Origin of the sequence: Winogradskyella algicola (assembly GCF_005869935.1) — a bacterium.
Taxonomy (GTDB): domain Bacteria; phylum Bacteroidota; class Bacteroidia; order Flavobacteriales; family Flavobacteriaceae; genus Winogradskyella; species Winogradskyella algicola.
In genome coordinates, this window is sequence record NZ_SZQF01000006.1 from 1 (window position 1) to 57,671 (window position 57,671).

52 protein-coding genes and 2 tRNA genes (1 of these 54 running past the window's edge) are annotated in these 57,671 nt (G+C 33.1%); 34 read left to right on the top strand and 20 right to left on the bottom strand.

The genetic code is table 11. From position 1 onward, the window contains the following. Window positions 1-423: 423 nt before the first annotated feature. Window positions 424-1,194, bottom strand: a complete 771-nt coding sequence (locus FC091_RS09990; protein WP_138434140.1) for a DUF481 domain-containing protein — start codon at window positions 1,192-1,194, stop codon at window positions 424-426. A gap of 349 nt (window positions 1,195-1,543) precedes the next feature. Here FC091_RS09990 and FC091_RS09995 point away from each other — a divergent pair, with 349 nt between their 5' ends. From FC091_RS09995 to FC091_RS10005, 3 genes are read left to right on the top strand one after another with little or no spacing between them, the layout of a single operon-like run. Then, window positions 1,544-2,392: an alpha/beta fold hydrolase gene (locus FC091_RS09995; RefSeq protein ID WP_138434141.1), complete on the top strand. Its 849-nt coding sequence runs from the start codon at window positions 1,544-1,546 to the stop codon at window positions 2,390-2,392. Then, window positions 2,392-2,883: an RNA polymerase sigma factor gene (locus FC091_RS10000; RefSeq protein WP_138434142.1), complete on the top strand. Its 492-nt coding sequence runs from the start codon at window positions 2,392-2,394 to the stop codon at window positions 2,881-2,883. Before FC091_RS09995 ends, FC091_RS10000 begins: the two co-directional genes overlap by 1 nt. Beyond that, complete coding sequence (locus tag FC091_RS10005) at window positions 2,873-3,421, top strand: hypothetical protein (protein WP_138434143.1); 549 nt, start codon at window positions 2,873-2,875, stop codon at window positions 3,419-3,421. Before FC091_RS10000 ends, FC091_RS10005 begins: the two co-directional genes overlap by 11 nt. A gap of 1 nt (window position 3,422) precedes the next feature. Here the strand turns inward: FC091_RS10005 and FC091_RS10010 are convergent, their stop codons facing one another. Continuing rightward, the gene (locus tag FC091_RS10010) at window positions 3,423-4,655 is read right to left on the bottom strand and encodes a peroxiredoxin family protein (RefSeq protein WP_138434144.1); all 1,233 of its coding nucleotides are present in this window, start codon (window positions 4,653-4,655) and stop codon (window positions 3,423-3,425) included. Between the two features lie 114 nt (window positions 4,656-4,769). Here FC091_RS10010 and pheT point away from each other — a divergent pair, with 114 nt between their 5' ends. Continuing rightward, on the top strand, window positions 4,770-7,196 hold the full coding sequence (gene pheT, locus FC091_RS10015) for a phenylalanine--tRNA ligase subunit beta (protein ID WP_138434145.1): 2,427 nt from the start codon (window positions 4,770-4,772) through the stop codon (window positions 7,194-7,196). A gap of 56 nt (window positions 7,197-7,252) precedes the next feature. On the opposite strand, the gene FC091_RS10020 is transcribed toward pheT, so the two are convergent. Beyond that, on the bottom strand, window positions 7,253-9,757 hold the full coding sequence (locus tag FC091_RS10020; RefSeq protein ID WP_138434146.1) for a choice-of-anchor D domain-containing protein: 2,505 nt from the start codon (window positions 9,755-9,757) through the stop codon (window positions 7,253-7,255). Between the two features lie 172 nt (window positions 9,758-9,929). Between FC091_RS10020 and tpx the strand changes: the two genes are divergently transcribed. From tpx to ribB, 7 genes are all read left to right on the top strand, one after another. Next, on the top strand, window positions 9,930-10,430 hold the full coding sequence (gene tpx / locus FC091_RS10025) for a thiol peroxidase (RefSeq protein WP_138434147.1): 501 nt from the start codon (window positions 9,930-9,932) through the stop codon (window positions 10,428-10,430). 8 nt (window positions 10,431-10,438) lie between these two features. After that, the gene (locus FC091_RS10030; RefSeq protein WP_138434148.1) at window positions 10,439-10,810 is read left to right on the top strand and encodes a diacylglycerol kinase; all 372 of its coding nucleotides are present in this window, start codon (window positions 10,439-10,441) and stop codon (window positions 10,808-10,810) included. A gap of 72 nt (window positions 10,811-10,882) precedes the next feature. Next, window positions 10,883-11,686, top strand: coding sequence for a M15 family metallopeptidase (locus FC091_RS10035; RefSeq protein ID WP_138434149.1), 804 nt, complete (start codon window positions 10,883-10,885; stop codon window positions 11,684-11,686). Between the two features lie 37 nt (window positions 11,687-11,723). Continuing rightward, on the top strand, window positions 11,724-14,141 hold the full coding sequence (locus FC091_RS10040) for a DNA translocase FtsK (protein ID WP_138434150.1): 2,418 nt from the start codon (window positions 11,724-11,726) through the stop codon (window positions 14,139-14,141). 14 nt (window positions 14,142-14,155) lie between these two features. Further along, complete coding sequence (locus FC091_RS10045) at window positions 14,156-14,800, top strand: LolA family protein (RefSeq protein ID WP_138434151.1); 645 nt, start codon at window positions 14,156-14,158, stop codon at window positions 14,798-14,800. A gap of 19 nt (window positions 14,801-14,819) precedes the next feature. Then, a complete protein-coding gene (locus FC091_RS10050; protein WP_138434152.1) occupies window positions 14,820-16,799 on the top strand; it encodes an LptF/LptG family permease in 1,980 nt (659 codons plus the stop codon). A gap of 31 nt (window positions 16,800-16,830) precedes the next feature. After that, entirely contained in the window at window positions 16,831-17,976 is a 1,146-nt protein-coding gene (ribB, locus tag FC091_RS10055) for a 3,4-dihydroxy-2-butanone-4-phosphate synthase (protein ID WP_246035862.1), read from the top strand. Here ribB and FC091_RS10060 read toward each other — a convergent pair. The 4 genes from FC091_RS10060 to FC091_RS10075 form a co-directional block, all read right to left on the bottom strand. Then, window positions 17,973-19,529 (bottom strand): family 16 glycosylhydrolase, encoded by a 1,557-nt coding sequence (locus FC091_RS10060; RefSeq protein ID WP_138434153.1) that lies wholly within the window; start codon window positions 19,527-19,529, stop codon window positions 17,973-17,975. The genes ribB and FC091_RS10060 overlap by 4 nt on opposite strands. Before the next feature lie 81 nt (window positions 19,530-19,610). Then, a complete protein-coding gene (locus FC091_RS10065; protein WP_138434154.1) occupies window positions 19,611-20,801 on the bottom strand; it encodes a DegT/DnrJ/EryC1/StrS family aminotransferase in 1,191 nt (396 codons plus the stop codon). Window positions 20,802-20,860: 59 nt separating this feature from the next. Then, on the bottom strand, window positions 20,861-21,490 hold the full coding sequence (locus FC091_RS10070; RefSeq protein ID WP_138434155.1) for an NAD(P)H-dependent oxidoreductase: 630 nt from the start codon (window positions 21,488-21,490) through the stop codon (window positions 20,861-20,863). A gap of 67 nt (window positions 21,491-21,557) precedes the next feature. Further along, a tRNA-Ser gene (locus FC091_RS10075) sits at window positions 21,558-21,642 on the bottom strand. Between the two features lie 171 nt (window positions 21,643-21,813). Here FC091_RS10075 and FC091_RS10080 point away from each other — a divergent pair. The 4 genes from FC091_RS10080 (at window position 21,814) to FC091_RS10095 (ending at window position 25,814) form a co-directional block, all read left to right on the top strand. Beyond that, a complete protein-coding gene (locus FC091_RS10080; RefSeq protein WP_138434156.1) occupies window positions 21,814-22,593 on the top strand; it encodes a DUF3108 domain-containing protein in 780 nt (259 codons plus the stop codon). A 6-nt stretch (window positions 22,594-22,599) separates the two neighbouring features. Next, a complete protein-coding gene (locus FC091_RS10085; RefSeq protein WP_138434157.1) occupies window positions 22,600-22,938 on the top strand; it encodes a DUF2232 domain-containing protein in 339 nt (112 codons plus the stop codon). A 160-nt stretch (window positions 22,939-23,098) separates the two neighbouring features. Continuing rightward, window positions 23,099-24,136: a M28 family metallopeptidase gene (locus tag FC091_RS10090; protein ID WP_138434158.1), complete on the top strand. Its 1,038-nt coding sequence runs from the start codon at window positions 23,099-23,101 to the stop codon at window positions 24,134-24,136. A gap of 97 nt (window positions 24,137-24,233) precedes the next feature. Further along, complete coding sequence (locus tag FC091_RS10095) at window positions 24,234-25,814, top strand: M28 family metallopeptidase (protein ID WP_138434159.1); 1,581 nt, start codon at window positions 24,234-24,236, stop codon at window positions 25,812-25,814. 57 nt (window positions 25,815-25,871) lie between these two features. Here FC091_RS10095 and FC091_RS10100 read toward each other — a convergent pair. After that, a tRNA-His gene (locus FC091_RS10100) sits at window positions 25,872-25,947 on the bottom strand. A gap of 61 nt (window positions 25,948-26,008) precedes the next feature. Further along, a complete protein-coding gene (gene bshB1 / locus FC091_RS10105) occupies window positions 26,009-26,731 on the bottom strand; it encodes a bacillithiol biosynthesis deacetylase BshB1 (RefSeq protein WP_138434160.1) in 723 nt (240 codons plus the stop codon). 170 nt (window positions 26,732-26,901) lie between these two features. Between bshB1 and FC091_RS10110 the strand changes: the two genes are divergently transcribed. The 3 genes from FC091_RS10110 (at window position 26,902) to FC091_RS10120 (ending at window position 31,227) form a co-directional block, all read left to right on the top strand. Further along, a complete protein-coding gene (locus tag FC091_RS10110) occupies window positions 26,902-28,791 on the top strand; it encodes an SLC13 family permease (RefSeq protein ID WP_246035863.1) in 1,890 nt (629 codons plus the stop codon). Window positions 28,792-28,803: 12 nt separating this feature from the next. After that, window positions 28,804-30,441: a phosphoenolpyruvate carboxykinase (ATP) gene (pckA, locus tag FC091_RS10115; RefSeq protein ID WP_138434161.1), complete on the top strand. Its 1,638-nt coding sequence runs from the start codon at window positions 28,804-28,806 to the stop codon at window positions 30,439-30,441. Window positions 30,442-30,534: 93 nt separating this feature from the next. After that, a complete protein-coding gene (locus tag FC091_RS10120) occupies window positions 30,535-31,227 on the top strand; it encodes a DUF2490 domain-containing protein (RefSeq protein ID WP_171032503.1) in 693 nt (230 codons plus the stop codon). On the opposite strand, the gene FC091_RS10125 is transcribed toward FC091_RS10120, so the two are convergent. Next, complete coding sequence (locus FC091_RS10125) at window positions 31,208-32,353, bottom strand: trans-sulfuration enzyme family protein (protein WP_138434163.1); 1,146 nt, start codon at window positions 32,351-32,353, stop codon at window positions 31,208-31,210. The two genes, FC091_RS10120 and FC091_RS10125, sit on opposite strands and share 20 nt — an antisense overlap. Window positions 32,354-32,396: 43 nt before the next feature. Next, entirely contained in the window at window positions 32,397-33,266 is an 870-nt protein-coding gene (locus tag FC091_RS15390) for a Brp/Blh family beta-carotene 15,15'-dioxygenase (RefSeq protein WP_171032504.1), read from the bottom strand. A 105-nt stretch (window positions 33,267-33,371) separates the two neighbouring features. Between FC091_RS15390 and FC091_RS10135 the strand changes: the two genes are divergently transcribed. Further along, entirely contained in the window at window positions 33,372-34,121 is a 750-nt protein-coding gene (locus FC091_RS10135) for a bacteriorhodopsin-like (protein WP_138434164.1), read from the top strand. Window positions 34,122-34,198: 77 nt separating this feature from the next. On the opposite strand, the gene FC091_RS10140 is transcribed toward FC091_RS10135, so the two are convergent. From FC091_RS10140 to FC091_RS10175, 8 genes are all read right to left on the bottom strand, one after another. Next, window positions 34,199-35,605, bottom strand: a complete 1,407-nt coding sequence (locus tag FC091_RS10140; RefSeq protein WP_138434165.1) for an MATE family efflux transporter — start codon at window positions 35,603-35,605, stop codon at window positions 34,199-34,201. A gap of 259 nt (window positions 35,606-35,864) precedes the next feature. Beyond that, a complete protein-coding gene (locus FC091_RS10145) occupies window positions 35,865-36,053 on the bottom strand; it encodes a hypothetical protein (protein ID WP_138434166.1) in 189 nt (62 codons plus the stop codon). Between the two features lie 74 nt (window positions 36,054-36,127). Beyond that, entirely contained in the window at window positions 36,128-39,322 is a 3,195-nt protein-coding gene (ccsA, locus tag FC091_RS10150) for a cytochrome c biogenesis protein CcsA (protein ID WP_138434167.1), read from the bottom strand. Between the two features lie 194 nt (window positions 39,323-39,516). Further along, the gene (gene mscL / locus FC091_RS10155) at window positions 39,517-39,966 is read right to left on the bottom strand and encodes a large conductance mechanosensitive channel protein MscL (protein WP_138434168.1); all 450 of its coding nucleotides are present in this window, start codon (window positions 39,964-39,966) and stop codon (window positions 39,517-39,519) included. 55 nt (window positions 39,967-40,021) lie between these two features. Further along, complete coding sequence (locus FC091_RS10160; protein ID WP_138434169.1) at window positions 40,022-40,411, bottom strand: group III truncated hemoglobin; 390 nt, start codon at window positions 40,409-40,411, stop codon at window positions 40,022-40,024. Window positions 40,412-40,423: 12 nt separating this feature from the next. Next, window positions 40,424-41,224 (bottom strand): ImmA/IrrE family metallo-endopeptidase, encoded by an 801-nt coding sequence (locus tag FC091_RS10165; protein ID WP_171032505.1) that lies wholly within the window; start codon window positions 41,222-41,224, stop codon window positions 40,424-40,426. Further along, window positions 41,211-41,606, bottom strand: coding sequence for a hypothetical protein (locus FC091_RS10170; RefSeq protein ID WP_138434171.1), 396 nt, complete (start codon window positions 41,604-41,606; stop codon window positions 41,211-41,213). Before FC091_RS10170 ends, FC091_RS10165 begins: the two co-directional genes overlap by 14 nt. Continuing rightward, window positions 41,585-42,202, bottom strand: coding sequence for a hypothetical protein (locus FC091_RS10175; protein WP_138434172.1), 618 nt, complete (start codon window positions 42,200-42,202; stop codon window positions 41,585-41,587). Before FC091_RS10175 ends, FC091_RS10170 begins: the two co-directional genes overlap by 22 nt. A 150-nt stretch (window positions 42,203-42,352) precedes the next feature. Between FC091_RS10175 and FC091_RS10180 the strand changes: the two genes are divergently transcribed. The 11 genes from FC091_RS10180 to FC091_RS10230 all read left to right on the top strand — a co-directional run bounded on the left by FC091_RS10180 (window position 42,353) and on the right by FC091_RS10230 (window position 54,163). After that, on the top strand, window positions 42,353-43,600 hold the full coding sequence (locus tag FC091_RS10180; protein WP_138434173.1) for a hypothetical protein: 1,248 nt from the start codon (window positions 42,353-42,355) through the stop codon (window positions 43,598-43,600). Window positions 43,601-43,673: 73 nt separating this feature from the next. Continuing rightward, window positions 43,674-44,435, top strand: coding sequence for a Rossmann-like and DUF2520 domain-containing protein (locus FC091_RS10185; RefSeq protein WP_138434174.1), 762 nt, complete (start codon window positions 43,674-43,676; stop codon window positions 44,433-44,435). After that, window positions 44,422-44,955 (top strand): KdsC family phosphatase, encoded by a 534-nt coding sequence (locus tag FC091_RS10190; RefSeq protein ID WP_138434175.1) that lies wholly within the window; start codon window positions 44,422-44,424, stop codon window positions 44,953-44,955. Before FC091_RS10185 ends, FC091_RS10190 begins: the two co-directional genes overlap by 14 nt. Window positions 44,956-44,960: 5 nt before the next feature. Then, a complete protein-coding gene (locus FC091_RS10195) occupies window positions 44,961-45,275 on the top strand; it encodes a hypothetical protein (protein ID WP_138434176.1) in 315 nt (104 codons plus the stop codon). A gap of 9 nt (window positions 45,276-45,284) precedes the next feature. Further along, window positions 45,285-46,211, top strand: a complete 927-nt coding sequence (locus FC091_RS10200; RefSeq protein ID WP_138434177.1) for a geranylgeranylglycerol-phosphate geranylgeranyltransferase — start codon at window positions 45,285-45,287, stop codon at window positions 46,209-46,211. A gap of 1 nt (window position 46,212) precedes the next feature. Beyond that, window positions 46,213-46,803 carry a Maf-like protein gene (locus FC091_RS10205; RefSeq protein ID WP_138434178.1) on the top strand — a complete coding sequence of 197 codons (591 nt, stop codon included), beginning with the start codon at window positions 46,213-46,215 and terminating at the stop codon, window positions 46,801-46,803. Window positions 46,804-46,918: 115 nt separating this feature from the next. Continuing rightward, window positions 46,919-47,842 carry a septum formation inhibitor Maf gene (locus FC091_RS10210; protein ID WP_138434179.1) on the top strand — a complete coding sequence of 308 codons (924 nt, stop codon included), beginning with the start codon at window positions 46,919-46,921 and terminating at the stop codon, window positions 47,840-47,842. Window positions 47,843-47,882: 40 nt separating this feature from the next. Further along, on the top strand, window positions 47,883-48,416 hold the full coding sequence (locus FC091_RS10215; RefSeq protein ID WP_076621050.1) for a mechanosensitive ion channel domain-containing protein: 534 nt from the start codon (window positions 47,883-47,885) through the stop codon (window positions 48,414-48,416). 3 nt (window positions 48,417-48,419) lie between these two features. Then, the gene (gene corA / locus FC091_RS10220; RefSeq protein WP_138434180.1) at window positions 48,420-49,502 is read left to right on the top strand and encodes a magnesium/cobalt transporter CorA; all 1,083 of its coding nucleotides are present in this window, start codon (window positions 48,420-48,422) and stop codon (window positions 49,500-49,502) included. Between the two features lie 140 nt (window positions 49,503-49,642). Continuing rightward, window positions 49,643-52,162, top strand: coding sequence for a PIG-L family deacetylase (locus FC091_RS10225; protein ID WP_138434181.1), 2,520 nt, complete (start codon window positions 49,643-49,645; stop codon window positions 52,160-52,162). Between the two features lie 192 nt (window positions 52,163-52,354). Next, complete coding sequence (locus tag FC091_RS10230; protein WP_138434182.1) at window positions 52,355-54,163, top strand: sodium:solute symporter; 1,809 nt, start codon at window positions 52,355-52,357, stop codon at window positions 54,161-54,163. Window positions 54,164-54,229: 66 nt separating this feature from the next. On the opposite strand, the gene FC091_RS10235 is transcribed toward FC091_RS10230, so the two are convergent. Next, entirely contained in the window at window positions 54,230-55,078 is an 849-nt protein-coding gene (locus FC091_RS10235; RefSeq protein ID WP_138434183.1) for a DUF2911 domain-containing protein, read from the bottom strand. Between the two features lie 151 nt (window positions 55,079-55,229). Between FC091_RS10235 and FC091_RS10240 the strand changes: the two genes are divergently transcribed. The 4 genes in view from FC091_RS10240 to arsB are tightly spaced (at most 37 nt apart) and all read left to right on the top strand, a layout consistent with a single transcriptional unit that may run on beyond the window. Further along, window positions 55,230-55,559, top strand: a complete 330-nt coding sequence (locus tag FC091_RS10240; protein WP_138434184.1) for an ArsR/SmtB family transcription factor — start codon at window positions 55,230-55,232, stop codon at window positions 55,557-55,559. Window positions 55,560-55,596: 37 nt separating this feature from the next. Continuing rightward, complete coding sequence (locus FC091_RS10245; protein ID WP_138434185.1) at window positions 55,597-56,487, top strand: arsenite methyltransferase; 891 nt, start codon at window positions 55,597-55,599, stop codon at window positions 56,485-56,487. A 24-nt stretch (window positions 56,488-56,511) separates the two neighbouring features. Further along, window positions 56,512-57,126 (top strand): arsenate-mycothiol transferase ArsC, encoded by a 615-nt coding sequence (locus FC091_RS10250; RefSeq protein ID WP_138434186.1) that lies wholly within the window; start codon window positions 56,512-56,514, stop codon window positions 57,124-57,126. Between the two features lie 6 nt (window positions 57,127-57,132). After that, window positions 57,133-57,671 carry the 5' portion of an ACR3 family arsenite efflux transporter gene (gene arsB / locus FC091_RS10255; protein WP_138434187.1) on the top strand. It continues 505 nt past the right edge of the window, so only the first 539 of its 1,044 coding nucleotides appear in the window; its start codon is at window positions 57,133-57,135; its stop codon lies beyond the right edge, outside the window.

Here is a 57,671-nt window from a genome sequence, read left to right on the forward strand (position 1 = left end):
TAAGTAGAAAAGAGAGGGGATTATCATTGTTGTCGAAGTTACAGCTTCACCGTGTATACTAATCTTAATCCTCTCTTTTGTGCTTTCTGGTTAATCTTCTAAATATAATGGATTGTAAACTTAAGACGTATATAGCTCATAGCTGGGTAGTTGCTTAATCGAAGTTTATGCGTATTTGGAATGTCGCCAAATTTTTAAATTTGACCATTTCCAAAAAATAAGATAAATAGTAAAATTTAAAAATCTGGCTTGTGGCTCAACCGAAAAATAATCGCTAATTTGCAAGCAACGAGCCATACACCAGACCGTTGTGGTGAATTTTGACCCGTCCCGAATAAAGGCTACATAATTTTAAACATTATGTACAAAAATAACAAAGTCATGAGACGGTATTCAGAACCTTTTAAACTGATAATTCTATCCTCAATAGCTCTTCAAAGTAAACCCAAAGGTTAAAAACTGGTCTTCGCGTTTTTGACCTTCTATTACAATACTTTCAAAAGTGCGTAAGTAGTTAATCTTAAAGTTGAGGAATTTCCATATTGGGAATTCCAGCCCAAAATCGACTTGCCAACGGTAATTATCACTTTCCTCTAAAGAAGGTTGTACATAACTCTCATGGCTTAAAATTACTTTGTCTTTAAAAAGGTAGTACTTACCGTTGACCCAAATTGTTCCGCGCCACGTATCAATTTCATTATTACCATCATAAGCATTTAGATTAAAATTGGTGTTGTTAAAATTGGTTTGCTCATACTCACTGGTTACCGAAAACTTCAACCAATTCTTATCCTTTTTAAACACCTGAAAAGTTACACCTCCACCCAACAGGGAACGTGAACTTATTTCGCGTCTGTAATTGGTGCTCAAAAAGCCTAACAACTGAGGATAAATCTTTTTTTCTGGATTAAAGTATAGGAAGTTAAGGCTTAAAAAATCGGCATCTGCTTTTTCTTTTCCGAATTCTTGATACACATATGAATTTTGGGTTTTAACCACCCATTTTTTCAACGGTTTGTATGTAATACCAGATTTTGCTCTAAAGATTAGCGTTTCAACATTACCTGCTTGCCAAAAACCGGTGAGTGATAGGTTGGCTTTAATTTTCAGCGAATCGCTCTCATTAATTTGCCCAAAAAGCAGTATTGGAAACAGAAATAAAAGGTATAATGTCTTTTTAAATAGTAGCTTCATAAGTTTATACGCTTATTTAAGTTTACATGTCACTCTCGGTTTGATTTGCTCGTCAGTTCGAGTGGTTTTTGGTGCGTACTCTGTTTGGTGAGGCAAAACCAAAAATTGTATCGAGAACAGATTCATTATCAAAGACCAACTTCTCGATACAAATTTTTCTCATTTCAGTTGAAAAATCCACTCTAAGTGACGAATTCAATCACAATACGAAGATATTTATTTATCCACTTTTTAGGGCGTAGACCGCTAAAAATCTACGATAACGTTTTCTAAAGTTAGAATTTTATATTTAAGTATGTAACATTTTACAATTATTGCATCTAAAGGAAAATTAAAACTTAAAAAAATCATGAAAACAATTGTATTATTAATTCTATCTACGTTTTTCTCGTTAACATTGACTGCTGAAAAAACACCTAAGCCTATTCATGTAGAAGTCTCAGGTAAAGGAAACCCAATTATTTTTATTCCGGGATTTACGGTGCCTGGTGATGTATGGAATCCAATAGTGAAAGAATTAGAAAAGACTTATGAATGCCATGTAGTTACCTTAGCAGGTTTTGGTGGCAAAGCACCTATTGAATTTCCTTGGTTACCAAAAGTGAATGATGCCCTAAACAACTACATAATAGAAAATGAATTAAACAATGTAACTATAATTGGTCACAGCTTAGGAGGCACTATTGCTACTTGGTTAGCTAGTAGGAAAAACTCTCTTGTTTCTGATATTATATTAGTGGATGCCCTACCAGCTGCTGGAACTTTAATGATTCCGAATTTTAATCCAGATGAACTTGCTTATGATAGTCCTTACAATAATCAACAGCTTGCTATGAGCGACGAACAATTTGAGCAAATGGCAACAAGCATGTCACAAGGTATGAGCTTAAACAAGTCTGCACAAGAAAACATCAAAACGTGGATATTGACTGCTGATCGTAAAACCTATGTTTATGGCTACACAGATTATCTAAAATTAGACCTTAGAGAAGATTTGAAAAATATATCCATCCCAACAACAATTATTGCAGCAACGAAGCCTTATGGTAAAGATATGGTTACAAAAACCTATAGTGAACAATATGCCAATCTGAAGCATTATAATTTTATTTTAGCGGATGATAGTGCGCATTTTGTTATGTTAGACCAACCAGATTGGTTTTTAGATACTGTTAAAACGGTTTTATCTTCTAAATAATGAATATAGAAAAGGATTTTACAGCACTCTACAATACGTATGCTCCAAAAATTCATAGGCTTTGTTTGGGTTATGCTTCTGGTGACCGTGACCTCGCCAATGAGTGGCTACAAGAAACCTTTATAAAAGTATGGAATCATAGAAAATCATTTAAAGGAAATGCTTCAGTTGACACTTGGATATACAGAATTGCAGTAAACACGTGTTTGAGTGATTTACGTAAAACCAAAAAAAGCATTCCCATTAATGAAGCTATCTTGAAAGATATTGATAATGAAGAAGACATTCATAGAAATGAATCTAGACTTAAAAAGATGTATAGTTGCATCGATCAACTAACAGCACAAAACAAGGCCTTAATCCTTTTAGAATTAGAAGATTTGCCACAAGTTACAATAGCAGAAACCGTAGGTTTAGCACATGGCACTTTAAGAACACGATTAAGCCGTATTAGAAAATCGCTTTTAAAATGTATTACAAATGGAAAATGATATTTTAAATAATATTTGGAGCAGTCAGGATAAAACAACAGTTAGTAATCCTGAAGCTATTATCAATAAAGCAAAAAAACAACGTAGAAGACAGTATGGCTCAATTTTAATTATGGGCTTAACCGTAACAGTACTTATTGGCTTTACCATATTTGTCTCGCCAAGTCAGTGGAATAACTTTACTTTAGGATTATTATTGATGATTTCGAGCTTAGTATTTAGGATTACATTAGAGCTTAGCACAATTTATCTAAAAGATCAAAAACTAATAATATTAGATAACAAATCTTACAAAAGTTATCTGAAAAGGCATTACAAATCACGATTATGGGTGCATTACCTCATAACACCGATCTGCTTAGCAATATACATTTACGGCTTTTATTTGCTCTTGCCTTATTTTAAACGTGAATTCTCTGAAGGCTTTTATCTCTATATTTTGATTTCGGGTTTTGGATCGATTCCAGGCATAATTGCAATAATCATTTACAGTATCCGAAAAGAATTACGTTTTTTAAATAAGCTAAAAAACAATTAAATTATTCATTTAGTAATTCAGCTATAAAACTCTCAAACTCGTTTTTAAACTCAGTATATTTTTCACCTGTTGCAGGTCCGTTAAACCCTGTGTGTATCTTTCTTACTTTTCCTTTTTTATCAATAAAAATAGAGGTTGGATAGGATAACACATGGTTTAGCATAGGTAATTTTTCTTGTGCCATAGCTTTGTCTGCACCACCATATTGTGCTAAAAGTACAGGATAGTCAATGCCTATTTTACTTTGCAATCTGCCTATACGACTAAAGGCAGTTTCTTTGTCTTTGGCATACTCAAAAGCTAAGGCAATAAATTCTATATCCTTATCCTTATTTGCTTTATAAAAGTCTGCGTAGTATTTGCTTTCATCCAAACAGTTAGGACACCAAGTTCCCATGATTTGCACCACCACAACTTTATCTTTAAATCGGTCATCCTTAAGACCGACCAACTCATCAGAAGTATTAGGAAACACAAAATCTAAACTTTCGTAACCTTCTTTAAGGTAGGTTAACTCATTGGCACTTGGTAGTTGGTAATCCTCATTACGTTTGGCTTCAAAAGGCTCTTTCCAATGGTTTCCAGAATAAAAATAACCATTCATAGTTGAGTCGGTCACTGTAGCTGTAAACAAAAAGGCGTGCGCACCATCAAAGGTTGATAACTTCATGACGTTACCATCCATAACACCTTCCAAATAACGGTAATCGCCAGTTGTAGTTCTAAAAGTACCTGTAACCTTCTGCCCCTTTTGCTCAAAAATGCCTTTTGCTATGTATTCATCTCCTTCAACACCTTTGCTAAATATAGTTTCCCAAACACCGCCAATATTAGCACTTGGTTTTTCGGTTGTAGAAAATCGATTTCCTTTATTTAATCCTGCTTCAAAAGGTACTTTTCGATTTCTATCAGGACTTACATAATAACCCCTAAGTTGTTTTTTATCTGAAATTTTAGCTACCAAATAATCTTTAAATACTGGTAAGTTGATATAAATAGAGTCATTCTTGTAATCTATTTCATCAACAGCAATTATTTCTTCAGCATTGAAGATATTTAATATGGTATCAGATTCTACCTCAAACACAAAAGGAATTTCCTTATTATCCTGAATTGAAATCCAAGCCCTGTAATTTCCTGTTTCTAATTTACTGGTGATGAAGGTGTTGTTCTTTTTATCGTCTTTACATGAAAATAGAAGGCTTATCATTAAAAGACCAAAAATATATCGCATTGTAATTAAATTTGTTTTAAGTTCGAAATAACAATAAATCCCTTACATAAAAAAGCATATTCATTTCATTAACATACAAGTATTATTATCTTTGTGGCCTGAATAAAACAGCATATGAAGATATCTTACAACTGGTTAAAACAGTTTATAAACCTAGATTGGAACGCCGAAAAAACAGGCGAGTTACTCACGGATCTTGGTCTTGAAATAGAAGGCATAGAAACCTACGAATCTGTAAAAGGTGGCTTAAAAGGTATCGTAGTTGGCGAGGTATTAACTTGCGAACAACACCCAAATGCAGACCGATTAAAAGTAACAACTGTAAATATTGGTGAAGCTGAACCTGTACAAATTGTGTGTGGTGCACCTAATGTGGCTGCAGGACAAAAAGTACCTGTCGCTACAATTGGCACAACGCTTTACACTGCAGAAGGTGAAGCCTGGAAAATTAAAAAAGGAAAAATTAGAGGTGAAGAAAGCCACGGAATGATTTGTGCTGAGGACGAATTGGGTCTTGGCGAATCTCATGATGGTATTATGGTACTTGATGCTGACTTAAAAGTTGGCACTCCTGCCTCTGAAGTTTTTGAGATCCAGAATGATGAAGTTTTTGAAATTGGCTTAACTCCAAACCGTGCGGATGCCATGAGTCACTATGGTGTAGCGAGAGATTTAAAAGCTGGATTATTACAAAAAGAAGTTAACCTTGAGCTGATATCTCCTTCGGTAATGTCTTACCATGTAGATACACGTTCATTAAAAGTTGATGTAGAAGTAAAAGACAAAGAAAAGTGTCCACGTTACTGTGGTGTTACAATTTCTGGTGTTAAAGTTGAAGCATCGCCAAGCTGGTTACAAAACCGCTTAAAAGCTATAGGTTTGTCACCTATTAATAACATTGTAGATATTACTAATTATGTTTTACATGAATTAGGACAACCACTACACGCCTTTGATGCTGCAAAAATCACTGGCAACAAGGTTGAAGTAAAAACTTGTAAAGCAGGTACAAAATTTACAACATTAGACGAGGTTGTAAGAGAATTACACGAAGACGATTTAATGATTTGTGATGCCGAAAAGCCAATGTGTATTGCTGGTGTTTTTGGTGGTATAGACTCTGGTGTTAACGAGACTACAACCAATATCTTTTTAGAAAGTGCATATTTTGATCCTGTAAGCGTTAGAAAAACAGCTAAGCGTCACGGCCTTAATACAGATGCTTCTTTTAGATTTGAACGTGGTATCGATCCTAACTTTACAAAGTATGCTTTAAAGCGTGCTGCACTTTTAATTACCGAAATTGCAGGTGGTGAAATAACGAGTGATATCTCTGACGCCTATCCTAATAAGATTGAAGATTTTCAGGTAGTATTGAGTTTTGATAATGCCAAGCGATTAATCGGTCAAGAAATTCCTAAAGAAACTATAAAAAGCATTTTAACCTCTTTAGACATTAAAATTAATAATGTTACTGAAGCTGGTTTAGGGCTCACTGTACCGTCTTTTAGAAATGACGTACAGCGCGAAGCTGATGTTATTGAAGAAATTCTAAGAGTTTACGGTTACAATAATATAAAAACTACTGAAAAGCTAAACGCTTCTATCTCTAACACATCGCGTTTTGAAGATTATAAACTTCAAAATGTCATTGGCAATCAGTTAGCTTCTCAAGGCTTCTTTGAGATTATGACTAACTCATTAACATCGCCAAAATATGTTGAGTTAAGTGAACAATTGAATGCAGATCATAACGTAAAAATGCTAAATCCATTAAGTAATGATTTAGAAGTTATGCGTCAATCCTTATTATTTTCTGGATTAGAAGCTGTTTCGCATAATATTAATAGAAAACGTGACGATCTTAAATTATTTGAATTTGGTAAAACTTACCATCAATATTCAGATAATAGAGAAGAACACAAACATTTAGCACTTTTTGTAACCGGAAATAAAGCACAAGAGCGTTGGAACACACAAGCTACACCTAGTGATTTCTTTTACTTAAAAGGTACCATTGAAGCTGTATTAGAACGTTTAGGCTTAAACCGACTAAAATCAGAACCTCATAAAACCGATATTCTTAGTGAAGGTATGAGCCTTTCAATTGGTAAGAAAACTTTGGTTGAATTTGGTTTGGTTAAAAAATCTGTTTTAAAGCATTTTGGCATTTCTCAAAACGTATTATTTGCTGATTTTAATTGGGATAATGTTTTAGACATGGCACAACACAATAAAATTAAATTTACTGCCATACCTAAGTATCCAGAAGTTCGTAGAGATTTTGCTTTACTACTAGACAATAGCGTTACATTTGACGATATCTATACGATTGCCAAGCAAACTGAAAAACAATTGCTTAAAGCTGTAAATCTATTTGATGTTTATGAGGGTAAAAATTTACCTACTGGTAAGAAGAGTTATGCAGTAAGCTTTACGTTACAAGACGAAAACAAAACACTTAATGATAAGCAAATCGATAAAATAATGAACAAGCTTCAATCTAATTTTGAGAATAAGCTTGGTGCTGAGTTGAGATAATTCTAAATGAAAAAGTCTTTATCATAAAGTAAAGACTTTTTCATTTAGCAAGTTTCTTATGGCCGAGTAAGCGTCATTGTTCCAATACTTAAATTATTCCATAACCCACCATCGGTTTCATGCGAATAATTACCCGAAAAACTATCAGTACTTTCTTCATACACTCCTTCAAAAATGAAGGTTCTATCATCAAAGAAATAACCAGAGGTGCTGTATGTCCTTATTTCCATTCTTAAATTTACGCCATCAAAATTAAAAGAACGCTCGAGAAAAACCTCTGAGTTTAAATATACGCCGTCGTTATAAACAATTCCACAACTTATGCTTGTGTCCTCACAATAATTATAATTTAGGTCCTCGGAGAACTCTAATTCTAAACCTTCAAATGTAGTATGATTAAGGCACCCTTGATCATTACTATTTCCTGCAGCATTACACTCACTCATATTTATATTTGAAATCCAAAATCCGGTTATATCAGGACCTATAACTTCTTCGATACCACTACCTGTTACTTGAATTATATTATTTTCTGAATCCAAGTCATTATTTACAATAATTGAACCATTATAAGCTTGAATATTACTAGGACTAAAGGTAACATCAATATTCTGAGAACTTTGCCCGTTAATTAAGCCTCCTGTCCAATTTGTAGTATAACCAATAGGCAAATCTATTGAAGAAACCATCATAGGTACAATAGTATTATTTTGTATTGTTAACATTCTAATTTCTTCAGAACCGATTTCTATTTCACCAAAATTCATATCGCCAGATAAACTTATTGCATTTTGCACAATTCCGGTGCCAGTAACAGTAATTAAATTATTAATGTCATCAACATCATTATTCACTACAATATCACCATTATAATCTTGTAATTCAGTGGGTGAAAATGTTACTACTACCTCTTGTGTAGATTCAGCTGCTATTTGCCCGTTATTCCAATTTACACTATACCCAGAAGGAACATCAATTGATGAAACATTTATTGGCGTAGCGTTTGCATTCTCTATTGTAAATGATATGTTCTCAGAACTTCCTAATTCAACTTCACCAAAACTTAAATCACCTATTAAACTTAATTCAACTTCTCCTGCATTTGATGTAAAAACTAAGGTTTCTCCTATTACATCACCTCCAGAATTTCTAATTTCAACATTTACTGATTGTTCAGTTGTGAATGTTCCCAATGTCCATATAACTTCTGCAAAACCTTCATCGTCTGTTAAAACACTTGTATTATCTACTTCGCCGTCACCTGGTGTAACTTGAAAATATACAGGAACGTTTGAAATAGGATCACCCATATTATCAGTTACTCTTACTTTTAAAGGCTCATCTAACTCATCTCCTTGAGTTCCCTCTTGCTGATTACCAGACACTATTTCTAATGTTTTAGGAGCTTCCCAAACGGTAACATTCGACGAAAATATACTTGTATTATAATCTACCAAGGTCTCACCCAAAACTTCTGCATCTGCACCAACAACTATATTTAAGCCTGCATCAACTTTAGCATTCCAATCAGGGTTATTACTATCAAAACTTACTCCCATGGTTAAGTCTTCAGTCATAATAGGTTTACAATAAGGTCCAATAACATTATAAAACTTAATATCTACTTTTGGTGTTATTGTAATATTCTGCATTATTTGAGCCACAGCAGGATTATCAACAGGTTTACCTATAGTATTTGAAGAAGTCTCGCCTATATAATTCCAAACACCATCATTATAAGTTGCACCTAAAGTTGTAGTATTAACAGAAGTAAAGCCGCCAGTAAAGCCAAATTGACCTTCTGTTTCTATTGATAATTCGGCAACGAGTTCCGTTGACACTGTTACAACTACAGGGACAAAACCAACAAATGTGGTAAAAGTTTTATCATATTCTGCTATTGTGGTTGAAGTGCTAAATTGATCTTCTGCATTGAGCCCAAAAAACAAATCACAGTCTATGGTTAAATTAGCGTTTTCGGCACTAAACTCAAATTGCTGTAAAGTAGAATTTTCAAAATCAAAGTCAAACTGAAAATTAGGATTAAATACAGCAGAACCATCAGTGATATTGAACACTACTGGTCCATCTTGGTAAATAATAGTATTAGAAAAATCATAAGAAAAACCTTCTCCATCTCTATTAGCGCTTTCATTTTGATCATCATTATTCGCATTTCTTCCGGCTGTTTCGGATAAATCTGCATTAAAACTAAATTGAGCATTTTCAAAAACATCTTCTAAATTTGCTTGCTCTACTTGAAAATTCGCTTGATCACCTTCAATTGTTTTTGATATAACTTTGACTAAAAATCCACCGTCTTCTTGCCCTATTAATACTGTGCCAATGTCAATATCATCTGTAGCACTAACTGGTTGTATGACCAAATTTCCACTTAATATTTCTTCAATATCATTTATGGTTTGATTATTTTCAGTAATTACAACGACATTATCTTTAATTTCAATTTCTAGTTGCTGAACTAATTCTGGTTCTAACGATTCGTTATTATTATCACATGAAAATGTAATAACAAGAAATATTAAAAGTATTTTTTTCATTGTATATCTTGTATTGGTTAATAGCTATTCAAAACTAAATACCTCAACCAACAAATAAAATACCCATTAAACGGTAATTTTAAAAAGAGGAAAATCAAAAAACATTATCATTTTATTTACACTTTTCAGTATTGCTTTTTTTATTTTTAACAAAAATTAAAAACTCAAAACCATGGCAAACGTAACACTAGGCGGCACACCTGTAGAAACTATAGGAAATTTACCAGAAGTTGGTAGCAAAGCTCCGGATTTTAAGCTTACAGATATAGAATTAAAAGATAAAAGCGCATCTGATTATAAAGGGAATAGGTTAGTATTGAATATCTTTCCAAGTGTAGATACTGGCACCTGCGCTCAATCAGTAAGAACCTTTAACGAAAAAGCAAGTCAGTTAGAAAACACTAAAGTACTTTGCATTTCTAAAGATTTACCATTTGCAATGGCACGTTTTTGTGGTGCTGAAGGCTTAGATAATGTTGTAAGCTTATCGGATTACAAAACAGGTCAGTTCGGAAAAGATTATGGTTTAGCATTCTCAAATGGAGCGTTTGAAACATTATTATCTAGATGTGTTGTTGTTATTGACACTGATGGTACTATATTACACACAGAACAAGTTTCTGAAATTGCAGACGAGCCAGATTACGCTAATGCTTTAGCCAGCTTATCTTAGTTAATTAGATGCAACAAAACAAAGAGTCATTTATAGTTAATAGACTAAAAAGTGTTGGCTTTGCTTTTAAAGGAATGCTTATTCTTATTAAAACCGAAGCCAGCATTAAAATTCAGGTCTTTATTGCTATTGTGGTTACTATCGCTGGCTTTTACTTTCATATTTCTACAACAGAATGGATGATTCAAATAGCTATGATTGGCTTGGTAATGAGTGTAGAAGGTGTGAATACTGCTGTAGAATACATTGCAGATTTTATTCACCCGGATCATCATCCTAAGATTGGGCTTATTAAAGACGTTTCGGCTGGTGCTGTTTTTATTGCCTCAATTGTTGCAGTAGTTATTGCTGGTATTATCTATCTACCGAAAATTTTTTAATACCAAACTAAAGCTTTATTACGTTACATGATTGAATACTTTATAAGTCTTAGACCAATGTCATGCAATAAAATGAAGCTATTTTTTATTTCACTTTTCTTTATTCTACTTCAAACTAGCTGTAATGACAAGCCCAAAGAAATATTATCAGTTGTTGATACAAATACTAAAACTGAAGCAAAAACTAAGATTGAAAAAAAAAACATACCAAAAGACACTCTTAACATTACTTCTGATTTTGTTCTTGGTAAATTTGACTACAAATCAGACTCCACCTTTGTAAAAGTTGAAAGCAGATATTCAGTAAAAGAAATTTATCTTAACCACTTAGTGTATCAAGCTTTTTTAAAAATGGCTAAAGCTGCTAAAAGAGACAGTATTGATTTAAAGATTTTATCTGGCACAAGAAACTTCTATGAACAAAAAGCGATTTGGAATAGAAAATGGAACAGATACAGCAACCTAAACCCAACTGAACGTTCAAAGAAAATATTAGAGTACAGCTCTATGCCTAGTACCTCAAGACATCATTGGGGAACAGATATAGATTTGAATAGTTTAAATAATTCGTATTTTAACACCGGAAAAGGTTTAAGAACCTACACATGGTTAAAAGAGCATGCCAACAATTTTGGGTTTTATCAAGTTTATACCAATAAAAATAATGGAAGAACAGGATATAATGAAGAAAAATGGCATTGGTCTTTTGTACCTTTGGCAAGTAAATATTTAGACTTTTATAATTCTAATATAAAAACAGAAGATATTTCTGGGTTTGAGGGATCACAACTTGCTAAAGATCTTCGTATTATCGAAGATTTTGTTAATGGGATTCCAAATGAGATAAAAAAATATAAAAAACAATATACGCCTTAAAGGTATTGAGGTAGCTACCGATTCTATTCGGCATAACATGGCAAAAAAGACAACTAAAAAGAAAAATACAACCAAGGCAAAGGCAAAAAAGGCATTTAAAAAACCGTCTTTTACACTATCTAATCAGCAAAAATTAATCTTTGGAAGTTTACTGATTATTCTGGGTGTACTTTTATTTATTTCCTTTTTGTCTTTCATATTCACAGGAAAAGAAGATCAAAGTGCTTTAAGTAATTTCCCAGAACGTTCAGAGGCTTATAAAAATTGGGCAAGCCAATTAGGGGCTTGGGTTAGCGAATTATTTATAAGTAAAGGTTTTGGTATACCATCTTTTATTTTTTCTGGTTTAATTTTTCTTTCTGGAGTTTATATAACACTTAATCTCAATAAAGCAAAGCTGAGAAAGCATTGGATTTGGGGAACATTAATCGTTATTTGGTTATCAATTTTCTTTGGTTTCTTTACTCATAAATTCGATATCCTTGGCGGTACTATTGGTTTTGAAATGAATCATTTTTTTCAGGATTACATTGGTAAAATTGGAACTGCCTTATTACTTCTTTTTGGGCTTATCGCCTATTTGGCTTTAAGATTTAAAGTTACAGGAGATACATTTGTTAAACTTTTTAGCAATGCAAAAAAGGATTTTCAGAATGACATGAACCCTAATGCCAAAGATGATTCACAAACAGCCATTGTAGATAATAGTCTTACCGAAGAAGCTGAAGCTATTAAATCTGCTTTCGAGATTTCTCTTAATAAACCAGAACCTACAATTAGCAACCATTCTAAACCAAAAGAAAACAAAAAGCCATTAAATATTGAAGTTGAGCCTAAACTTAAAGAGGATCCAGAATTAGAATCAGAGCTTAAGGTTGAAGTTGAAACAGTAGAAGAAGAGAAATCTGAAACTGATAATCTGGCAGATAAACTTGTTGAAGATTTTGGACAATTTGACCCAACTTTAGAGTTAAGCAACTACCAGTTTCCGCATTTAGATTTATTAAAAAAATACGATAACGAAGGGATTTCTATAGATCAGGAAGAACTTGAGGAAAACAAAAACCGAATTGTAGAAACACTAAGCAACTACAAAATTGGTATTACCAGTATAAAGGCAACTATTGGTCCTACAGTTACACTATACGAAATTGTACCTGATGCTGGTATTCGAATTTCAAAAATTAAAAACCTTGAAGATGATATTGCTTTATCGCTTGCAGCTCTAGGTATTAGAATTATTGCTCCAATCCCTGGTAAAGGAACTATTGGTATAGAGGTGCCGAATAAGAAGTCCACCATAGTTTCTATGCGTTCTGTAATTGCTTCGCAAAAGTTTCAGCAGTCTAAAATGCAATTGCCTATTGCTTTTGGTAAAACCATTAGCAATGAAACCTTTGTGGTAGATTTAGCAAAAATGCCTCACTTACTTATGGCTGGTGCGACAGGTCAAGGTAAATCGGTTGGTCTAAATGCGGTTTTAACTTCATTATTATACAAAAAACATCCTGCTGAAGTAAAATTTGTATTAGTTGACCCAAAGAAAGTAGAGTTAACGCTTTTCAATAAAATAGAGCGCCATTACCTTGCTAAACTACCAGATAGTGAAGATGCTATTATCACAGATAATACTAAAGTGATTAACACGCTTAACTCACTTTGTATAGAAATGGACAACCGTTACGAAATGCTAAAAAATGCATTTTGTAGAAACATTGCTGAGTATAACGCTAAGTTTAAAGCCAGAAAATTAAATCCAAATGACGGTCACCAATTCTTGCCTTACATTGTGTTAGTGGTTGATGAGTTTGCAGATTTAATTATGACAGCTGGTAAAGAAGTAGAAACACCAATTGCCAGATTGGCACAATTGGCGCGTGCTATAGGTATTCATCTTATTATTGCAACACAACGTCCTTCGGTAAATGTAATAACAGGTATTATTAAGGCTAACTTCCCAGCGCGTATAGCATTTAGAGTTACTAGTAAAATAGATTCGCGTACCATTTTAGATGGTTCTGGCGCAGATCAGCTTATTGGTCGTGGAGATATGCTTTATACACAGGGTAACGATCTTATTCGTTTGCAATGTGCTTTTGTTGATACACCAGAAGTTGAAAAAATAACCGAATTTATTGGTTCACAAAAAGCCTATCCAGATGCACATTTGTTACCAGAATATGTTGGTGAAGAAGGTGGCACAAATCTTGATATAGATATTTCAGACAGAGATAAATTGTTTAGAGAAGCTGCTGAAATTATTGTAACAGCACAGCAAGGATCAGCTTCACTATTACAACGAAAACTAAAATTAGGTTACAACAGAGCTGGTAGAATTATAGACCAGTTAGAAGCTGCAGGTATTGTAGGTCCTTTTGAAGGTAGTAAAGCAAGACAGGTTTTAGTACCAGATTTAATAGCTCTCGATCAATTATTAGAAAATGAACAACAATAACATACTTACATAAAATGAGACAATTATTAATTTTAGCATTTATTACTTTAGGTTTTACAGGTTTTGCACAAAATGATGCAAAAGCAGAAACACTATTAACAGAAGTAAGTAATAAAATAAAAGGCTATAAAAACATATCTATTGACTTTAAATACGAACTGAACAACGTTAATGAGGAGAACATGAGCCAAGAAACCCGTGGAGATGTTGTTATTGAAGGCGAAAAATATAAACTTAATATATTAGGAGTAACAAGAATATTTGATGGCAAAACACTTTACACCATAAGCCCTGAAGATGAAGAAGTTACAATCTCTTCAGATAACACTGACGAAGAAGGCACTATTACTCCAAGTAAGATGTTATCGTTTTACGAAGATGGCTATTCATACAAAATGGATATTATCCAGAATGTACAAGGAAGAAAAATTCAGTATGTAAAATTGAGTCCTATGGATACAAATTCTGAAATAAAGCATGTCTTATTGGGCATTGATGCTACTACAAAGCATATATACAATCTTATTGAAGTTGGTAAAAACGGAACAAAAACAACATTAACTGTTAATTCTTTTCAAACCGACCAACCTATCTCAGAAACCTTGTTTACTTTTGACGAAAGTAAATACGCAGATTACTTTATCAATAGAATAGACTAAGGTTTTTAATACTTAATGTGTGAAAATATTAGATAGGTACATACTTATCACATTTTTAAGGACGTTTTTTAGCGTCTTTATTATATTCATGTTCATCTTTGTACTTCAAGGTGTATGGCTTTATATATCAGAACTTGCAGGTAAAGATTTGGATGTTTCGGTAACAGTAAAGTTTATTCTTTATTATATGCCAAAACTTATTCCTTTGGTTGTGCCTCTAACCATATTATTATCATCAATAATGGTTTTTGGAAACTTTGCCGAGAACTATGAGTTTGCTGCCATGAAATCTACAGGTATCTCATTACAGAGAGCAATGCGCAGTCTGAGTGTGTTTATTGTTGGACTTGGTATTGCTTGTTTCTTTTTCGCAAATAATGTTATTCCTTGGGGAGAGTATAACTTTTACAATCTAAGACGAAATATCGCTAAAGTGAAGCCTGCACTAGCCATAGCTGAAGGCCAGTTTAATGAGATAGGAAATATAAACATCAAGGTTGATAAAAAAACTGGTGAGAGAGGTCAATATTTAGAAAATGTAATTATACATGACAAGAGTTCTGTAAGACGTGGAAACTACAAAGTCATAATATCTGAAAAAGGTGAGTTAAAAAGTAGCGAAGACTCTAATATATTACAGTTAGAACTTATTAATGGTAACTATTATGAAGAAATAATAGATAAAGATAACCGTAGGAACATGAATAGACCTCATGCCAAAAGTTACTTTGATAGTTATACAATTAATATAGATTTAGAAATTCTAAATGATGAAGACCTTGATGAAAAAAATTACAAAGGAAAACACTCAATGCTAAATATTGAGCAGCTTAATTACACTATAGATAGCTTAAAAGGTCAACGAAAAGAGGATTACAAGTCTTTATCAAATACATTGTATAACAGAACTACTTATGCAGCTTTAAATCTGAATATTGATACCAAAAAGGATTCATTATTTAATGGTAATATCTTAGATTTATTTCCCACGAGTAAGAAAGGACAGATTATTAATCTTGCTTTAAATTCTGCTAACAGTACAAATCAAATAATTGACTCTAACAAAAAAAACTTTGAAACTAAAGCTATTTGGTTAAATAAACACATTATAGCTTTTCATGATAAATTTGTACTTGCAATTGCATGTATAATTTTATTTTTTGTGGGTGCACCTCTTGGTGCTTTAATCCGAAAAGGTGGTTTAGGTTTGCCTATTGTAATTGCAGTTGTACTATTCTTAACCTATCATTTCTTTGGTATATTCGCAAAAAATAGTGCAGAAAAAGGAAGTTTTAGTCCTATAATTGGTTCGTGGTTATCAACCGCTGTTATGCTTCCATTGAGTATTTATTTAACAACAAGAGCAACTAATGACAAAGGAGTTTTTCAGTTTGATGCAATACTAGTTCCTCTAAAAAGATTATTTACACCTAAAAATAAATTGCAGCTTTCGGAGAGCGAAACTAAATCTTATAACTATTACAAGAAGTATACAGTAGAAGAATTAGTAGGAGTGATAAAAGAACAAGGAGAATTTGATCTAGACAAAAAACCTAAAGAAATAGCATTGCACAACCTCTTAAATAGAAATATTCCTTTAGAAAATTTACAAAAAGAAGGTTTAGAAGTGGATGATAAACTTATAAAAGGTAAGTCGTTATTAAAAGACTATAAAGATTACTCTAAAACAAGCCTTGTTAGTTTTCTCATTGGAGGTGCTTTGCTCGGACTGCACTTTATTTGTAAAAACAACAAGTTACCAGAGGTGGCTGATGCAGCATTAAGCTTAAGTATAATTGCCTTCATATTCTTTGCCATTTATGTTATCGTAGATGCTTATGTATACTCTAAATTCTACACGACCATTGGTCAGAAAGATAAAAGAATTAATCCTGTGGTTTTAATTCTATCGCTTCCACTCTATCCTTTAAAATATATTATTCTCAGAAATAAGATTACTTACGACTTCTATCAAAGTTGTATTCATAACATTAAATAACCGTATCTTTGCATAACTAAATTCTTAGGTTATGAATATTGCTATGGACACAAATACTAAGTTAAATACCATCGAAGAAGCCATTGAAGACATTCGTCAAGGCAAAGTAATTATAGTTGTTGATGATGAAAATCGTGAAAACGAAGGAGACTTTTTAGCTGCTGCCGAAATGGTAACTCCAGAGATGATCAACTTTATGGCAACTCATGGCAGAGGGTTAATTTGTGCGCCTCTTACAGAGCATCGCTGTGAAGAATTAGAACTTAACATGATGGTCAGAAATAACACAGACCCAATGGAAACGGCTTTCACGGTTTCTGTAGATTTAAGGGGCAATGGTGTTAGCACTGGTATCTCTGCAAGTGATAGAGCAAAGACCATAAAGTCTTTAGTTAACAAAGACACAAGGCCTTTTGAGTTAGCAAGACCTGGTCACATATTTCCCTTAGTTGCTAAAGAAGGTGGTGTACTGAGACGTACAGGACATACTGAAGCAGCGATAGATTTTGCACGTTTAGCTGGTTTTGAACCTGCTGGTGTTATTGTAGAAATAATGAATGAAGATGGCACCATGGCAAGATTACCTCAGCTTATGGAAGTTGCTAAGAAATTTGACTTAAAAATTGTATCTATTGAAGATTTAGTTGCTTACCGCATGGAGTATGATTCTTTAATAGAAAAGAGAGAAGACTTTAATATAGAGACACGTTTTGGTAAATTTAGGCTGAGAGCATATCTACAAACAACCAACAATCAAGTTCATATTGCATTAACTAAGGGCACATGGAAATCTGACGAAACAGTATTAACGCGTGTTAACTCTACCCTTGTTAACAATGACATTCTTGGTACGCTGACGAACAATGCTGACCAAAAGTTAGATGATATGTTTAACGCCATCAATAAAGAAGGAAAGGGTGCTATAATATTTATTAATCAGCAAGCCGAATCTATGAATTTATTATCTCGATTATCAATATTAAAAGAGAATCAACAAGAAGGTCAATTGGTAAAAGCACCTAGAATTTCTATGGACTCCAAAGATTTTGGTATTGGAGCTCAAATCCTACACGATTTAAAAATTAGCAAAATAAACCTATTATCTAATAGCTTACAAACCAAACGTGTTGGTATGATTGGTTATGGACTAGAGATAGTAGACTACGTTAACTACTAGTTAACTATTATTCGCTTTGTAACTATACGATTGCTAGATGTTATCTTAAGTATGTAAATACCATGGTTTAATTGACTTACATCTAATACATCAGTATTTGATTTTTTCTCAACAATGCATTGGCCATAGGTATTATAAAGCGCTATACTACTTATTTCAATATTGCTACCAATGTTAACTGTACTCGAAACAGGGTTTGGATAAACAGAAAATTCTTCTTGAGCAATTTCTTCTAGACCAAGAGATGTATTCTGATAGACCCTTACATAATCTATTACCATTTCGCTTTGTAAAAATGATGGATCTATACTACCTGCTGCTCCACCCATTGCTATATTAAGAAGTAGATACTGATCTTCATCAAAAGGCCATGTGCTTGGATCTTTAAGAGCAGGATTGTACGTATAAAAACCAACTCCATCAATTAAAAACGTAATCTGATTTGGTGACCAGTTCATGGAATACACATGAAAATCGTTGGCAACATCATTTAAAATAAAGGACTGGTAATTAATAGTACTTCCAAAGCTAGAAGGTGTATGTATGGCACTACTTACATGGTTTACTGCTCCTAATCCATGTTCCATAATGTCTATTTCTCCACAAGCTGGCCAGGCTGTCGTACCAAAACCTTGGGTTTGCCAATATGCACCTGCTTCATTAATATTTTTGCCCAAAGTCCAAATTGCTGGCCATGTACCATCACCTTCTGGCAACTTAGCTCTTACATCTACTCTACCATAGGTAAATGCGAATTTAGAATTTAAACGTGCTGATGTATATTGTTTAGTTTCTCCTTGATCTGTGAAATTCTCTTTTATAGCCACAATATTTAAAAATCCATTTTCTACATACGAATTCTCAATACGGTTGGTGTAATGTTGTTGCTCACCATTAAACCAACTGCCACCAGCTGGTAACTGTGTTTGATGAAACCATTTGCTAGTGTCTACTGCTCCATTGTTGTCAAACTCATCAGCCCATACTAAATCTTCATAAATGACATTTAACTCATGAGGATCTGTAGCCTCTGAACCATCATTAATATCATCTATAAGATATGTGCCTGGCGTCATAGTTCCACCATCAATAAAAATTACAAGTCTAGAGTATGTTCCCATAGCATTTATAGAAGATCCATTTCCGCTTAAGATAGCATTTGAAAAATCGAAAGATAAATCGTAAGACCAACCAGATCCTGAATTAGTCTGAACCACTTCTACGTCTGGCTCTGTACCGTTCTCTAATTTCACCATAATGGAATGCATATTAGGATCGAACTGATAAAAGGACAAGGTTATGACCTGTTCTGAAGCCAAATCTATTGGATTCGACAAGTCCAAATAAAAGCCTTGCCAATCCTGTGAGCCATCATTAAAAAATTGACCAACATCATTGCTAGGATTTGTTGGGTCTACATTAAATGCAAAGCCACTATTTGCAAAAGCAGTAAACTGATGAGCTTGTTGAGAAAAATCAATAGGTGTTTGTTGAGAAAACGATTGCTTAGTACCAATTAATATAAATAGTGTTATAATATAAAACTGCTTCATACTTTTAATTTTTCTAAAAATATGAAACAGTTTACAGCTAACTTTAAAATCTACCTATACACTAACTATACAAGCAATAAATTAAATGGTTTTAATAATTTGCACCATCTTTTCGGCGCGTTGTCTAACCTCTTCCTCTGTCCAAGACAGTTTTATTAAACAAGATATGTTTCTGGCAATGTAAGCATCAGACTGCTCAAAAGTCTTAGTTTTTAAATACTGAAGTCCATCTTTAACTTCCTTTGAAATTGGATATAATGATTTAAGTTCTTTAAGATGATCCCATTTTCTAATATAATGCCAATTGTTATCGTAATAATGAAAACAAGCATCTATACCATTGTCTTTGAAACCTTGAGATACTTTTCGTGCAGATTCTAAATCTGGTAAAAAGAAATTTAAAAAGGCATAGCTCTCTTCACCTCCTTCAGGGACTGTTCTAAAGGTAACTTCTGGAATATGAGATAATACTTCTCTTATAATCGAATAGTTTCGTTTTTGGATAGTAATAAATTCTGATAATCGCTTTACTTGTGCCAGACCAACAGCTGCATTTAGTTCTGATATTCTAAAATTATAACCTAGAAAAGGATGTGTTTCTGCACCTCTATCATTTCCTACATGATCATGACCATGATCTGAAAAATGGTCGGCATTAGTGTAATAATCTTTATTATTAGTTACTACAGCACCACCTTCACCGCAGGTAATAGTTTTTACAAAATCGAACGAGAAACAGCCTAAATCAGCTACACTCCCAAGTGGCTTACCTTTATAACTTCCGCCAATGGCTTGACACGCATCTTCTACAAATATTAGATTATGCTCGTTGCAAATTACTTTCAGTGCATCCATATTACCCATACTTCCACACATTTGCACCAGCATAACTGCTTTTGTTTTTGGAGTAATAGCACCTTCTACTGCTTTTGGGTCAAGAGTTAAAGTATCGTCAATATCTACTAATACAGGAATTGCACCGAGCATCATTATTGCTTCAAAACTTGCCACAAAGGTAAACGTTGGCATAATCACTTCATCACCAGCACCTACTCCAGCAGAAGCCAAGGCTACCGAAACAGCGGCTGTTCCACTCGATACCAACTGAACATAATTAGAATCAAAGGTTTTGGCAAGCTCTTGTTCAAGTTCTTTGGCTTTCCAATGACCATTTCGCATACCGTTAAATCCGTAGCGCATTAAGACTCCATTATCTAAAACATCATTAACTTCTTTACGTTCTAAGTTACCAAATAACTCAAATCCAGGCATAAATTTTTTGATTTTAATTTAAACAAATATAAACTTTTGAAGCACTTTAAAAAGCGTAATTATAACTCAATAATGGTTTTTGACAATGGTAATCGCACTTTTTTGAGAGTAGCAAACATATCATCATCTGCTCTATATCCAACCGGAAATAAAAGCACTGAAGTAAGTCCATATTTATCTAGCTCTAAAATATTATCAATCTTCTCTGGAATAAAACCTTCCATAGGACAGCTATCAATTTGCTCTACCGCACAAACTGTCATTAAATTACCCAGTGTAATATAAGCTTGTCTAGTAGCCCAATCATTTTTTTTATCAACAGTCATATTTTGTATAGTAGATTTAAGACTATCTTTAAATGGATTTAAAATTTCCTCTGGAGTTTGTCTAATATTTTTTATAGTATCAAAATGAGTGTCAACGTCATCTTCGTTAATTTCATTTTGAATACAAATCACTAACAAATGTGATGCATCAACTACTTGACGTTGTCCATAAGAATGTTTCACCAGCTGCTCCCTCAAAATTTTATCCTCAACAATGACCAATTTTAGAGTTTGTAAACCATAAGATAATGCGGTAAGATTAAATGCTTCTTTTAAAGTATTAATCTGATTTTTAGATAGTGTTTTTGAAGTGTTAAACTTTTTTGTTGCGTAACGCCATTTCAATTTTTCGAGTATAGACATATTCTTTTTTATTGCAAAGATACGCTATAAACAAAAAAAAGAGCTCCTATTTCTAGGAACTCTTTTGCGGAGAAAGAGGGATTCGAACCCCCGGAGGTGTGACCCTCGCTGGTTTTCAAGACCAGTGCATTCGACCACTCTGCCATTTCTCCAATTGCGGATGCAAATATAAAACCCTTTTTGATGTAGCCAAAGATTTTTATCTAGTTTTTTTAAAAATGTTTGTCAGTGATTTTTAAATAAAATTAGCAACATTGAATAATGCATTGTATTTTCGGCACAATATATGCAGCATATATCGTTATTATCACAAATCAATCTTTATGAAAAAATACTTTTTTGTTTTTACGCTTTTATGTGGATTGTCTATAACAGCCCAAAACAATACAATTGCTTTCGGTGAAAAATTAGTCTTTTCAGCATCATATAATATGTCTGGTATACTGACAGATATTGCCGAAGTTAAAATGGAAACCAGTGAAGTAAAAACATCAAAAAGTACACTTATGCGCTTAAAGTGTACTGCTGCAACTTATAAAAAATGGGATAATTTCTTTAAAATTAGAGATTTGTACGAAAGCTATGTAAATCCAAAAACACTAACACCTTATTTGTACAAAAGAGATATTAGTGAAGGCGGTTATTATAAATTTATGCAGTATAAGTATAACCATAAAGCTAAATTGGTAAAAAGCTTAAAGCGTAAAAAAAGAAAGGATGGTACGACTTGGGATGAAAACAAAAATGTAAAAATCAACGCTTCTACAAAAGATATTGTAAGTACATTGTATTACATAAGAAATTTAGACATTCACAAAGCTAATCCTGGTGACCAACAGGACTTTATAGTATTGTTTGACAATAAAGAAACTTCCATCACATTAAAATATCTTAGTAAAGAAACTATTTCTACAAAGATAGGATCTAAAGAATGTTACAAATTGGCAATATCAATTAAAGGTAGTGATGTTCTTAAGGGTTCTAATTCTAATTTACTATGGTTAACTGCTGACGAAAACAAGATTCCTGTTTACGCAAAATTTAAAATTCCTGTTGGTAATGGAGAATTAAAAATACAATCTGCAACTGGTTTAAAACATTAAAATCTTATGGGAAAGAAATTAATTATAATTCTAGGATTTATAGCTGCGGTTTTAGCAGTTATCTTAGCTGTTACACCACTCTCAAATCTTGCTGTAATACCAATTATAGTAGCCTTTGTGTGCGGTTTATTAATTATTTTTATGTCTAAGAAGGATAAAACCAAAACAAAATCCATCCAATATATTTTTTTAATGGTTATCATTGCTTTAGCCCTAACTATTTACAAAAGTATTTATTATACATCAGAAGTTGGTGACATTGAGCAATTAGAACAACGCGATGAAGAAAACCTTGAAGATTCTAAAGAATTGCTAGAAGACATAGACATTGATGAAGATTTATAAAATTTCATCCTCATTGTAAGAAAATATATAACACTTTTAACTTATTTTTGCTTAAATCAAATAGTTACAACTAAATTGTATAATCAAGCCCTAATTTTTCGCAAGAGAATGATTATTAGAATTTACAACATAAGTTAATCCGTTAGAAATATTTAGTTAAATGAAAGTATTAGTTGCCTCAGCACTTATTCTTGTAGGTTCTTGCGCTACATTAAGACATAGTGAGAAAATTGAACAATTAAAAGATAGCATTTCTTATGACAATAAGAAAGTTGTTGAAAAATACTTAAAAACTATTACTACCGAGGAGCTTAAAATCTACGTAGAGGAAGTTTCTTCAGAAAAGTATTATGGACGTATGACTGGTGAAACAGGTCACAACGAAATCTGTAACTACATTAGAGGTTATTATAACTCGCTAGGGATAAAGCCACCAAAAACCCATCCAGATTATTATCAAATAGTACCAAAATCAGTTTTACCAGATGATTTAAATGAGTCGCAAAATGTCATTGCCTATATAGAGGGTTCAGAGTTTCCTGATGAATATATATACATAACTGCTCACTCAGATCATGAAGGAGTTGTAGACGGTATAATTTATCCTGGTGCAGACGATAATGGTTCTGGTACAGCTGCTGTATTTGAAATGGCTGAAGCTTTTAAAAAGGCTAAAGAAGATGGTTATGGACCTAAGCGTAGTATCGTATTCTTACATGTTACCGGTGAGGAAGTTGGACTCCATGGTTCTAGATACTACACAAATAACCCAATATTTCCATTAGAACATACAGTAAGTAATCTTAATATTGATATGATTGGTCGTGTGGATGAAAGGCATCTAGATGATGGAAATGAAGACTATATTTATGTAATTGGTGCAGACCGTATAAGCACAGAACTTCATTTCATAATTCAAGAAGCCAATTATACTTTTGTGAATTTAGATTTAGATTATGAGTATAATGACACAAGTGACCCTAATCGTTACTATTACAGGTCTGATCATTATAACTTTGCAACAAAAGGTATACCTGTTGTTTTCTTTTTTAATGGTGAGCATGAAGATTACACAAAGCCAACAGATACTGCTGACAAAATAAATTATCCTTTACTTGCAAAACGCACAAAGCTCATCTTTGCAACTGCATGGTATTTGGCAAATTCACCAGAGCGCTTAAAACCAGAAATTATCTAGAATTGAGCTTTGTTTAAAGAAAATTAAAAAACTCTTCAATAATTCTGTTTTTCGTAATTTTATTCAAAATTGTTATGGTTAAATAAATATGTATAAAATGAAAAAAATAGTATTAATCTTTTTTGCTACACTTTTAATTACTAATTGCGGAACTTCTTCAAAAAGTAATACCACCTCAATACAAATGAATGAAGCAAAAGTTGTAGACCCAACAAAATATGCTTCTACGATTACCGCTGGTGAGCTTAGAGAAATGCTCTACAAATACGCCTCAAATGAGTTTGAAGGAAGGGATACGGGCGCTAAAGGTCAAAAAATGGCAGTAGATTATCTTAAAGCTCATTATGTTAGTCTTGGTATTCCTTCACCTCTTGGCAAAGATGACTATTTTCAAGAGGTTCCATTAGAAAAACAAAGTATATCCAAGGCAAAAGTATTTGTCAATGACGAGAGTTTTCAAAGTTTTGAGGACCAAATTGTTTTAAGATCTAGTGGTAATGTAGATATGATTGCAAATGATGTTGTTTATGTAGGGTATGGTATTCATGCTGAAAATTACTCAGACTATGAAGGTTTAGATGTTAGAGGTAAAATTGTTTTAGCAAGAGCTGGTGAGCCAAAAGATGCAGATGGAAATTACATTACAACAGGAAGTGCTGAAGATACCAAATGGACCAACGGTCGTCAGTCCTTATCTAGCAAAAGAGATGCTGCCTTAGAAAACGGTGCCAAAATGTTAATCTATCTAGATAATGAATTATTCTCTAGATATGCACCTTATTTTAAAAGACAGTTTATGCTAGATGCTATGGGAAGATTGTCATTAAAGAGCAATAACGATGATCTAACTATGCTTATGATCAATGAAAAATTAGGGAAAACGCTCCATTCTTCAATCTTAGAAGACGAAAAACCTAAGGAAATCAAAACAAATTTAAAAGTCGCAATAGAAAATAAGTCTGAGCAAATTTCTTCCGAAAACGTAGTCGCGTTTATTGAAGGATCAGATAAGCCAAATGAAATTCTTGTAATTTCTGCACATTTAGACCACGAAGGCATTAAAAATGGTGAAATATATAATGGTGCTGATGATGATGGCTCTGGTACTGTAGCAATACTAGAAATAGCAGAAGCATTTAGAGAAGCTGAAAAAGCAGGACATGGACCAAAGCGTTCTATTTTGTTTCTTCATGTTACAGGTGAAGAAAAAGGTCTTTTAGGTTCTAGGTATTACACTGATAATGACCCTATTTTTCCTTTAGAAGATACTGTTGCCAATCTTAATATAGACATGATTGGTAGAACAGACCCAAAGCGTAAAGAAGGTGATAGAAACTATGTCTATCTTATAGGTAGTGATAAGTTGAGCACAGATTTGCACAATATTTCAGAAGAGGTAAACAAAAAATACTGTAACATAGAATTAGATTATACCTTTAATGATGACAATGACCCAAATCGTTTTTACTACAGATCCGATCATTACAACTTTGCAAAAAACAATATTCCAGTAATTTTTTATTTCAATGGCACACATGACGATTATCACAGACCAAGTGATACGCCAGACAAAATTGAATATGATTTACTAGAAAACAGAGCTCGATTGGTGTTTTACACAGCATGGGAAATTGCAAATAGAGCAAACAAACCAGTTGTTGATAAAGCTACAGAATAACAGCTTTAAATAGATATACAAAAAAAGCCTTTCATTACTGAAAGGCTTTGTCTTTTTGGGTGGAAGATGGGACTCGAACCCACGACATCTGGTACCACAAACCAGCGCTCTAACCAACTGAGCTACAACCACCATTTTTGATTAGGACTGCAAATGTAAATTATTTACATTTTTCTACAAAACGTTTTCTGCACTTATTTTAAATCAAATAAAGAATCTACTGCTGGATAACGCTCTACAGTAAATCCTTCACCGTATTCTGTACCAATAAGTCTTCCTGCATTTCTTGCTCTGTAAATAATACTATCTGTAAAATTTTTACTAGAAATTGGTGTTTCTGGTTCTTTACTGTCTGGATCAAAAAATTGTGTTTTATAAGCTAAAACAGCTTCCATCTTCTTTTCAATGAAACCAGTAACATCAACTATAATATCTGGTTCTAAATCTTTCCATTGTATGTAATGGTACACTGCTTTAGGTCTCCAAGGCTCTTGCCAATCGTCACCATCCTCATGTTTAGTATCAATTTTTATCAATCCACTCAAAAAACAAGCATCACTAACCAACTTACTCCCTTTAGCATGATCTATATGCCTATCATCAATAGCATTACACAACACAATGTCTGGTCTATACTTTCGTATTTCTTTTATAAGCTCTATTTGGTGTTCTTTATCATTAACAAAAAAGCCATCAGCAAATTCCATATTGCTTCGCATAGAAACATTAAGAATCTTTGCTGCATTAAAAGATTCTTCATCTCTAGTGTCTGCTGTTCCTCTTGTTCCTAGTTCGCCTCTTGTTAAATCTATAATCCCAACTTTTTTGCCATTTGCTACCTCTTTTGCAATTGTAGCTCCGCAACCTAATTCTACATCATCTGGATGTGCTCCTATGGCTAAAATGTCTAATTTCATGTGTTTTTCGTTTTTCTCTGATGTCAAAAATATTAAAAAGGATATAGAATTTCATTTTCTTTCTATTTCGCAAACGGTTTCGTTTAAATTTTCTTTGAATTGTTATTCTATTATCTACCAATAATTGAATAATTCGTAAATCCTCAAAAGCATGACATTCGTCATAAATATTGGTATGTATTGCCTTTAACTTTACAGGAGATTTTAAAGCACTAACCATTATGAATCTAATGCTGGTCATTTTAACAATTACAATTATCCTTTTCATTTGGGGAAAATTCACACCAGACATTATTGCACTACTTTCTATGCTCAGCTTATTTCTTTTTGGAATTTTAGACCTACAAGAAACTTTGAGTGGCTTTAGCAATCCTACCGTAATAATGATTGCAGCATTATTTATTATTGGTGAAGGTTTATCTCAAACTGGTTGGACAGCCTTAGCTGGTCAGAAGTTTATAAAAATGGCTGGAAAAAGCATTACAAAGCTTTTATTAATCACAACTTTAGGCTCTGGTTTACTATCTGGTGTTGTTAGTAATACTGGTACAGTAGCAACACTAATGCCTGTAACCATATCTTCTGCATGGAGTATTGGGACATTACCTTCTAAACTATTAATGCCTGTGGCATTTGGCTCTAATACTGGCGGTTTACTTACATTAACCGGAACACCACCAAATATTATTGTTAATAATACCATGTTAGAAAGCGGTTTAGAAGGCTTTTCTTTCTTTGAATTTGGATTAATTGGTCTTCCTCTATTATTAATTGCACTACTCTACTTTAAATTTATTGGCTACAAATTATTACCTAGCAATAAAACCAACAATAAACCTGTAGATATTAGTACAACGCTTCATAAATGGATTGAAGCTTACAAGGTAGAAGGTGACTATTACCGATTAAGAGTACGTTCTGTATCTCCCTTGCTTGGTACCAATATTGGTAAATGGAATTTTGAGGACAATCATCAAGTTTCAATATTGAGAATTAAACGTCGTCATCCCAATCTACTTAAGGGAAATGAAGCTTTTATTGAATTTCCTTCAAATGACACTGAATTTAAATATCATGATATCATAACTGTTAAAGGAACTACCGAAGCGATTAATGCATTAATGATAAAATTTAGATTAGGATTACTACCATTAGAACCTATTGCAGATGAGTTGCGTAACAATTTAATTAATCAAGAGGTTGGTATGACCGAAATTATTGTAACACCAAATTCTACATTAGTTGGCAGACGCTTAAGAATTGGTAGATACTTTAAACGATTTGGTGTTCAACTTATGGCTGCATCTAGAAACAATAAACCATTTACAGATAGAGAAATTGTGGTTAAAGCTGGTGATGCTTTCTTAATCAGAGGAATTTGGAACGATATAGAGCAACTTAAAACTTATCATGAAAACCTTGTTATTATTGGTAGTCCTGAAGGTATGGCAAAAACGGTAACCAATATTACTTACAAATCTTACATAGCACTATTTGCATTAGTGTTAATGATTGGATTATTAGTATTTAAAATTGTTCCTGGAGCAGTTGCCGCTTTAATATCAGCAGGTATCATATTAATAACAGGATGTGTACCAATACCAAAAGCATACAAAGGTATTAGTTGGGTAAGTGTCGTTATGATTGCAGCTATGATTCCTATGGGATTAGCACTTCAAAAAACAGGTACTGCAAAACTTATAGCTGATGGATTGGTAAATGCCTTAGGTAGTTTACACCCTATTGTATTACTTGGTGGTGTTTTTCTTCTCACAACATCATTTAGTCAAGTTATAAACAATTCTGCAACTGCAGTTTTAATGGCGCCGATTGTCATTATTACAGCCAATACATTAAGTCTATCTGCCGCACCATTTATGATAGCTGTAGCTATTAGTGCTTCAACAGCCTTTTTAACTCCTGTAGGCACTACTACAAATGCCATGGTAATGACAGCAGGTGGATACAAATTTATTGATTATGTAAAAGTAGGTGCACCACTGCTTCTACTCTTCTTAATAACAACATTAACCTTAGTGCCATTGATTTGGCCATTTTAAAATTTTTAACTCATGGAAACATTATTAAAAGATCCGATTATGAAAACTAGAGACCTTACAAAGTATGGACTGAAAGACACCAAAGCACATTGGAATCTTTCTCCTGAAGAATTACAAACCATTACTGTTGAAAAAGGAATGGGCAAAGAAACTTCTAATGGTACCTTAGCCATTAACACCGGAAAATTTACAGGACGCTCACCTCAAGATAGATTTTTAGTAAAGGATGATTATACAAAAGATAGAGTTTGGTGGGGAAAAACAAACAAAGCCATATCACCAGAAAATTTCGACTATCTACAAGGCGAAATAGAAAAGTATTTAAGTGAAAAAGAAATTTATGTTCGTGATGGTTTTGTATGCTCAGACCCAAAATATAGAATGGGAGTTAGAACTGTAACAGAATATCCATGGTCTAACATGTTTATATACAATATGTTTTTAAGACCAACTGCAAAAGAATTAGAAAATTTTGAAGAAGAATGGCTAGTGCTTTGTGCACCTGGTTATGAATGTCCTGAACCAAAAAAATATGGTTTAAGACAAGGTAATTTTTCAATTTTAAACTTCACTAAAAAAATAGCATTAGTTGGTGGTTCTGCATATACAGGTGAAATGAAAAAAGGGATTTTCTCTGCTCTAAACATGATACTACCTGTTGATAAAAATGTATTACCAATGCACTGTTCTGCCAATGTTGGCGAAGATGGAGAAACAGCCATTTTCTTTGGTTTATCAGGTACTGGTAAAACGACACTATCTGCTGATCCTAACAGAAAATTAATTGGTGATGATGAGCATGGCTGGACAGCTGAAAACAGAATCTTTAATTTTGAAGGTGGTTGCTACGCCAAGGTTATTGATTTAACTGAAGAAAAAGAACCAGACATCTATAGAGCTATTAAACCTGGTGCTATTTTAGAGAATGTAATCTTTAAAGACAACGGTGAAGTAGATTATATGGATAGTAGCATAACACAAAATACACGTGTGAGTTATCCTATTTACCACATAGATAACATACAACAGCCATCTTATGCAGATAATCCTAAGAATATATTCTTTTTAACCTGTGATGCTTTTGGTGTATTACCTCCTGTTTCAAAGTTAACACCTGGTCAGGCTGCATACCACTTTATTTCTGGATATACTGCTAAAGTAGCTGGTACAGAAGCTGGTATTACAGAGCCTGTTCCTTCATTCTCTGCTTGTTTTGGTGAACCATTTATGCCATTACACCCAACTAAATATGCAGAAATGCTAAGCAACAAAATGCAAGAAGCTGGCGTTAACGTCTGGTTACTTAACACTGGTTGGAGTGGCGGACCTTATGGAGTTGGTTCTCGCATTAAATTAAAATATACAAGAGCTATGATTACCGCTATTCTTAATGGAGAATTAGACAATGTAGACTATGAACAACACCCAATCTTTGGATTAAACATGCCAAAATACATTCCTAACGTTCCTACAGAAATGTTAGACCCAATGAATACTTGGTTACAAAAAGGAGCTTACATTAGTAAAGCTATTCAGTTAGCACACTCATTCCACTTGAACTTTGAAAAATTTGCAAGTGAAGCTTCTGAACAAATTATAGAAGGAGGTCCATTAATTGATGAGCATCATCATTTAACAGACCATGTTTAATAATTCCATGACAAGGAGGAGCTCTCATGGAGCTCCTCTTTTTCATTACCTTAACTGAACTCTAATTCTCAAATAATAAAGATGAAAAGTCAAATGAGAATTCTACTGACAATTGTATTTTTAACTTTAGTTGCAACTAACCTCAATGCCCAAAATCCATCAGAAAATCATTTAGGCTCTTGGTATACCTATGGTAGTCATCACAGGTTAAGCGAACGTTTTAGTCTTAATCCTTATGCCGAATTACGATTTTATGAGGCATCCTCAAATTATAACTTAGCTTATATCTCTTTACGTGGTAATTATCATTTAAAAAACAATCAAACTCTCGGTATTGGTTATGCTTACTTGGATATCGATACTGTTTTTGAATTTGATCATCAACCAAACATACACGAACATCGTGTTTATGAACAATACGTCATTAATCATAAAATTGCAAAAATAAATATTCAACATAGAGCAAAATTAGAGCATCGCTTTTTAGATTTTGTAGACAGAAATGAACTTCAAAATAGATTTAGGTATCGTATGAGTTTTACATATAATCTTAGCAAAAGTGTTTTTATCAACGTTTCAGAAGAACCTTTTGTAAATTTTCAAGATCAGGTATTCCATGAAAATAGATTTTACAGTGGCTTGGGTTTTAAAGTCACCAAACATTCACAATTGCAAATAGGCTATTTAAAACAACATATTCGAAAAAACAATCTTAACAGAATACAGGTTGGTATTAGCTTTAAAACAGATAATCGCAAACCAAAAACTACTTTAGCGCAGCTATAGCCTTATCTATATCGCGTTTTAAATCTTTTACATCTTCAATACCTACAGAGAATCTAATTAATCGATCACTTATACCAACTTTATCGCGTTCTTCTTGCGTTAAAAGCGCATGGGAAGTTAGATATGGAGAAATAACTGTACTTTCTACACCTGCTAAACTCATTGATGATTTTATGAGTTTTAACGATTTCTGAAATTGATAGGCATCTAAACCATCTATTAATTCAAAAGACAGCATAGCACCAAATCCTTTCATTTGAGATTTTGCCAATTTATGTCCAGGATGTGATTTTAAACCTGGATAATAGACTTTGGCTATTTTTGGGTGTTTGTTTAGCCATTTAGCCATTTTCATAGCATTTTTGGTTTGCGCCTTTACACGTAAGCCTAGAGTTTTCATACTACGCTCAAGCATCCAGACCGTCATATCGCTAAGGCTACCACCAAGATTCTTACTTACATTCCATATTCTATCTATATGCTCTTGAGAACTTGCTACTGCACCTGCACAAATATCGCTATGACCTCCAAAATATTTTGTAGCAGAATGCATTACCATGTCAACACCCAAATCAATCGGATTTTGATTTACTGGAGAAGCAAACGTATTATCAATAGATGTTAGGATATTTTTGGCTTTACCAAGCTTTGCTATGGCTTTGATATCTGTAATAGTCAATAGTGGATTAGAAGGTGTTTCAATATGAATGAGCTTTGTGTTAGGTTGAATGACAGCTTCAAAATCGTCAACTTTATAACCATTGGTAAATGTATATTCTATACCATATTTTGGAAATTCTTCTTTTATAAAATTAACCGTTCCACCATACAATGTATTTTGAACTACCAAATGATCTCCTTTTTGTAAAAACGCCAAAAACATATGGCTTATAGCTGCCATACCAGACCCAAAAATTAATGCAGCATCAGTATGTTCTAAAGCTGCTATTTTTTTTGCTAAATATTCTTGATTTGGTGTATTAAAATAACGTGGATAGCGTTTTATATCAACATCTAAAAATTCGTAAGACGAGCTTAAATATATTGGAGAAACTGCTCCTTTAAACTGTTCATCTTTAACTTCACCGACATGAGTACAGATAGTATTGAGTCCTAATTTTTTCATATTATAAAAATAAATAAAAGCGATTTTTAAGACTAATAAATCTTCAATTCTTATTCAAAAAGTACATAACAATAACATGAGGAACGGTAATAGCCGCTAAAAAAGCAAAGAACACTGTGATAAAATTTAATTGTAAATAATCGCTTCCAAAGTAAAGCACAACTAACCCAATAATAGATATAAACCAATATATGAATGATGATTTTATATAATTAATCCAATTGATCTTATTTGTATCACCATACAAAACTTTTATTTGATCGATGAGACTTGGTACAGAATGCCAAATCACAAAATATATAGTAAAAGCCCACAATAACGTTGCTAACTTAAACAAAAGCGCGAATAATGCTATCAGAAACAACTCTTGCAAATAGTTAAACTCAGTAGTAAAATTTTTATAGTTTATGATAGTTGACAATAGCGTTGTAATAATGCCAAACCATAAAAAATATAGGAATAAATCTTTACTAATTAATACACCTGTCAATTCAAAAATGATCTTATTGGTTTCATTCAAGTTGTTGTAAAAGAGTAGTCCGAAAATTAAAAACCCATAACTAAAAAAGAAAAATGATGACTTTAAACCACCTTGTTTAATAAAATGATTGTAATGCTGTTCACCAAAATGATAACAACTAATTGTAATAAATACAATTAATGCAAATAAAGGTGAAGTAAAAAAAATAAAGATATTTGAGAGGATAAGAATTATATACAATGCTGAAAAAATCCTATTTCTTTTATAGCCTCTTTTGAGAAAGCTTATAATAGAAATATCGTTTGCACCATGTAAAATACCCACAGAACATACTAGAATGTACGATAGATATGTTTCAAATTGACTATCTATTTGAATAGTAAGCCAAAATAAAAAAACCGTAATTATTAAGTTAAATATTGGAAATCTCACAATATAAAGGTAGTAAAATTTTATTTTGTTTAATTTTTTTATGAAAATTTTAAACAATATTTGTTTAACTTTAATTAATTTTGATTAAACAAAAATAATAATGTTATGAAATTACTAACCGTTTTATTAGCAGATGTAAGTAAACTTGCAACTGATGACTATGTTGGCTTTACTTTCTTTGTTGGATGTATGGCTATGATGGCCGCTTCGGCCTTTTTCTTTCTATCAATGAATAGTTTTGACAGAAAGTGGAGAACTTCTATCCTTGTTTCAGGATTGATTACATTTATTGCAGCAGTGCACTATTGGTACATGAGAGACTATTGGGCTTCTTTTGCAGAATCGCCAACATTCTTTAGGTATGTTGATTGGGTATTAACTGTACCTTTAATGTGTGTAGAATTCTTTTTAATTTTGAAAGTGGCTGGAGCTAAAAAGTCACTAATGTGGAAATTAATCGGATGGTCAGTAGTGATGCTGGTTACAGGTTATTTCGGTGAAGCTGTTTACAGAGACCAAGCATGGCTTTGGGGTCTAATTTCTGGGATTGCATATTTTATCATCGTTTACATTATTTGGTTCGGTGAGGCTAAAAAATTGGCAGAACAAGCTGGTGGTGCAGTTCTCAAAGCACATAAAACATTATGTTGGTTTGTACTGGTAGGATGGGCTATTTACCCATTAGGATATATGGCAGGCACACCAGGATGGTATGACGGTTTAGCAGGCTTAGGTTTAAACATGGATGTAATATATAATATTGGAGACGCTGTAAACAAAATAGGATTCGGTCTTGTGATTTATGGTTTAGCGGTAGCTTCATCAGCATTAAAAACAGCACCTGAAAATTCTTAATACTCTAAATATATTTTATTAGTTAGGTTAAACGTCCTTAGCTACAAACTGCTAAGGACGTTTTTTATTTCAATTTTTTAAACATTAACAGATTTCCAATAACCTTTTTTAAACCAGACAATCCCTATAATTGTTATTAACACTTCTGCTAAAGTTATTGCAGCAAATACACCAACAGGCCCAAGATTAAATGTTAAAGCCATTAAATAGGCAAACGGCAATTGAAACAACCAAAAGCAAATAAAGTTAATCCAAGTTGGTGTCTTGGTATCGCCAGCACCATTAAAGGCGTTTATTATTACCATACCGTAACCATAGAATACATAACCAGCAGCTATAATCCTTAGACAAAGTGCTCCATTTTTAATTACATTTGGTTCTTGAGTAAACCAAGATATAATTTGCGGCACAAAAATGAGATAAACAATAGAAACAAATCCCATAAAAATTGTACTATACTTTCCTGTCTTCCAAACAGAAGCCTCTGCTCTATTAGGTTTTTGAGCACCCAAATTCTGTCCTACCAAGGTCGCAGCAGCATTACTCATTCCCCAAGCAGGCATAAGCGTAAACATCATAACTCGTATAGCTATTGTATATCCGGCTAATACCTCGCTACCAAACTCACTCATAATACGCATTAAAAATACCCAAGAAGATGTACCTATTAAAAACTGACCTATTCCACCTAGCGATACTTTAATTAAGTTAAGCATTACTGCTACTCTAAGCACTAAATCTTTAAAACCAATCTTAATTTTACTCCATCCATAAAACAATACTAAAAGTTGAAAAATAACTGCTGTACCTCTACCAATTGTTGTAGCGATTGCAGCTCCTTCTACACCAAATGCTGGTATTGGACCAAAACCGAAAATAAAAATTGGATCTAAAATAATGTTTAAACCATTAGATAAAACTAATGCCCACATGGCTATTGATGCATCACCAGCACCTCTATAAATGGCATTGATTAAAAACAAAAGCATTATGGTAACATTTCCACCAAGTAACACTTGAGTGTACCCATAACCCTCAGCAATTAAATCGGGTTCGCCGCCCATTAATTGCAAAATTTCCTTTGGAAAAAGTATACCTATAACACTTATTACAGTAGCTACTATAACACCTAATCCTAACACTTGCACTGCTGCTTGTGAGGCTCCTTCCCTATCCTTTTCTCCAATACGTCTGGCAACAACTGCAGTGGCAGCCATACTTAAGCCTATTGCTACAGCATACACTAATGTAATAACAGACTCAGTTAAACCTATCGTTGCGACTGCATTTACACTAACTTTAGAAACATAGAAGATATCTACGATTGCGAAGATAGATTCCATTAGCATTTCTAGAATCATTGGAACTGACAGCATAAAAACAGCTTTACGAATGCTACCAGAAGTGAATTCCTGCTCTTTTCCCGAAATTGCGATTTTCAAATATTTAAGAAATTGAAGTATTGAAACTTTGTTTGATTGCATAATTAAAAAATGTACGATTAATTACTACTGAACATATAGAAGTGTTCAACGTTTTCATATCACATGAAGTAGTGACGAATGATATTCGATGGGTAAATTAGGCAATCATAATAGCACAAATATGCGTATTATTTTTCAAAAAAAAGTTCAATAATTAAGAAATTAGTCTTTTTCACCAGCCTTGTTATAAGCACGTATCATCAGAATTGCCCAGAGCGCTACCAAAACTATAACAATTATAGAAAACCATAATACAATATCATTTGCTACCATTATCTACAAGTTTTAAGTAAATCATAACACCTAATAAAGTAGGTGCCCACAGACCAATAAAGAGGCCATGCATCTGGTCTCCAGTTAAAAATAAATATTCGGCAACAAGGATTATAACTGCGCACAAAGTTAACATTAGAACGTTCGCTATTCCTAATTTTTTGAAGTAGTTCATTTTTGAGGGTTAGTTTTATAACCTCAAGGTATGAAAATTTATAATGCCTTTTTAATTGAAATTAAAAAAACAGGTTATTTGTAGTAAATTTTATATTTTCTGTATGCAAACAACGCTAAAATGAAAATTATTAAAAGGGTGATAGCTATAAATTGAAAACTCAGTATTTGATCACCACTAGCATAAGCATGAAGACCCGATAAATAAAAGTTTACACCAAAATAGGTCATTAAAATACTACCAAAGGCAAGTACAGACATTAAATTATAAATCCAGCTACCACGTAAACCAGGTACTAATCGCATATGTATAACAAAAGCGTAAATCATAATACTAATCAGCGCCCATGTTTCCTTAGGATCCCAGCCCCAATAACGTCCCCAACTTTCATTGGCCCACATACCACCTAGGAAATTCCCAATGGTTAACATGATTAAGCCTACCGTTAGTGCCATTTCATTAATTATAGTAATCTCTTTAATATTGATATCGATGCGTTTCTTATTTTCTTTGTTAGTAAGAATCATAAGTAACAAAGCTATAACACCCAATATCATACCTATTGCGAAAGGTCCATAACTGGCAACAATCACCGAAACGTGAATCATTAACCAATATCCTTGTAGAACAGGTTGAAGATTTGCAATTGCCGGATCCATCCAAGCCCAATGTGCCACCATTAAAATTATAGCACTTACAAAAGCGGATGCTGCAATGGTAAGATTACTTTTTCTACCAAAAAGTAATCCAAACAAAGATACTGACCAAGCCACATAAATAAGAGACTCATAAGCATCACTCCATGGTGCATGACCAGATAAATACCAACGCCAGATTAAGCCACCAGTATGAAGTACAAATAGTACAATAATACTAGCAATAAGAATGTTTATGGCTGTCTTTAACCATTTGCTTTTGTAGTTGAAAATATGAACAATGATAAAGATAAACAGCAGTGTTGCTGCATAAAGATACCAACTAAATAATTTTTTAAAAATATCGTATTTATTGTATAATATTTCAGCCTTAACCTTGTCGTCAGATAACATAACCTCGCTTCCATACTTTTGCTGTGTTTTTTTAAAATCCCCCAAAAGTTTATCTGCGTTTTCAAAGTTACCAGATTGTTTGGCATTATTTAATGTCATCAAATAATAGTTAAAGCCATTTTTTACAAATGCTTTGTATGATTCATCTTCTATAACCTCATCGTAACCACCTTGCTTAAAGTCAAATGAAGATATCCATTTGTTATTTTCATCCTCTGGCACAGGAAAAATTCTTATGTTTCTGCCCTCAATAGCATCAGATAGAAGCGTTAATCTTCCGTATGTATTTTTTACCTCTTTCTGAAATCCATTCGGAACCTGTGCCTTAAAAGCCTCTTCTATGTATGGGCCTAATTTATTTCGTCCATCTTCAGTAAAAAAATCTAATAGACTTACGTATTTCTGATCTTTATCTACGCCTATTATAGTTCTAATAGAATCAGCCTTTCTTGGTGTTAAATAAATTACTGGAATGTTGTACCACAATACAGGACTTTCTTGAATAGATAAAAAAACTTGCGTTGCGTTTAACCCTTCATAAGTATCATGTTTACTTAACTTTCTGAGCATTTCTGAAGCATAAGTATGAATTGGCTTCATACGTCCGTCATAATCTTGAATCACCATTTCAGAAAACTTGTCAGTATGTTTTATAGGTGCAACATTAGCCTTTAAAATAGAATCTAAACTTGCTTTAGATGGTATGTCGTTTGAGTGATTGTGACCATCGTTTGCAGAATGTTCTTGTGTATAACCCAACAAACTCAAAAGCAAAGCAATCGTGGTCATAATCTTTGCTTTCTTTTTATTCAACTTAAATAGACGCTGTCTTATATTGTCGAATCTTGTGTTCTTAGCAAATAAAATTGCCATTAATCCAAAATATAATAATATGTATCCTGCATAGGTAATGTAGGTTCCCCATCGGTCATTGTTGACAGAAAGTATTGTACCTTTCTCATCTGGATCAAAACTAGCTTGAAAGAACCTATAGCCTCTGTGGTCTAAAATGTGATTCATGTAAATATGGTAGTCAAAATCACCTTTCTCTTCGTCTAGGATTGTTACCTTGCTTTCATATGAAGAATAGGCTTTTTCTGTACCTGGATACTTTTCAGCAATGAAATCATTTAACTTTACTTCAAAAGGCAGCTGTTCTAAACGCGAGCCATAGCGCAAGGCAATATCTAAGCCACCAACGTTAATTTCTTCAAGTCTGTTGTAAATTCCTTGGCCACCCAGTAGATTAATACTTTTAGTCTCTCCGTTGGCTGTAACGTCTAGTACTACTCCATCATCATCACCTTTCAAAATTGTAGGTTTTTTTACAATCCCAAAAACACCTTTAACTACAGGTTTTGGAAAAACTAATTGCATATTACCAATTATGTAGCGCGAGCGCAAGGCAAGCGGTTGTAAACTATCTTTTACCAATTGCCCAGTTTGACCTGTTGCCATGGTGAGGTATTCACCTTCATATGGTGATTTAATAAAGAGGCCATCATCAGTGTTGTAAATATTAATAGCACCTTCTTGTTCTTTATTTAAGGAGATAAGAACATTATGCATGTTAGATACTTGACCTTCTTGTAAAAAATGATTGTGCGAACCATTATTACTTGCCTCAACTACCTTTAAGTAGCTTTTACCACTAGCATCTGGAATAACATCTTTCTCAGCACCTTTTATAAATTTTCGGAGTTGAAAAGTTATTTCTTTATTACCGTAGTCATAAGTTTTCTCAAAGTCATTATCTAGGCGAGGTGAAAAATCTACCTCTTCCATTATATTTCGTTGTTGTAATTGTCCATTGATTTCGTAATCACCAACAATCCTTCCACTTATATATGTCTTTAGAGATCTAAATTGACTTTCTGTTTCCCCTTCTCTAATAGCCATCATTCCCTCGTAACCAATATATCTGGTTACTGCAGCACCAACAATAATTAGTATCCATGATATGTGCAAAACAAGTATAGACCATTTTTCTTTTCTAAGAAGTTTGTAGCGCGAAATATTACCAACAAAATTGATGACAAAAAAGACCATGATCGTTTCAAACCACCATGCATTGTATATCAACGTTCTGGTGTAAGGCGTTGGTGAGGTATCCATATTACGATCTAAAATGGTACCAACAGCCATAGCAACTGCAAATGCGATAAATAAAACAGCAGTAAGTTTAGTAGAAAAGAGGAAGTTTGCGATTTTCTTTTGCATAGTCTTAAGGGCTTTTTAAGCTCGTGCAAAGATAGTGCTTTTTACTGTTTTGGGTTTGATTTTAAACACCCAAAAAAGCGTTAAAATTCTTCAATTTATTTCTAGTGGTTGATATTTATAGTTTTCAACAGTCCTACTGAGCATCTAAGATTAGCATTTTCTGTATGATTGAGAATTAATAATGAGTATTTCAATTACTTTGAAATCTGAGATTTTAAGAGTTTGTTTTGCTCCTCCATCAAACCTTTTAAATCTGACAATAACTCAATATCCTTTGGCGTTGCAACCGTTTTATCCTTGGTATCTTGCGCTTTATTTCTTAGTTTATTCATAGCCTTAACAACAACAAACACAGTAAAACCAATGATTAAAAAATCTAAAAATACTTCGAACAATTGTCCATATTCAACAGCTACTTCGCTAGTTGTTATTGCACCTGAATCATCTGCAACACCTTCTCTTAAAATCAATCTTTTATCCTGAAAATTTGTACCATCAGATAATAATGACAAAGGTGGTAGTAATACTTGTTTTGCAAGGACATCTATAACCTTATTAAAAGCAGCACCTATTATAATACCTATGGCCATATCCATCATATTACCCTTTACTGCAAATTCCTTGAATTCTTTTAATAGCTTCATTTTTGATTAGGTTTAAATTAACACTTAGACCAACAAAGTTAAAAAGAAGAAAGGGTTATTTATTTCTGGCTTCAAAAATTTTGAGATATAGAAAAGTTCCCATTTTACGAGCGCGTCGTTTAGCATTTTCCGCAAAGTCACCTTCAAATAATTCATCTATAGTTTGAAACCATAGATTTAACCAAAGTCCAAAATGTAGATCTGTAATGCTATTATTGTGCGCTTCATCTACCTTAACATGAGCCTCTAAAGGATTACCGTAATATCTAGTTTTTAAAAACAAACTCGACTCCCAAAACGTGGTAAGATGTTCTAGATGCGCATGCCAATCTTTAATAGTTTCGTTGAAGAATGGGCCTAAATCTTTATCCTCTCTCACTTTTGCATAAAATTGTGAGACTAAACGGTATATATCCTCTCTGGTTTTGATATCTGATTTACTCATACATTAATTATCCTAAGCTTCCCATACAATACTAATGATCGACTTGAATTCTTTGTTCGGAATACAATATTCCATAAAGTCAGAATCTTCTTGATAATCACCCAATTTAAACCAAGTTGAACGACTAATTTCTTGAGCTTTTTCTTTTCCTGTATAAATAAAATCATAGTCAGCAGCAATATATTCAGCTGCAACAGAATCTTCTGGAGGTGGCAATTTAGTTATATCTTCAACCCAACATTTCAAATCTGATGATTTCCTCCAATATTTAACAATACCATTATTTATAAAAACTATAAATAAAGGACAAATATCCAAAGTGATTAACCTAAAAACAATTGATGTTAGGCTAGTTTTGAATCTAATAGAAAGTTCTTTAATAAGATTTGGACTAAAATATTTTCCAATTACAAATTCTCTAAATATTTTTTCTGGCATTAGCAATTCAGAGGCGAAATCATTTGCTTCAAACTCTTGTATTCCCCTTTTAGCTTGGTTTTCAACATTAAACCAATTTAAAGTATTTGAATTGTCTGTATGTAATTCTAATTTGTCGTGTAAAAAAAAATGACCTAATTCGTGAGCAAGAACAAAACGGATTCGTTCAGGATAAGGAATCGAGGAATTAACCTTTATAATGGTTCTTTTCTTCCCTCTAATAATTTTACCATCTGCATTATCTAAATGTTCAAAAATATAGATTATTCCAAATCCTCTTATCAAATCTTCGTTAGATAATTCCGTGATTTCATCAAATCCAATTTCTTCTAGAATTTCTTTTGCTTTATTTTTTCCTCTATTATTCGTCTTCAAGTAATTCAATGATTTCAATCAAATTTTGGTCTTTTATTATTTCTTTTATTTCATCTTCACTTAATTTGTCAAGTTTGTTGAATTGAAATTCAACTTGATTTTGTTTTATAAGTTGATTTAAATAAGCAATTGGTTTGTCAAGTCCTTTCTGAATAGCATCTTGAAAGGATTCAACAGCCTTTTTCAATAAAGCATTGTCCTTCTCTTCATTTATTGAAGCACGCAGTTTAAATTTTAATTGTTTTATTAATTTATCTTGACGTTGTGAATTAGCATCTAAATCAACACCATAGTCAGATAAACTTTTACGTATATCATTGATATCTCCAGAAAGATGACTTTCGGTAAATCCCTTGTCAATTATTTCTTTAAGCTTATCCATTTTTCTTGTAGTTTTAGTTGTTTTCTAGACAGTCTTTTAGTAGCATTATTAACTTCTATAGTTGTAGTGTCATTAAGTTCAGCAATTTCTTTGGGTTTAAAATAACCAGAGAGCCAACATTCAAATACTGCCAATTCTAAATCATCAGCTCCCTGTTCTTTTAAAGAGTTCAAAGTATCTTTTGAAATTTCATCAAAGTCTATAATTTGTGGTTCATCATCTGCTTCAATTTCACTTAATTCTATATAATCATTGACTTCAATTAAATAGGTTTCATCATTGTTTATAATATCATTTTCTTGAGAAGAGCCTTTGCTTTCATTTTTAAGCTTTCTAAAAAAATTATGTAAATCACTTTTCAAAGAACCAAAAACAAAATTTTCAAATGACGTTTTATCCTTGTCCCAATTTCTAGTTTCATTGCATGCTTTAATAAGAACATTATAGCAAAAGTCTAAATAGTCAAAACCTTTTCTTGCGCTTTCAGATTTATTATAAAAACGACCACGAACATAATGTTCCATCCTATCTAATAGTTCTTTCATATCGATAGAATCTAGGTGTTCTAGTATTTCTTTTTTAGTTGCTATAGCCATGTTTCATAAGAATATGCTCATGTTGAATAAAATATTTCCATAAAGATGGCAAAAAAAAATCACTAATGAGCATATACTATTGAAAGACATGCAAATAACCAATTTTATGAAGCATAGTCAAATAAATAATTTATAAACCCAAAATACGTTATGGTAGAAAAATTTAAACAAAAACAGTTATTTCTTGACCCTGAAAAGAGTTCAGGTAAAATTAAAATCGAAAAGCTTTGTGCTTTGATTGAAAATCATCCTTATAAAGATGATATTTATGAAGTTTTTAATGTTGAAAGCATTAAAAACAACTACATATCAATTGACTATGTTGATTTAGTATATAATAGAATCTCGTCGTTACTTTCCAATTATAAACGCTATAAAATAATTGCTGAAACCAAGAATATTGATGTATTCGAAGAAGCTGTTACTGATAGCAATGAAACTAATATAGTTTTCAATTTTGAAGAATATTTAGACATAGATGAAGTAAAAGGTGACCTAAAAGCAATAGCAATTTATGATTCCAAAAATACTTTTCTAGATGAATATGTAATGACAAAGTATGCTAATAACCTGTTTAAAATTGGACAACCAGGACTTGCAAATTATAATGTGCAATATTTTAAACAAATGGCAGAAAGCAATGATAGTCACAATAAAGAAAAAAGCTATCGTTTAGTTGATTTTGATGGAACGACCTATGTTCGAGGTATTACTTCTTTGAGGTATTATGAATATGGTATTGATTTTACTTTTGTTGTTGGCATGTTAAGTCTTTATAAAAACATACAAGACAATCCTGGTGTTGAATACGAAATAAGAAGTGTTGCAATTAGTGAGTCTAAATTAGAAATTATAGCAGCGGAGAAGTTTGCTAAAAAAGCTGACTCCTTTGGTTATATATCTTCAGCAGTTAGAATAACTACAAATGATTTAGGAACAGGCTCTTTAAATTTTGTTAACATAATTAATGTATTGCAAAAAGATTCTACTGGTTTTTATTTAATCCCAAAAAAGAACTCAATGGTAGAAAATAGCTCTTTAGTTATAAACCATAATACAAAACCTGAAAACGTTTTTGAATCTATAAAAGGAATAGATGGTATTCTCAATACAACTGATAACTTTATTGAAGAGTTAAAAAGTGTAAAAACAATTAATACTCCAGATGAATTGAGAGTGAAGATACTTTCTAAAATTCAAGCTCCAAGAAGTAGTTTTAAATCTATTAAAAAGCTCTCTGACATTTTTAATAGAAAAATTGATAATGAAGTTGGTAATTTTAAGAAGCTTTTAGAAATGTGCAATAAAGCCGAAGAATTAGATATTGAGTATGATTTAAAGGATAAGCTTAGATATATTATTTCAGATATAATTCTTTATGGTAAATCAAGAGATTAAATTACAATTAAGTAATTAACAATATAAATCTAGGTGTTTATTTATTTTATTACAATCTTACTATTTTTACAGCATGATAACTGTTACAATTTTAGGTGCAGGAAATGTTGCATCTCATTTATATAAAGCCTTTAAAAACGCTAAAGATGTTACTGTTAAACAATGGTATAATCGTACTTACAGCGATATATCTTCTTATGCGAATGAAGTTGACACTATAGATGATTTGTCTCAACTTGAAGGTGCTGACATTTACATTATGGCTGTTAGCGATGATAGTATTGCATCGCTTTCTAGAGCACTACCTTTTGAAAACAGATTGGTAGCACATACGTCTGGTAGTGTTTCCATTCACGATTTAGATAAAAAAAATCAACGTGCTGTATTTTACCCTCTACAAACTTTTTCTAAGGATGCGGAATTGGATTTTAATGAAATTCCTATTTGTATTGAAGTGACTGAAAAAGCAAATCTTCAGTTTATGAAAGATTTGGCTGAAACCATGGGTTGTAAATCTTATAAAATCAATACAGAACAAAGACAGACTTTACATTTATCTGCTGTTTTTATAAATAATTTCACCAATCAGTTATACAGAATAGCACACGAAATAAGTGATGCTAAAAGTATTAACTTTGATATCCTTAAGCCATTAATTTTGGAAACAGCCAGAAAGGTTCAGGATATGTCACCCTACATGGCTCAAACAGGACCAGCAAAACGCAACGATAAAAAAACCATAAAGCGTCATTTAAAACAGTTAGAAAACGAAGAGCATAAAGCCATTTATGAATTATTAACGGCTTCAATAAAAAAAACACATGGACAACGATAAAAGCTATAAAGAATACCTTATAAATATAAACACCTTTATTTTTGACGTAGATGGTGTACTTACCGATGGTACTGTTACTATTACCACATCTGGCGAAATGCTTCGCAGAATGAGTATTAAGGATGGATTTGCCTTAAAAACTGCTGTTGATGCTGGTTTTAATGTGTGTATAATCTCTGGTGGCTCTAACGAAGGTGTTCGTAAACGTTTACAAGGCTTGGGTGTAAAAGACATTTATTTAGGCGCACACAATAAAATTGAACAACTCAACGATTATTTAGAAAAGAAAAACGTTAAAGCTTCTGAAGTTTTGTATATGGGAGATGACATTCCAGATTTTCCTGTTATGAAGCTCGTAGGTTTACCATGTTGTCCACAAGATGCTGCTCCAGAAATTAAAGCTATTTCAAAGTATATTTCACATAAAAATGGTGGGAAAGGCGCTGCTAGAGATGTTATTGAGCAAGTACTAAAAGTACACAACAAATGGAATGGTAATTTTGACGCAAAATACGATTAAATAACATGGCTCGTAGAAGCAGACGACATAGTACTGGTTTTGGTTATATAGGGTTTGGTAACAACCAATCTACTTTTAACCAAAAAACAAGTACTCCCTTTTCTGTTTACAAAGAAAAACTAGATTTAGAGGCACATCTTCATTTCGAAATGGAGTTTATGCACAAAGATCTTAGTAAAGCTGATAAAGAAAAAATTAAAAATAAAATCCGCAAACAAGAACGTAAACTATTCTGGAGAACAGTTATTATAAGCCTTATCATTTTTGCTTTTGTAGTTTATCTTATTTATTATCTAATCAATCAAATTCTTTCTCATTAATCCCTAATAATGATTCATTTTCTTAATCTAATCCGTTGGAAAAACCTAATTATGATTGCTCTTGTGCAAATATTAATTAAATATGCTTTGTTGCTTCCATTTAATGAAAGTCAAGGTGTTACAACAACGCTCGGTACTTTTGCCTTTGCTATTTTGGTAGTAGCTACTCTGTGTATAGCGGCTGGAGGTTATATAATTAACGATATTTATGATATTGACACAGATAAGGTGAATAAACCAAGCAAAGTCATTATCAATAAATACATTTCAGAAAAGGATGGCTACACCTACTTTATGCTTCTAAATGTCATTGGTGTTGGATTGGGTTTTTACCTTTCGCACCTCATTAATTATTCGTCTCTTTTCGTAGTCTTTTTTATTAGCTCTGCGTTGCTATACATCTACTCTACTGCCTTAAAACAGATGTTTTTAATAGGGAATATTGTGGTTTCTATTGTTGTGGCACTAAGTATTTTGGTGGTTGGTATTTTTGAATTAATCCCTTCCATGATGTCTTTCAACAATGTGGCCAATATGCCTTTTTTAGAAATTATAAGAGACTATGCTATTTTCGCCTTTTTAATAAATCTTGTTAGAGAAGTTATAAAAGATATTGAAGATATTAACGGAGATCATAAGGTTGGTATGCAAACCATGCCCATAGTTTTAGGAAGAGATAGAGCTACTAAAATTGCATTTGCGCTATCTTTAATTCCTATTTTCGCTGTAGTTTATTACATTATCACAAGTTTATACACACAACAAATTTTAGTCGGTTACTTTTTAATATTTGTTGTTGCTCCATTAATTTATATTGCCATAAAGATTTTTAGTGCAGAACAGCAATCGCATTACAAACATATTAGTTTTATGTTAAAACTAGTTATGCTCACAGGCATGCTTTCTATGAGTCTTTACCCTTTTATTTTGAAGTAATATGCTAAACGACAATCTAAAGGATTATAATATCATCTTAGCTTCGGCATCACCAAGACGCCATGCCTTTTTGAAGTCTATGAATATAGATTTTGAAGTGCGTCTTCATCCTGTAGATGAAGTATATCCTGAAACTTTAAAAGGCACAGAAATCACAGATTATTTAGCAAAATTAAAAGCTGAAGCCTTTAAAACGGAACTCAAAGAAAACGATATTTTAATTACGAGCGATACTATTGTTTGGTTTAATAATAAACCTGTTGAAAAACCAAAAGATAAGAATGATGCCTTCAGGATGATTACATCGCTTAGTAATAAATCCCATGAGGTAATGACCTCAATTTGCTTTACACAACCAACCCAACAAAAAGTTGTAAATACCATTACCAAAGTTACGTTTAAGGCATTAACAGATGAAGAAATCTGGTACTACGTAAACACCTACGAACCATTAGACAAGGCTGGTGCTTATGGCATACAAGAATGGATTGGTGCCATTGCAATAACTAAAATTGAAGGGTCTTATAATAACGTCGTTGGCTTACCCACACATTTACTTTATGAAACGTTAAATACCATTGCCAACACTTAAGCAGATTGTAACTTTGTAAGAAAGCCCAAAATAGGCACTGGGCAGTCAGTAGACAGTTTCCTTCCCTATCCTTATTATTGACTATCAGGTTATTGAAAATAATAAATATTAGCACATGAAAAAGTTACTTTTTATACTCACAGTTTTAGTAGTTGCATTTCAAAGTTGTAAAGAAACAGTTGAAACTACTTCGGAAATCTCAGAAAATTTACGTCCAGAGATTGAAGAAAAACAACCTAAAGAAGAATTATCACAAGTATTTAAAGACTATTGGTATTCAGGCGAAGCCGAAATTACATCTTACAAACTAGAACAAGTACGTTATGGAGAAATAAGAGACGGTAAAGCCGTTTTAGTTTTTGTTACTGAAGATTTTTTACCAGACACACAAGTAAAAGCAGATAATTACAGTGACAAAAACATTCCAGTTTTAAAATTAAATGCTACCAAAAAATTCAATACTGGTATATATCCATATTCTATAATGCAGAGCACATTTTTTCCTGTAGCTAATAATCAACACGCATTAAAAGTTTCAGCTTCTATACAAGAATGGTGTGGACATGTATATACACAACTTAATAATCGTAATGAGTTTGAAGTTTCTTCACATTCCTATTTTCAAGGTGAAGCTGATCAAAATTTCAAACTAGAAAAAACCTGGACAGAAAATGAGATTTGGACCAAACTGAGAATAAATCCAAATTCATTACCAGTTGGTGAAATCAGTATTATTCCTTCATTAGAGTTTACTAGATTAAAACATAAAACTATTACTTCCTATAAAGCTTTTGCAAATTTAAACGATGGCACATACACCTTAAATTACCCTAAGTTAAACCGAAGCTTGAAAATTAATTTTAACACAGTATTCCCTTTCGAAATTTTAAGTTGGGAAGAAACATCAACAAACGGTTTTGGTGCATCAGCAAAGACTTTAACAACCAAAGCTACTAAACTAGAAACGATTAAATCAGCCTATTGGAACAAAAACAGTAATGCAGACGAAAGTTTAAGAACTACATTAAAGTTACAATAGATTATTAGCTACCTTTGTTTGTAATTAACCATTAAACGCTATGTCTAATTTCTTTGAAACTTACCGATCCGAAATTATATACTCTGCGATTGTACTCATAGTTTTACTAATTATAAGAGCAATAATTGTTGTCACGGTAAACAAAATTGGCAAAAAAAGTGGAACAACAGAAGCGAGAGCTGCACTAATTGGTCGTTATGCTACTGTAACCCTGGTACTTTTGGCATTGTTGATAGAAGCTTTTATACTCGGTGCCAAAACCAGTGATATTACCTTAGTATTTTCTTCTGTTTTTGCTGTTATTGGTATTGCATTATTTGCTATCTGGTCCATTTTAAGCAATATTACTTCAGGCGTCATTATGTTCTTTTCATTTCCATATAAAGTTGGTGACAAAATAAAAATACACGATAAAGATTATCCCGTAGAAGCCATTATAGAAGACATTAGAGCATTTCAACTTATACTAAGAGAAGATAATGGCGATTTGGTCACTTACCCTAACAACTTAATTCTTCAAAAAGCTGTAACTTTAATGAAGAAAGATGCTTTAGACGATAGCAGTATTCTTTAAATTATGATTAAAAGACGAACTAAGAAAAAGCGCACCCAAGAATCTAAAAAACATATTGGTCAGGTTCCTGGTACGTTAATCTATACAGGAAAAAAGTCTGATAAAGATTTTCATGTAGAATGCTTCGATTATACAAAAGACTATATTGAAGAGTCTATATTACTCAATATTGAAGATGCTATTAACTATAAAGAAACAGACTCGGTAACCTGGATAAATGTCGACGGACTTAAACATACAGACAAAATTGAAGATATTGGTAAACAATACGATCTGCATCCGCTGGTTTTAGAAGATATTGTAAATACTTCGCAACGCCCTAAAATTGATGAGTATGAAGATTATTTGTTTGTTGTGCTAAAAATGCTGTATTACGATGACGACGAAAACATTGTTATAGAGCAAGTTAGTATTGTATTAGGTAAAAATCATGTGTTAACATTTCAAGAATCTGAAGGAGATGTTTTTGGTTCCATTAGAGAACGTTTGCGATTATCTAATGGTAGAATACGAGGATTAAAATCCGATTATCTAATGTATGCATTAATTGATGCTATCGTAGATAATTACTTTAGTCTCATTGAAACCCTTGGCAATAAAATCGAAGACTTAGAAACCGAACTCTTTTCAGGGAACGCAAGAGAAAATGTTAATATAGACATACAACAACTCAAACGCGAAATTCTGAAAGTACGCAGGGCAATTTTTCCACTTCGCGAAATTATAAACCGTATTGAAAAAGGAGATCATCCATTTATCTACAAACGCACAATCACCTTTTACAGAGATATTTACGACCATTTAATTCAAGTATCAGAAAACATAGATATTTACCGTGAAATGATATGGAGTTTAATGGATATGTACATGACCACTATAAGCAACCGAATGAACGAAGTAATGAAAGTGCTTACCATTATGTCTTCCATATTCATTCCATTATCCTTTTTAGCTGGCCTCTATGGTATGAACTTTAAATACATACCAGAACTCGAATACCGCAATGGTTATTTTGTGCTTTTGGGAGTTATGTTTACTATTTTTGTTGGGCTGCTCATTTACTTTAAAAGAAAGAAGTGGTTGTAAGATAGCTTGGTAAAACTTTAAGGTTTTAAAAACCTGACAGGTCTGAATTCTGTAGCCAGTTCAACGTTAAACAAAACCAAAATACAAGGCTTTAGTGGCTAACTTTTTTATATTTGAAACGTAACTAACTAATATGTACAATGCACCATTTTAAACTTTGCCTTGTTTTACTTTTCGGCTTTATAGTTTCACTACCTGCACAACAACCCAAAAAATTTAATTCATCAGAAATCTACGAAGCTGTCCAAAAACTAAACGTTTTAGGTTCTGTTTTGTATGTTGCAGCGCATCCAGACGATGAAAATACACGATTAATATCTTATATGTCTAACCAAGTTAAGGCACGTACGGCTTACCTTTCGTTAACACGAGGTGATGGTGGACAAAATCTTATAGGTCCAGAAATTAGAGAACTTCTTGGTGTCATTAGAACCCAAGAATTACTAGCAGCTCGTCGTGTCGATGGTGGTGAACAAAGATTCACTAGAGCCAACGATTTTGGTTACTCAAAACATCCTGACGAAACCCTAGAGATCTGGAATAAAGATTTGGTTTTGGCAGATGTGGTTTGGGCAATTAGAACCTTTAAGCCAGACGTGATTATTAACCGTTTTGACCACAGAACACCTGGCAGAACTCATGGTCATCATACAACTTCTGCGATGCTAAGTATGGAAGCTTTTGATTTGGCCAGTGATGCTTCTCAATATCCATCGCAGTTAAAATATACAGAAACTTGGCAGCCAAAGCGTATCTTCTTTAACATATCTTGGTGGTTTTATGGAAGCCAAGAAAAATTTGAAGAAGCCGACAAAAGCAATATGTTAAATTTTGATATTGGTGTTTATTACCCGAGTAAAGGTATGTCTAATAACGAAGTTGCTGCCTTGGCAAGCAGTCAGCACTTATGCCAGGGTTTTGGTCGTTTATCACAACGAGGCACACAACAAGAATACATTGAATATTTAAAAGGTGAACCGTTAGATGATAGCAAATCAGTTTTTGCCGGAATAGATACGTCTTGGAATAGAATTGAAGGTGGAAAAGCAATTGGAAACATTTTAAACTCCGTTGAAGAGAATTTCAATTTTAAAAACCCAGCCACTCACCTACCACAATTATTAGAAGCCTATAGATTACTTCAAAATGTAAAAGATGAGCATTGGAAAACCATTAAAACTAAAGAATTACTAACTATTATAGAAGCTTGTGCAGGCTTATACTTAGAGGTATCAGCAAATTCACCACATGCAGCACCTAACGCTACCGTAAGTTTAAACATCGAAGCATTAAACCGAAGCTCTGCATCAATTAATTTAAAATCCTATAAGTTATCGACACTTCCCAATGCTATTTCTAAGGAAATGGATATGGTAGAAAACCAGAAGTTAAATTTTAACGAAGCCATTACAATACCAAAAAACAGCCACTACACGACTCCGTATTGGCTAAATAAAAAGAGTACACTTGGTATGTATCATGTTGATAATCCGCAATGGATAGGCAAACCAGAAACACCAAGAGCTGCATTTGTAGATTTTAATTTAAACATTGAAGGGACACCTATCACCATAACCAAACCTGTAGTATATCGGTATTCGCAACCAGACAAAGGCGAATTGTACAGACCTTTTGAAGTAATACCAGAAGTCTCTGCAAGCATTTCTGATAAGGTTTTTATTTTTGAAAACGATCAACAAAAAGAGATTGAAGTGATTGTAAAAGCTGGTAGAGACGCCATTGAAGGTTATGTGCAAATGGCTTATCCAAACGATTGGAACGTCTATCCACAAAAGCAAAAAATTGAAATTGTTAATAAAGGTGATGTTCAAAAAGTGGTATTTACAGTGATTCCGCCAAAAAATCAGAGTGAAGGTCTTATTACACCAATGGTAAATAGTAATGGAGACTATTACACTGACGAACTTGTAGAAATAGACTACAGTCACATTCCGTACCAAACCGTTTTAATACCAAGCGTAAGTAAAGTGGTTCGTTTAGACATTGATAAACGTGGTAATAACATAGGCTATATTGAAGGTGCTGGAGATGTCGTGCCAGAAAGTCTAAGACAAATTGGTTACAACGTTACCATTATAAAACCAGATCAAATTTCAGCCGAAAACCTAATTAATTTTGATGCTGTTGTTGTAGGTATTAGAGCGTATAATATTTTGGACGAACTTAAGTTTAAACAAAAATTCTTACTAGATTATGTTAAAGAAGGTGGAAACCTCATTGTACAGTACAACACTAACAGACGTTTAAAAGTTGAAAATTTATCACCTTACGATTTAGAACTCTCAAGAGATCGTGTTACTGATGAAAATGCTGAAGTTAAAATACTTGAGCCAAGTCATCCGCTATTAAATTTTCCAAATAAAATTACAACACAAGATTTTGAAGGTTGGGTACAAGAACGTGGTTTGTATTTTCCTAATGAATGGTCAGAAGAATTTACACCACTTCTTTCTATGAACGACAAAGGCGAGTCTTCTAAAGAAGGTAGTTTATTGGTTGCCAAATACGGAAAAGGAAACTACATATATACAGGTTTAAGCTTTTTTAGAGAGTTTCCTGCTGGTGTTTCTGGCGCATATCGTCTTTTTGCCAATCTGCTTTCTGCTGGTAAAGAAGAAGCTAGTAAAATTAAAAACTAATTACTAACAGCCAACCACTAACCACTAACCACTAACCACTAACTACTAACTACTAACTACTAAAATATATGCACAACCAAGACCAACCGCAACCAAAGCAAAAATGGGACAAGATGTACACCATCGTACTCATCGCAAATGCACTTTATATCGTATTGTTTTATTTTATAACTGCTTCATTCGCTTAAGCCTATGCAACAGACTTTAGACTGGATAGATTGGACGGTTTTAATTACCACTTTGGCCATCATTGTAGGTTATGGCACATGGAAAACACGTGGTAGTAAAAATGTTCAAGATTATGTAAGAGGTGGTAATACTACAAAATGGTGGACAATCGGTTTGTCTGTAATGGCAACACAAGCTAGTGCTATTACGTTTCTTTCTACTACGGGTCAGGCATTTTCGGACGGTATGGGATTTGTACAATTCTATTTTGGCTTGCCGATTGCTATGGTGGTTATCTGCATGGTATTTATTCCTATTTACCATCGGCTTAAAGTATACACAGCTTACGAATTTCTCGAAAATCGTTTCGATCTAAAAACCAGAACACTGACTGCTATTTTATTCTTAGTTCAGCGTGGCTTGGCGGCAGGTATTACCATTTTTGCTCCTGCCATTATTCTTTCAGTTGTATTAGGTTGGAATATCGTTACCCTTAACATTATCATTGGTGTTTTAGTGATTATCTATACCGTTTCTGGTGGTACTAAAGCTGTAACTGTAACACAAAAACAGCAGATGTTTGTGATTTTCGCTGGTATGATCGCTGCACTAATAATTATCATTAATCTTATACCTAATGAAGTTTCTTTTGTTGATGCTATTGATATTGCAGGCGCTACAGGAAAGATGCAAGTACTGGATTTTTCTTTCGATTTAGAAAATCGTTATACCGTTTGGACAGGACTTATTGGTGGCACATTCTTAATGTTATCGTATTTCGGTACCGATCAAAGTCAGGTGCAACGCTACCTTTCTGGTAAAAGCATAAAAGAAATGCAAATGGGCTTACTCTTCAACGGACTACTAAAAGTACCTATGCAGTTCTTTATTCTTCTGGTTGGTGTTATGGTATTTGTGTTTTATCAGTTTAACCCTTCACCATTAAATTTTATTGACAAGTCTACGGAAACAGTTTTAGCTTCAGAATACGGAAATGAATATAGAGCACTCCAAGATAAACAAGCAGAATTATTTGACATGAAGCAACGCCTTAGTTTAGCTTATGCAAAGAACGAAAACCCTGAGTTAAAACAACAACTTTTTCAAATAGATAGTATTGAAAAAACATATCGTCATAATTCTAAAGTTCTTATTAAAAAAGCCATTGATCCTGAATATGCAAGTAAATATGACGCTCTAAAAAAAGAAGTATACGAAAATACTTTTGGTTTAATTAAGAAGGGCACCTACAATGAAAAAATTGAAGAACTAAACGAATTATCAAAGGAGGCTGCCAAAGACACACAGACCAATGACAGAGATTACATGTTTATTCGGTTTATTCTAAATCATTTACCAACAGGTTTAATCGGTTTATTATTGGCAGTAATCCTTTCTGCAGCGATGTCATCTACGGCATCAGAAATTAATGCTTTGGCTACGATTACATCTATAGATCTTTACGGTAGAAATCTGAAGGAAGATAAAGGTGAAACGCATATGGTAAATATGACTAAGTGGTTTACCTTAGGCTGGGGAATTGTTGCGATAATTATTGCCTGTTTTGCGGATTTGGCAGAAAACTTAATTCAACTTGTAAACATTATTGGCTCTATATTTTATGGTAACGTGCTCGGCATTTTTTTACTAGCCTTTTTCTTTAAACGTATAAAAGGGAATAGCGTCTTTACAGCCGCTTTAATTACGCAGGCTATAGTTATCATTGGCTGGGCTTTTGATTGGATGCCTTATTTATGGCTAAATCTTTTTGGTTGTGTTGTTGTAATAGTTATTGCTAATTTATTTCAAAGTTTTACTAAGAAAGTAGTTTAAGTTAAAAATAAAAAAAGCACAATCGAAATGATTGCGCTTTTATTTAAATTGGGTATAAAATGTTAATTACATCTCTCCCCATTCTTTTAAAGAATCTTGATTCATTTTAATATAATCGGCATTTCCTGCTGCCTTTGCACCTTCAAGGGATTTCTTTGCAGCTTCTATGGCTCCTTTTTTGTCACCATTTGCTGCATGTATTAGAGATTGTTGTCTTAAATACCAGAAACGTGGTTCTTTTTCTGTCATTTTTACAGCTTTGTCAATCCATTTCATTGCTTGGTCTAAGTCTTTACCTTCAGATAAATTATAGACAGCTGCGGAGTAATAATCACCAGCTGAAGGACCAGACATTACATTTTTAATAGATCTTGACACCTTCTCTTCAGTTGGAACTTTAAAAGTAACGGCAGCATAAGTGTTTTCCCAAACGAAACCAATACTTGCAGAATTATTAGTTAAATCATCAAATCCTATAGTCCAAGTCTCAACATCCATTGGCATTTCATAAACTTTTACAGAAGCTTTTGCAGCAACTTTAGAATCATCCCATTTAGCTGGTGTTCCCCAATTATTTGTGTCTGAATAAAAAATAACTTCCCAAGAATCCTTATTAGGAGTGATAAATATAGCATAAGAACCTGCTTTAAGTTTACCACTTTCTAAAGAAACATCATCACTAAAAGTAACGATAGTGTTTTTATTGGCACCTGCACGCCACATTTCCCCATAAGGCACAAGATCGCCAAATATTTTTCTTCCTTTCATACTCGGACGAGAGTATTCCAAAGTTACGTCTGTCAAACCAACCTTCTGCTCTATTTTAGTAAAAGGACTTGGCTGTGGTGTTTCCACCTGTGCATTCACAGAGAACATTAAGGTCAATGCAAATGTTAATAGTACTAGTTTTTTCATGTTGATAAGTGTTGTTTTAAAATAATGTTAAAATTACAACTAAAGACAACTTAGGAATGTTAATGAATACCTAAAAATAAAAATTAACACTGAATTTACTTTTCATTTATTCTTTTATCGTAATATTGCAATATAATAATTAAACCAAATTATGGGACTTACTAAATCTGAGATTTTCACGAATGAGCAAAACCAAATTGCCTCATTAGCAAAAGCGTTTGCACATCCTGCAAGAGTTGCAATTTTACAACACATAATCAACTCTAATACTTGTATCTGTGGTGACTTAGTAGACGAAATTGGTTTGGCACAAGCAACAATTTCTCAACATCTCAGAGAATTAAAAAATATAGGGTTGATAAAGGGAAATATTGAAGGCACCAGTGTTTGCTATTGCATAGATGAGAATAATTGGACTGAGGCAAAACATATTATTTCTCAATTTTTGGATTATGAATCTAAAAATACCAACTGTTGTTAAACCATATTGATTTTATATCAATACAAAACATATAATTATGAAAACCGAACAAGAACTTAAAGACATCGTAAAAGAACGATATGCTAAAATTGCTGAACAAGGCAAAGCTGAAAATGCTTCATCTTGTTGTGGAGCTACTACTCCATCCAACAAAGTTTATAACATAATGATGGACGATTACTCTGAAACCAAAGGTTATGTAAGTGATGCTGACTTAGGTTTGGGTTGTGGATTACCAACGCAATTCGCTTTAATAAAAAAAGGCGATACCGTTATAGATTTAGGGTCTGGTGCTGGTAACGATTGTTTTGTAGCGAGACATGAAACCGGTAGTGAAGGAAAAGTTATTGGTATTGACTTCACACCTATTATGATACAAAAAGCACGAATCAATGCTGAAAAACTTGGTTACAACAATGTTGAATTTAGAGAAGGAGATATAGACAATATGCCTGTAAGCGACAATGTTGCTGATGTTATCGTAAGTAATTGTGTACTTAATCTAGTGCCTAACAAACAAAAAGTTATCAGTGAAATTTTCAGAGTATTAAAACCAGGAGGTCATTTTAGTATTTCTGATATTGTTTTAGTTGGTGATTTGCCAAAAGCCCTAAAAGAAGATGCAGAAATGTATGCTGGATGCGTGGCTGGAGCTATACAAAAGGAGGAGTATCTTAAACATATTTCTGATCAAGGTTTTGTTAATATTACTATTCAAAAAGAAAAGCCCATCTCTATTCCAGATGATATCTTAAGTAAATATTTGAATAAAGAATCGATCGAACAGTTTAATTCTGAAGATGTTGGTATTTTCAGTATTACAGTATATGCTGAAAAGCCTAGCAAAAAGGAAAAGAAACCAAAACTTCAATTAGCAGACATTACTACTGATGAGCCATGTTGCTCACCAGATGGCAACTGTTGTTAAATTATATAAAATCACTAACCTAAGATGATATTTTCAAAATTATCGGAAAAAATAGATGGTCTTGATACATCTATAATTTCTAAAGAAAGGAAAGCCATTTTACAGCCTTTAATAGATTTTATTCAATCTAAAGTTGATGCAAAGCAGATGATTAATCTCAATTTCATATGCACTCACAATTCAAGAAGAAGTCACCTATCACAAGCTTGGGCGCAAGTCTTGGGTACGTATTATGGTATTGATAATCTGTTTTGCTATTCCGCAGGTACAGAGGCAACTGCTTTATTTCCGGTAGCAGCAGAAACACTTTCTAACGCTGGATTTAACGTAGAACCATTATCTGAGAGCCAGAATCCTGTGTACAGTTTAAAATATGCTGAAAACACACATCCTATCATCGGATTTTCAAAAACCATTGCGTCGGAATTTAATCCTAAAAGTGGTTTTGCCGCCATAATGACCTGCTCTTCGGCAGATCAAGGTTGTCCTTTTATTGCTGGTGCAGAAAAGCGTATTCCAATTACTTACGAAGATCCAAAAGTAGCTGATGGCACTCCGCAACAAATAGAAAAATACGAAGAGCGTAGTACTCAAATTGCTACTGAAATGAAATTTATTTTTTCTCAGATAAAGCACTAATCAAAAATGAAAAAGAAACTCAGTTTTTTAGATAGCTACCTTACATTATGGATATTTTTAGCTATGATTTTGGGAGTTGGGATAGGTTACTTTTTTCCAAAATTTCCAAAGCTAATTAACTCTTATAGTAGTGGCACTACAAACATTCCTATTGCCGTCGGACTTATATTAATGATGTATCCTCCACTGGCAAAAGTTAATTATAGCTTACTACCTAAGGTTTTTAAGGATGTAAAAATATTATCCATTTCATTAGTGCTCAACTGGATTATCGGCCCTGTTTTAATGTTTGTTTTGGCCATACTATTTCTACAAGACAACCCAGAATATATGGTAGGCCTTATTCTTATTGGTTTGGCACGTTGTATAGCTATGGTATTAGTATGGAACGATTTGGCAGAAGGTAGTAGTGAGTATGGTGCTGGTTTAGTGGCATTAAATAGTATTTTTCAGGTGTTTGGTTATAGCTTTTATGCTTATCTGTTTATCACTGTGCTACCACCCTATTTTGGTTTTGAAGGTGCCATTGTAGATATATCTATTGC

Bases quoted from the DNA above. Each gene is read 5' to 3' on its own strand.
- FC091_RS10200 (WP_138434177.1), top strand. From the start codon at position 45,285: ATGATTCATTTTCTTAATCTAATCCGTTGGAAAAACCTAATTATGATT.
- FC091_RS10170 (WP_138434171.1), bottom strand. From the start codon at position 41,606: ATGGATAAGCTTAAAGAAATAATTGACAAGGGATTTACCGAAAGTCAT.
- FC091_RS10125 (WP_138434163.1), bottom strand. From the start codon at position 32,353: ATGAAAAAATTAGGACTCAATACTATCTGTACTCATGTCGGTGAAGTT.
- FC091_RS10160 (WP_138434169.1), bottom strand. From the start codon at position 40,411: ATGAGTAAATCAGATATCAAAACCAGAGAGGATATATACCGTTTAGTC.
- FC091_RS10045 (WP_138434151.1), top strand. From the start codon at position 14,156: ATGAGACAATTATTAATTTTAGCATTTATTACTTTAGGTTTTACAGGT.
- FC091_RS10135 (WP_138434164.1), top strand. From the start codon at position 33,372: ATGAAATTACTAACCGTTTTATTAGCAGATGTAAGTAAACTTGCAACT.
- FC091_RS10010 (WP_138434144.1), bottom strand. From the start codon at position 4,655: ATGCGATATATTTTTGGTCTTTTAATGATAAGCCTTCTATTTTCATGT.
- FC091_RS10035 (WP_138434149.1), top strand. From the start codon at position 10,883: ATGAAGCTATTTTTTATTTCACTTTTCTTTATTCTACTTCAAACTAGC.
- FC091_RS10250 (WP_138434186.1), top strand. From the start codon at position 56,512: ATGATATTTTCAAAATTATCGGAAAAAATAGATGGTCTTGATACATCT.
- FC091_RS10215 (WP_076621050.1), top strand. From the start codon at position 47,883: ATGTCTAATTTCTTTGAAACTTACCGATCCGAAATTATATACTCTGCG.
- FC091_RS10080 (WP_138434156.1), top strand. From the start codon at position 21,814: ATGAAAAAATACTTTTTTGTTTTTACGCTTTTATGTGGATTGTCTATA.
- FC091_RS10205 (WP_138434178.1), top strand. From the start codon at position 46,213: ATGCTAAACGACAATCTAAAGGATTATAATATCATCTTAGCTTCGGCA.
- FC091_RS10230 (WP_138434182.1), top strand. From the start codon at position 52,355: ATGCAACAGACTTTAGACTGGATAGATTGGACGGTTTTAATTACCACT.
- FC091_RS10190 (WP_138434175.1), top strand. From the start codon at position 44,422: ATGGACAACGATAAAAGCTATAAAGAATACCTTATAAATATAAACACC.
- FC091_RS10040 (WP_138434150.1), top strand. From the start codon at position 11,724: ATGGCAAAAAAGACAACTAAAAAGAAAAATACAACCAAGGCAAAGGCA.
- corA (WP_138434180.1), top strand. From the start codon at position 48,420: ATGATTAAAAGACGAACTAAGAAAAAGCGCACCCAAGAATCTAAAAAA.
- FC091_RS09990 (WP_138434140.1), bottom strand. From the start codon at position 1,194: ATGAAGCTACTATTTAAAAAGACATTATACCTTTTATTTCTGTTTCCA.
- FC091_RS10120 (WP_171032503.1), top strand. From the start codon at position 30,535: ATGAGAATTCTACTGACAATTGTATTTTTAACTTTAGTTGCAACTAAC.
- ccsA (WP_138434167.1), bottom strand. From the start codon at position 39,322: ATGCAAAAGAAAATCGCAAACTTCCTCTTTTCTACTAAACTTACTGCT.
- tpx (WP_138434147.1), top strand. From the start codon at position 9,930: ATGGCAAACGTAACACTAGGCGGCACACCTGTAGAAACTATAGGAAAT.
- FC091_RS10180 (WP_138434173.1), top strand. From the start codon at position 42,353: ATGGTAGAAAAATTTAAACAAAAACAGTTATTTCTTGACCCTGAAAAG.
- pckA (WP_138434161.1), top strand. From the start codon at position 28,804: ATGGAAACATTATTAAAAGATCCGATTATGAAAACTAGAGACCTTACA.
- FC091_RS10145 (WP_138434166.1), bottom strand. From the start codon at position 36,053: ATGAACTACTTCAAAAAATTAGGAATAGCGAACGTTCTAATGTTAACT.
- FC091_RS10210 (WP_138434179.1), top strand. From the start codon at position 46,919: ATGAAAAAGTTACTTTTTATACTCACAGTTTTAGTAGTTGCATTTCAA.
- FC091_RS10070 (WP_138434155.1), bottom strand. From the start codon at position 21,490: ATGTCTATACTCGAAAAATTGAAATGGCGTTACGCAACAAAAAAGTTT.
- FC091_RS09995 (WP_138434141.1), top strand. From the start codon at position 1,544: ATGAAAACAATTGTATTATTAATTCTATCTACGTTTTTCTCGTTAACA.
- FC091_RS10225 (WP_138434181.1), top strand. From the start codon at position 49,643: ATGCACCATTTTAAACTTTGCCTTGTTTTACTTTTCGGCTTTATAGTT.
- FC091_RS10140 (WP_138434165.1), bottom strand. From the start codon at position 35,605: ATGCAATCAAACAAAGTTTCAATACTTCAATTTCTTAAATATTTGAAA.
- FC091_RS10005 (WP_138434143.1), top strand. From the start codon at position 2,873: ATGGAAAATGATATTTTAAATAATATTTGGAGCAGTCAGGATAAAACA.
- FC091_RS10030 (WP_138434148.1), top strand. From the start codon at position 10,439: ATGCAACAAAACAAAGAGTCATTTATAGTTAATAGACTAAAAAGTGTT.
- FC091_RS10240 (WP_138434184.1), top strand. From the start codon at position 55,230: ATGGGACTTACTAAATCTGAGATTTTCACGAATGAGCAAAACCAAATT.
- FC091_RS10000 (WP_138434142.1), top strand. From the start codon at position 2,392: ATGAATATAGAAAAGGATTTTACAGCACTCTACAATACGTATGCTCCA.
- FC091_RS10020 (WP_138434146.1), bottom strand. From the start codon at position 9,757: ATGAAAAAAATACTTTTAATATTTCTTGTTATTACATTTTCATGTGAT.
- FC091_RS10060 (WP_138434153.1), bottom strand. From the start codon at position 19,529: ATGAAGCAGTTTTATATTATAACACTATTTATATTAATTGGTACTAAG.
- FC091_RS10245 (WP_138434185.1), top strand. From the start codon at position 55,597: ATGAAAACCGAACAAGAACTTAAAGACATCGTAAAAGAACGATATGCT.
- mscL (WP_138434168.1), bottom strand. From the start codon at position 39,966: ATGAAGCTATTAAAAGAATTCAAGGAATTTGCAGTAAAGGGTAATATG.
- pheT (WP_138434145.1), top strand. From the start codon at position 4,770: ATGAAGATATCTTACAACTGGTTAAAACAGTTTATAAACCTAGATTGG.
- FC091_RS10095 (WP_138434159.1), top strand. From the start codon at position 24,234: ATGAAAAAAATAGTATTAATCTTTTTTGCTACACTTTTAATTACTAAT.
- FC091_RS10235 (WP_138434183.1), bottom strand. From the start codon at position 55,078: ATGAAAAAACTAGTACTATTAACATTTGCATTGACCTTAATGTTCTCT.
- FC091_RS10065 (WP_138434154.1), bottom strand. From the start codon at position 20,801: ATGCCTGGATTTGAGTTATTTGGTAACTTAGAACGTAAAGAAGTTAAT.
- FC091_RS10195 (WP_138434176.1), top strand. From the start codon at position 44,961: ATGGCTCGTAGAAGCAGACGACATAGTACTGGTTTTGGTTATATAGGG.
- bshB1 (WP_138434160.1), bottom strand. From the start codon at position 26,731: ATGAAATTAGACATTTTAGCCATAGGAGCACATCCAGATGATGTAGAA.
- FC091_RS10090 (WP_138434158.1), top strand. From the start codon at position 23,099: ATGAAAGTATTAGTTGCCTCAGCACTTATTCTTGTAGGTTCTTGCGCT.
- FC091_RS10085 (WP_138434157.1), top strand. From the start codon at position 22,600: ATGGGAAAGAAATTAATTATAATTCTAGGATTTATAGCTGCGGTTTTA.
- ribB (WP_246035862.1), top strand. From the start codon at position 16,831: ATGAATATTGCTATGGACACAAATACTAAGTTAAATACCATCGAAGAA.
- FC091_RS10175 (WP_138434172.1), bottom strand. From the start codon at position 42,202: ATGGCTATAGCAACTAAAAAAGAAATACTAGAACACCTAGATTCTATC.
- FC091_RS10185 (WP_138434174.1), top strand. From the start codon at position 43,674: ATGATAACTGTTACAATTTTAGGTGCAGGAAATGTTGCATCTCATTTA.